Here is a 55,683-nt window from a genome sequence, read left to right as displayed (position 1 = left end):
TCCTCGGCCAGCCCCTCCTCGCCGTTCAGCGCCGAGGTGCTCAGCGCGATCACCCGTCCGCGGCCTTGCCGGCGCAGCTCACGCAGCAGGTCCAGGTCGTAACGCCGCGTGTAGCTGTCGTTGGACAGCAGCAGCAGCACCAGCGTGCGCTCGTTGAGCACCGTCTTGGGCCCATGGCGGAAGCCCAGCGGCGAATCGGCCAGCGCCACCAGCCGGCCATCGGTGAGCTCCAGCATCTTCAGCGCGGCTTCCTTGGCCAGGCCCTGCAGGCCGTTGCTGCCGAGCACGACCAGCCGCTCGACCGGCTGCGCGCTCAGCGCCGCCAGCCGCGCGGGCTCGGCGGCGAGCAGCGCGCTCGCGGCTTCGCTCAGCACGGCCACCGGCGGCAGCGGCAGCTCGAAGGCCCAGGCCGCCGCCAGCAGCATGCCGGTGAAGCTCGAGGTCATCGCGAACGAGCGATCGTTGGTCTCGTCCGGCAGCAGCAGGACATGGGCGCGCGCGCGATCGCCGAGGCGGCGCGCCAGCGTCCCGTCCGCGGCGCAGGTGACCGCGAGGTGATGGCAGGCGCCGAGGGTGGCGTCGGCGAGCTCGACCGCCGCGAGGCTTTCCGGACTGTTGCCCGAGCGTGCGAACGACACGAGCAGCGTCGGCACGCCCGGCTGCAGGCATTGCGCGGGGTTGGAGACGATGTCGGTGGTGGCGATCGCCTCGACGCGCACGCCGGGTCGCGCGCCGAGCTGCTGCAGCAGCGCCGGCGCCAGGCATTGCCCGATGAAGGCGGAGCTGCCCGCGCCGGTGAGCACGATGCGCAGCTCCGGCAGCGCCAGCAGCGGCCGCAGGAAGGCGTCGAGCGCCGCGCGCCGCGCGCGCACCAGGTCATGGACGGCTTGCCAGACGGCGGGTTGCTGGGCGATCTCGCGCGCGGTGTGGGCCGCGCCGCGGCGGTCGAGATCGGCGGCGTCGAGGTGGAGCAGGGTCATCGTGCAGGTCTTGTTCTGTCGGTTGTTCTGTCGGAAGAGGCGCCCGCGCTCAGGCGGCGCAGGCGGCGAGGTAGGGACGCAGCGACTGCGCCGCGCCGTCGCGCAGCAGCTCCGCCGGCCGGTTGCGCAGACGGCCATCGCGAATCGCGTCGTACTGGCGCGGCAGGAACTGGCTCAGAAGCGTCAGCGGCGGCGGCGAATGCTCCAGCCGGTCCAGCAGCGCGGCGCAGGCGGTCTGCACCTTCGGATGCGCCCAGTAGTAGCGGATGCGGTCGCTCAGGCTGTAGGCCAGGTCGACCTGCAGCCGCGCCGGATCCTGGTAGTAGGGGCGCCAGTGCTCGGGCTCGGCGCGCATCACGCCCAGCACCGTCGGGATCAGGCCGTCGCCGTGCGCGGCATCGCGGCCCAGCCATTCATGCTCGACGGCCGCCAGGGCCCACAGCGTCTCGCGCAGCGCGAAGGTCGCGCCCGGGCCGACCTTCAGGATCGCGAAGTGGTCCCGCGCCAGTTGCGCCAAACGCTCCGGCGTCTGGTAGTCGGTCGAGTGCGCCTCGAACACCAGCCCGGGCTGCGACGCGATGAACGCGCTCAGCGCGCGCGCCTTCTCGGGGCGGTAGTCGATGACCTTGTGGTGGTCGAACTCGACGCCGGGCTGCACGACCATCGCGATCACGCGTTCCCAGGCCGCGTCCAGGCCGGCCGCCGCGAAGGCCTCGCGGTGCAGCGCCAGCGTCGCCCCGGCGGCGTCGGGCGAGGTGACCGCCAGTTCCTCCAGGTCCTCGTGAGCGCCGCCGGGCACCGGCACCTCGGTGCCGATCACGTAGACCGGCGGCTCGCCGCGGCCGGGCATGTCGCGCCAGGCCCGCTCGGCCGCCAAGCACAGCCGGACCGCGCGCGCGGCGATGTCGGCCTCCGGCAGCGGCACCGGGTCATCGGCGCAGGACATCGAGCAGTCCAGATGGATCTTGCGGAAGCCGGCCGCGACGTATTGCGCGACCATCACCTCCGCCTTGGCCATGGCCTGCGCCGCGGGCCACTTGCGCCAGGCGTTGGGGCCGAGGTGGTCGCCGCCCAGCACCAGCAGGCCGGGGTCGATGCCCTCGGCCTGGGCGATGGCCTCGACGAAGCGGCGGAAACCGGCGGGCGTCATGCCCGTGTAGCCGCCGTCCTGGTTGACCTGGTTCGATGTCGCCTCGATCAGCGCCGGACGGCCGAGCGCGGCGCACTCGCGCAGCGTGGCGGCGATGACCACCGGATGGGCCGAGCAGACCGAGGGAATGCCCACGGCCATCCGGCCACGGGCGGCCTCGGGGGCTCCGGGCGCCGGCTGCTTGTGGCGCCGCACGAGATCGAGCATGAGCTTCAAGGGGAATCCTTCCTGTCGAAGAGAGAGAGCGGGGATCGGGCCGGGGCCGGTGGACGCGGGCTCAGGCCTTGCCGTCGCCGGCCGGATCGAGCCGCTGGGGGGAATCGGGCGTGGCGGCGGCGTCGCCCTCGGGTTGCAGGGCCAGCAGCAGCGCGGCCAGCAGCGCCAGCGCGACCCCGGCCAGCTTGGTGCCGCCCGGCGCGGTGCCGCTCATGGCCATCGACGCGAGCGCCGTCAGCAGCGGCGCGCCGGCGTTGACCAGCGGCGAGACGACCAGCGCCTTGCCATGCCGGAAGGCGTAGACCAGCGTCAGCGCGCCCACCGCGTTCAGCAGCTGGATCAGCGCGGCCAGGCCGGGACCGTTCCAGCCCCAGGGGATGGGCTTGGAGAAGTCCGTCATCCACAGCGCGGCCGGGATGCACAGCAGCGCGCTGACGGTCATGTAGAAGAACACGCTCTCGGCGCTGGCGGCGTTGTTGGCGGTCTTCAGGAAATAGGCCTGCAGGCCCCAGGCCGCCATCACGATCAGCGCGAGGACGAACCACAGGCCCAGCGCTTGAGCCTGGGCCGGCTGGCCAGGCTGGTAGTCGAACAGCGGCAGCGCGCACAGCGCCAGCACGATGCCGGCGACGCCGAGCCGGCCGGTGCGCTCCCCCAGCAGGCCGAAGCACAGCGCGATCGTCACGCCGGGCGACAGGGACACGATCGGGAAGATCAGATACGCGGGGCCAGACTCGACCGCGCGGAACAGCAGCATCTGTCCGCCCGCGCCCAGCAGGCCCACGCTCAGGCCCTGGATCACCGCGCGGCGGTCGCGCTGCAGCCGCCAGCCGGCGCGCGCCAGCACCACCACCGCCGGCGGAATCATCGTCAGCGCCCACACGACGTAGACCAGCGTGTCCGGAAAGCCGCGCTCCGCGGAGAGCCCCGTCAGCGCGCCCCACGCGCCCCAGAACAGGGTCGTGATCAGCGCGTAGGTCAGCCAATGTCGTTGCATGGATCGCTTTCGTTTCGGCAGAAGGTGTTTTGAGCTTTCGAACGAAAGAATAGGGGAACGAAAGCGGAAAGACAACGGAAGTTTCCGTGGCGGGCTGAAATTGGACTGATTTCCAGGGAAAACCCTTGGATACGAGCGCTGAATGGATTCGTTGCGGCCAGGCACTGAGCCATAATGCTTTCGAAACTAACTTAAACGAAAGAATAATCGTCGGTAAAAACGATATGCGAAATCATTCGAAAGGCTGCGTAGACTTGCGCCAAGCCGGTTCGAGGTCCAGGGGCCGGCAGACGAGACCACCAAGGAACCAAGAGATGCGAGCTCCCCTGTCTTTCCGTTCGATCGCCGGCGTCGCGCCGCGGCCCGTGGCCGCCGCGGCGATCGCCGCGCTGGCCGCCATGGGGGCGGCCCAGGCGCAGGTCCAGCCGCCCGCCCAGGCCGCCTCCGCCGCCCAAGACGAGGATGCGAAGCCCAGGATGAAGGACGCCGATCAGACGCTCGATCGCGTCGAGATCTCCGGCACCCGCGCCAGCCTGCAGAAGTCGCTCAACCTCAAGCGCAACGCCGCGGGCGTGCAGGACAGCATCAGCGCCACCGAGCTGGGCCGTTTCCCCGACGACAACGTGGCCGACTCGCTGAGCCACATCACCGGCGTGTCGATCTCGCGCACCGCCGGCGGCGAGGGCCAGAAGGTCAGCGTTCGCGGCCTGGGGCCGGAATACACGCTGACGACCTTCAACAACCGCATCCTCGCCACCGACGGCGAAGGGCGCGACTTCGCCTTCGACGTGCTGCCCTCCGACATCATCAGCGGCGCCGACGTCGTCAAGTCCGCGCAGGCCGCGGTGATGGAAGGCGCGATCGGCGGCCTGGTCAACCTGCGCTCGGCCAGCCCGTTCGACCAGCCGGGGCAGCACGGCGTGCTGCGCGTCGAGGGCGATCGCAACCTGATGTCCAGGCTCAACGGCGGCAAGCTCTCGGCCACCTACAGCAACACCTTCGGCAAGGAATGGGGCGTGCTGCTGGGCGCGGTCTACGCCGACCGCAAGGTGCGCACCGACACGGCGGGCAACGACGGCGGCTGGACCCGCAACCCGATCTCCGACCCGGCCGCCAACTGGACCGGCAACGCCTGGGGCGGGAACATCGATCCCAACGGCAACGGCGTGCTTGATCCCGACGAGGAAGGCCTGATCGGACCGGGCCAGTTCCGCGTCGGCACGATCCAGGAACAGAAGCGGCGCACCGCGTTGTCGGGCAAGGTCGAGTGGCGGCCCAGCGATGCCGTCAAGGTGGTCGTGGACGGCATCAAGACGCGGCTGAACTCGCCGCAGGTCGGCTACCAGCAGTCCTTCTACACGCTGTTCGCGCCGGGCCGCTGGTCCAACATGCAGATCCGGAACGGCGTCGTCACCGGCTTCACGATGGACAACGCCGATCCGGAACAGCGCCTCAACCCCGAGCTGCTGAACCTGACCACGCACCGCGTCGTCGACAGCGCCGTGTATGGCGCCAACGTCGAGTGGAAGGCCAGCCCGGCACTGCGCTTCAACGGCGACGTCTACCAGTCGACCTCCAAGCGGCACTCGGGCGGCCAGGACACCTACACGGTGTTGCGCATGAACCAGCCCAACGTGACGACGGTGCAGCTGACCGGCTCGCAGGTGCCCAGCATCTCGACCACCTTCGCCGACGGCCGCGACCTGATCAACGGCCTGGCCAGCGGCCAGTTCGGCGCGAGCGACTTCAACACCCACTACCTGGGCCTGTCGGGCGACAACATCGACGACAAGATCCGCGGCCTGACGCTGAACGGCGCCTGGACGGTGGACCGCTTCAACATCGACCAGATCCAGTTCGGCGTGCAGGCCACGCGGCGTGACAAGCACCGCGACCTGGTCGACAACGCGATCAATGGCGGCGAGAACTACTACTCCGGCCAGTACGCCATCAACGTCGGGCAGCTGGGCGGCAACGTGCTCGACCAGCACCTGAGCCCGCCCAACTTCATGAACGGCGTCAGCGGCAGCTTCCCGCGCAGCTTCCTGGGCTTCGACGTGCCGGCCTACCTGGCGGCGCTGCAGGCCTACAACGGGCAGCCGCGTCCCGGTGGCGGCACCTACGATTTCAGCCAGGCCGGCCCGGTCTGGAACCCGCTGCAGAGCTACCGCGTGCGCGAGAAGACGACCTCGTTCTTCATCCAGGCGGATCTCTCCGGCGACCAGTGGAACGCCGACATCGGCGTGCGCCTGGTCAAGACCAAGACCTCGTCCAAGGCCTGGGACGCGAAGATCGCCAGCCTGACCGAGAACGGCCCCTTCAACTACACCGCCGTCTACGCCGACCCGGTGCAGATCGGCCAGGACGCCGAGTACACCTACGGTCTGCCGTCGGCCAACTTTGTCTGGCACTTCACCGACCAGCTGCAGTTGCGCCTGGGCGCGGCCAAGACGATGGCGCGTCCGTCGGTCGAGCAACTCGCGCCGACCAGCACCACCGCCAGCGTGGCCTGGGGCGACTTCACCCAGGTCTACGGCGGCAACGCCGAGCTCAAGCCCTATCGCGCCAAGCAGTACGACGCCTCGCTGGAGTGGTACTACGCGAAGAACTCGGCGCTGACGCTGGCGGTGTTCCAGAAGGACATCACCAACCAGATCACCACCAGCTGGCAGACCGGCGTGGACATCGGCGTGCCGGGCCACCTGTTCAACGTGATGAAGCCCATCAACGGCGACAAGGCCAAGGTGCGCGGCTTCGAGCTGGGTTTCCAGCACCTGTGGGACAACGGCTTCGGCGTGCGAGCGCAGTACACGCGCAACCGCTCGCGCAGCTGGGTGGGCGGCGAGGAGCGGCCGCTGGAAGGCATCGCGCCGGCGACCTCGTCGCTGGGACTGCTCTACGAGAAGGGCCCGTGGAGCTTGAGCGCCACCGCCGATCACACCGACGACTTCGTGTCGGCGATCAACGTGATCGGCCCGGGCTTCAACGAGCGCGCCAAGGCCATCACCTGGCTGACCGCGCAGGCGTCCTATGAGTTCAACCACTGGTTGAAGGTCTCGATCGAAGGCCGCAACCTGACCGATGCCAAGCAGGAGTACACGCTGGGCAACGGCGCCATCACGCTGCCGCAGGGCTACAACCGCTGGGGCCGCGCGTTCACGATCGGCGCGAGCATCAAGTTCTGACGCCGGGTTCCCGGGAAGGACGTTGGGGGTTCCACAACCACCGGGCCGCCGCGCGGCCCACCTCGAAGGAGAACTCATGAAACGATCGCTGATCCGTGCGATGGCCACCAGCCTTGCCGCCGCCGCCGCACTCACCGCCGCGGCGGGCGCGCAGGCGCAGTCGTGGTGGAAGCCCGGCGTGAACACGACCTGGCAGTGGCAGTTGAGCGGGACGCTCAACACCAGCTACAACGTGGCCGTCTACGACATCGACCTGTTCGACACCTCCGCCCAGACCATCGCCCAGCTCAAGGCGCAGGGCCGCAAGGTGGTGTGCTACTTCTCGGCGGGCAGTTCGGAGAACTGGCGTCCCGACTTCGGCAGCTTCAATGCCGCCGACATGGGCAAGGCGCTCGACGGCTGGGCCGGCGAGAAGTGGCTGGACACGCGCTCGTCCAACGTGCGCGCGGTGATGCTGAGCCGGCTGGACCTGGCCGTCTCCAAGGGCTGCGACGGCGTCGAGCCGGACAACGTCGACGGCTACGCCAACGCGACCGGCTTCCCGCTGACGGCGGCCACGCAACTCGACTACAACAAGTACCTCGCCAACGCGGCGCATGGCCGCGGACTGGCGATCGCGCTGAAGAACGACGTCGACCAGCTTGCCGCGCTCGAGCCGTATTTCGACATGGCCGTCAACGAGCAGTGCAACCAGTACGCGGAGTGCGATGGCTACTCGGTCTTCACCAGCAAGAACAAGCCGGTGTTCAACGCTGAGTACGCGTCCAAGTACAAGAACAACACCAGCGGCGCGCGCGACAAGCTCTGCACGAAGATGAAGGCCGCGAAGATCCGCACGCTGGTGCTGCCGCTGGACCTGAACGACGCCTATCGCTACAGCTGCGATTGATCCCGAGACCGCCACGATGACCGATCCGACGAGAACTCCCGTCCCCGCTGCGCTGCTGGCCGCTGCCCTGGCCGCCGCCGCCCTGTCGGCCGCCGCGTTCGTCGCCGCCCCCGCGCGCGCGGCGGGCGAGGCCCGCTACACGATGGCGGACTTCGCCAAGGTGTCCAAGATCGACGCCCACGTCCACCTGCACAACGCCGATCCGGCGTTCGTCGATGCCGCGCACCGGCTCGGCTTCAAGCTGTTGACGATCAATGTCGACTATCCGGACTTCCCGCCGCTGGACGATCAGCAGCGGGTGGCGATCGCGCTGCGCGACGCGCGTCCGGCGGACGTGGCGTGGGCGGTGAGCTTCTCGTCGGACACGTCGGATCAGCCGGGCTGGCTCGACGCGACGCGCCGCCGCGTCGATGCCGGCCTGCAGGCCGGCGCGGTCGGCGTGAAGGTCTGGAAGAACATCGGCATGAGTCTGCGCGACCGGCAGGGCCGGCTCGTCATGATCGACGACGCGCGCTTCGCGCCGCTGTTCTCCTACTTCGAGCAGCAGGGCATCGCACTGCTGGGCCATCAGGGGGAGCCGCACAACTGCTGGCTGCCGCTGGAGAAGATGACGGTGCTCAACGATCGCGAGTACTTCGCGCATCACCCGCAGTACCACATGGCGCTGCATCCGGAGATGCCGAGCTGGGAGGCGCAGATGGCGGCGCGCGACCGCATGGTGGCGGCGCATCCGAAGCTGAAGTTCATCGGCATGCACATGGCCTCGCTGGAGCGCGACGTCGATGAACTGGCCGCCTTCCTGGACCGATTCCCGCTGGCCAAGGTCGACCTGGCGGCGCGCATCGGCCAGTTGCAGGCGCAGAGCCAAAAGGATCGCGAGAAGGTCCGGCGCTTCATGATCCAGTACCAGGACCGTCTGCTGTACGGCACCGACGTCTCGCAAGCGCCGCAACAATCGGGCGCTGCATTGATGAAGGAAGTCGAGCCGGTGTGGCGCATGCACTGGCGCTACTTCAACACGGAGGAGACGTTCCAGGTGTCGGATCTCGAGCAACCGGTGCGCGGCCTGGGTCTGCCCAAGGCGGTCGTCGACAAGCTGTATCACGTCAACGCCGAGCGGAGCTTCCCCGCCGCATGGAAGGCGGCGCGATGACCGGCCGCCGCGCATTCCTTGAATGGCTGGGCGCCGCGCCGGTCGCGGCGCTCACGCCGCGCCTGGCGCTGACGGCCTTGGCGGGTGCTGCCGCGCCGGCGCGGGCGGCGCGGACGGTCGACAAGGGCCGCGGTCATGTGCGCCTGCAGGATGAGCGGTTGTCGCTGCAATTTGACGAGCGCCTGCGCAGCCGGATCGTGCGGCTGGGCGGGGCGCGCGCGATTGAGCTGACCGGCTTCGACGCCGGTGAGCAACTGATCCTGGCCGGTGGCCAGGTCGTCGATCGCTTCGCGCTCGCGAGCGCGGTGCCCAGCAGCGGCGCGACGCCGTTCGGCGCCGGGCAGCGCCTGGCGCTGAGCGGGAAGTCCGCCGCGGCCGGCATCGAGAAGACGGTGACGGTCACGCTGCTCGACGAGCATCCCGGCGTGGCGCTGCTGGAGGTGGCGTTCACCAATCGCGGCGACAAGCCCATCGCGCTGCAAGGCTGGACCGTCGCGGCGCACCGGCTGCTGGCGTCGCCGCGGCACGCGGGCGGGTGGTGGACCTATTCGGGCTCGACGCACACCGACCGGCGTGACTGGATGCAGCCCGTCAAGCGCGGCTTCGAGCAGCGCAACTTCCTCGGCATGGATTCATCGGACTACGGCGGGGGCACGCCGCTCGTGGACGTGTGGCGGCGCGACCTGGGCGTGGCCATCGGCCATCTCGACAGGTTGCCGCGGCTGGTCTCGCTGCCGGTGAAGGCGGTGGGCGAGCAGGTGGACATCGCGATGCGAGGCGACGAGCCGCGCACGCTGGCGCCGGGCGAGACGCTCGCGCTGCCACTGGCCTTCATCGCGGTGCACGAGGGGGATTGCTTCGTGCCGCTGGACCGCTACCGGCGGCTGATGAACGCGCAGGGGCTGAGCGCGCCGGAGCCGCCGCGCAGCGCGCATGAGTCGGTCTGGTGCGCGTGGGGCTATGAGCGCGATTTCTCGCTCGACCGCGTGCGCGCGACGCTGCCCAAGGCGCAGGCGCTGGGCTTGAAGTGGGCGGTGCTGGACGACGGCTGGCAGCGCCAGACGGGTGACTGGTTCGACATCGACCTCAAGAAATTCCCGCGTGGCGAGGAGGACATGAAGGCGCTGGTGGCCGACATCCACGCGCGCGGCATGAAGGCAAGGCTGTGGATCGCGCCGCTGGCGGTGGCGCCCGGCAGCGACGAGTTGCACGCGCATGCGGACCTGCTGCTGCTCGACAAGGATGGCGCGCCGCAGATGATCACGTGGTGGAACTGCCTCTACCTGTGCCCCGGCGCCAAGGAGACGCGCGAGCGCACGGCGGCGATGTTCCGCAAGATCATCGGCGAGTGGGGCTTCGACGGCGTGAAGGTCGATGGCCAGCATCTCAACGGCGTCGCGCCCTGCTTCAACCCGAGGCATGGGCATGCGAAGCCGCAGGACTCGTACGAGCACATGGCGGATTTCTACCGCGCGATGTTCGAGGCGGCGCATGCGGTGAATCCGGAAGCGGTGGTCGAGGTCTGCCCCTGCGGCACGAGCTACGCGTTCCACAACATGCCGTGGATCGATCAGGCGCCGGCGTCGGATCCGCTGTCGAGCTGGCAGGTGCGGCACAAGGGCAAGGCGCTCAAGGCGCAGATGGGGCGCTGGTCGGCGTACGCCGGCGATCACGTGGAACTCTCGACCGGCGGGATGGACTTCGCGTCGTCGGTGGGCGTGGGCGCGGTGGTGTCGACCAAGTTCACATGGCCCGAGGATCCTAAGCCCAAGGACTCCTTCTTGCTCACGCCGGAGCGCGAGACGCACTGGCGCAAGTGGATCGCGGCGCACAACGCGAAGGGACTGTCGGATGGCGTGTATCGCGGCGAGCTGTATGACATCGCCTTCGACAAGCCGGAGACGCATGTCGTCGAGAAGAACGGGGTGATGCATTACGCGTTCTATGCGCCGGCGTGGAACGGGCCGGTGACGCTGCGCGGACTGGGGCCGGGAACGTGGAAGCTTCGCGATTACGTCAATGGGGTCGAGCTGGGGCGCGTGGACGCGGCGAAGCCGACGCTGAGGGTGGACTTCAAGGAGCACCTGCTGATCGAGGCGGTGCTGGAGACGGCGGTGGATCGGCCACTCGCGAGGGCATCGCGGCTGCCGTCACGGCTCATCGGACGGGATGGATTCGCGCTGGCGTCGGCGTGGGAAGAGGCGCCGGCGCTGTTCTTCGCGCATGACTGGCGCGGCCGGCCGTTGACCGGGACGCAGTCGACACGGGTGCAGCTGATGCACGCGGAGGGAGCGTTGCATCTGCGATTCAGCAGTCGCTACAACGCGCTGACGACGCATGAGCGCGAGATGTCGGCGACAGCGATCTGGCCGATGTGGGAGCGCGATGTCGTCGAGGTGTTTCTGCAGGCGCCGCAGGACGCGGGGACGGACCGCTATCGCGAGGTGGAGGTCGCGCCCAATGGGATGGTGATGGACCTGGAGGTGCGCGGGGCGGGGCGCAGACGATTCATTGGCGAGAGCCGGGCGCGCACGGCGGTGGATGAGGTCCACCGGATCTGGACGGCGGAGCTGGTGGTGCCGATGCCGCGTGGCGGGCAGCCGCTCGACGGATGGCGGATCAACTTGTTCCGCATCGAAGGGAACAAGGAGAAGCGGCAGTTCAGCGCCTGGAATCCGACCGGAAGCGAGAAGCCCAACTTCCATGTGCCCGACGCGTTCGGCCAATTGCGGCTGGAGGCTTGATCTACTGCGAAGCGGGTTGGCCCTCTTGCTCCCTCGCCCGCTTGCGGGAAAGGGTAGGGGCGAGGGCCAGCGCCCTCCGCAGTGCGCCGTTCAAGCGCCTGCCGCGACCTTCTTCCCGCTGCTGCCAGCCTTCTTCATCGGCACGGGCTCCGGCAGTTCCTTCGCCTGGAGCATGCGGGCCTGGACCACGAGCTGGTTGTGCGCGTCGAGGAACGCCGCCGCGATGACCTTGCCCTCATTGCTGTTGGCCCATCCCGCGCCCGCCGCGCCGCCGAGCTTCCCCAGCACCAGCCCGCCCATCCCCAGGTCGGTGACCCGCACCGATCCGGTGGCCGCCGCCACCTGCTCGGTCGTCTCGTTGTCGGTCAGCAGCAGCGCCACCTGCGCCTCCTTGAGCTTGATGTGCTCGGCCGCGCCGACGAGCTTGTTGAGCACCGGGATCATTCCCAGGATGCCGCCCACCTGGCGGCCCGCGTCCTGCTCGCTGAAGGTCAGACTGGGGATCAGCGTGTACTGCGCCTCGTAGCCCTTGCCCTTGTGCACGGTGGAGCCTTCCTGGCGCAGGATGCCGGCGTCCTTCAGCTCCTGCTCCTTGATCGTCGCCTTCAGCCCCGAATTCCGATCCACGACGCGGAAGCAGCCGCTCTGCTGCGCCAGCAGCCGCACCAGTGGCAGCGGCGAATTGGGCAGGCCATTGGGCGCGCTGATCGTGTAGCCGTTGGGGTTCTCCATCAGCGACAGCGTCGCCACCGGCGCCTCGCACTTCATCAGTTCGCGATTGGCGTTGTGCGCGCCGGCCGGGCCGGCGGAGCCGGTGATCTCCGAGCTGCCTTCGCCCAGCGTCGCGCCCTGCTTGCCGCAGCCCGCGAGCATCGCCACCGCGAGTCCCACGGCGAGCACGCCGCCCACGCGGGGGAGGGAAGAACCGATGAATGCGGGGGTGCGCGCGTATGCCATGCCGATCTCCTATGCGCAAGACTGCGATGAATCAGAAACGGCGGGGACCATAGCGCAAATGTGTGGGGATGCGGCCCCCACTGATGGGTGGTGACGTCGCTGAATGTCGCGTCTGCGCGGCGCGCCTTACCGCTGGTTACCGCAGGCGCGCCTCACGCGGCGTTCACGCGAGCGGACCGAGTTGCCGGAGAATCCGCCCCTTCGGTCCTCGCGGCCGCACAAGCTGCATTCATGAACCTCAAGTCCCCGAGCCGCGCCATCGCGTGGCTGGTGTGCGCGCTGGTCGCCGCCTCGCTGTACGGCAACTACTACGTCTACGACTCCATCGGTCCCGTCGCCGACGCGCTGCAGAGCCAGCGCGGCTTCAGCGACCAGCAGATCGGCCTGCTCAACGCGATCTACAGCCTGCCCAACGTCGTGCTGATCCTGGTCGGCGGCGTGCTGGTCGACCGCTTCGGCGCGGCGCGCATGACCGTGTGGACGGCCGGCATCTGCCTGCTGGGCGCGCTGCTCACCGCGCTGAGCCCCAACTTCGCCGGCATGGCGGCCGGCCGCCTGCTGTTCGGCATCGGCGCCGAGACCTTCGGCATCGCCACGCTGGCGGCGCTCGCGCAGTACTTCGTCGGCGGCAACGTCGCCTTCTCGATGGGCTTGGCGCTGTCGATCGGCCGGCTGGGCTCGTACTCCTCGGACATGTCGCCGACCTGGTTCGCGCCTGCCTACGCGCAAGGCTGGCAGCCCCCGCTGCTGATCGCCGCCGCGGCGGCGGCGGCCTCGTTCGCCGGCGCCGTCCTTTACTGGTGGCTGGACCGCCGCGTCGCGGCCACCGACAAGGGCGCCGCCGAGAAGCAGGCCCAGCCCTTCGTCTGGCGCGACCTGCTGCACTTCGGCCGCGCCTACTGGTTCCTGCTCGCGCTGTGCGTGCTCTGGTACTCGGTGATCCTGGCCTTCCGCAGCACCTTCTCGATCAAGTACTTCCAGCACGCGCATGGCCTGGACCTGGCCGCCGCCGGGGCGATGAACAGCTACGTGTTCCTGGCGGCGGTGTTCGCGACGCCCGCCTTCGGCTGGCTGTGCGACCGCGTCGGCCGCTATGCGCCGTTCCTGGCCTTCGGCGCCGTGCTGCTGCCCATCGCCATCGCGACGATGGCGCTGACCCACGCGAGCCTCTGGATCGCCACCGCGCTGATCGGCGTCAGCTTCTCGCTGGTGCCGGCGGTGATGTGGCCGCTGGCGAGCAAGCTCGTCTCGCCGCAGCGCTTCGGCACGGCGATCGGGCTGATGTGGGTGGCGCAGAACGCCGGCATCGCGGGGGCCAACCTGGTCGCCGGCTGGCTCAACGATCGCGCCGGCGCCAGCGCCCAGAACCCGGCCGGCTACGAGCCGATGATGATGTTCTTCGGCCTGGCCAGCGTCGCCGGCGCGGTGTTCGCGCTGGTGCTGTGGCTGACCGCGGGACGCAAGGCTCAGGAGAAATCGGCCGTCTTGAGCAGCGAGCGCACCACCAGCACGTGACCGGGCAGGATTGCCGCGAGGTAGGTCCTGCCCAGCAGGTTGTGGCAGTTCACCACCGTGGTGGCGATCGCCTCGCGATGAGAGGAACCCTCGATGCGGCGGATCAGGATCGACAGCTTGAAGTCGAGGTGGCGATCCTGTTCCCCGAAGACGACCTCGTGCGGTGAGACCTCGAGCACGCGGAAGATGTCGACATGCGCCACGCCGATCGACGCGAGGTGCTCGCGCATCGCCGCGGTCGTCTTCAAGCCGAAGGGCTTGACCGCCGCATCGCGCATCGCGAGCAGCAAGCGGAACCAGCGCGGCGGATGGGAGAGCACGGTGCGCGCCAGGGCCAGCGCGTCATCCGGAGCATCGTCCGGCAGCGTGATCGCGAAGGCATCGGCCAGGTTCGCGCTGGCGTAGCTCGCGGCGAGCCGGCTCTGAGGCGGAGGAGGAAGGCAGCGGACGGCGGGCATCCGCCGCATTCCATCACGACTCGGCGCTCACGCGCCGCGCGCGGATCACGACTTCGTGATCTTCACGAAGCGCAGATTCCATCCCGGGCCGTTGGCCTTCACCGCGATCTGCTGCTGGCCGGCGGGCAGGGTGACGCGATGGGAGACCGTCGTCCAGTTCTGCCAGCCGCCCGTCGATGGCACGCTCAGCGCGCCGTACACCGGCGTCCCGCCCGCCATCTCCAGCTGCAGGCTGCCGCCGCCGTTGAGGCTGGCGACGCGGTACTCGACGGTGTAGGTGCCGCCCTGCGGCAGGTTCAGGTCCCACACCACCCAGTCGCCGGCGTCGATCCAGCCCAGGTTCTGGCCGCCCTCGCTGGACGCCTCCAGCTGCATGCCCGACTGCAGCGCGAAGCCGCTGGCGGACAGCGTCGTCGAGAAGCCGGGTGTGGCGCCGTCCTTCTTGTAGACGCGCACGTAGTCCACGTACATCTTCGCGGGGAGCTTGCTCTCGTCGATGTTCCATTGCGGCCAGTTGCCGCCGACGGCCAGGTTCAGCAGCAGGAAGAAATCGCGGTGGAACTCCTCGGTGCTGTTGACGCTGTTCGTGATGTCGGCGACGTGGAACTGCCGTCCGTCGACGAACCAGCGGATGAACTGCTCGTCCCATTCCACGGCGTACACGTGGTAGTCCGTCACGTTCGCGCCCGTGTGGCCGCCGTAGGACGCGTGGCCGCCATCCGGTCCCTGCCAGTGGATGGTCCCGTAGACGTCGGGCTCCGCGTTCACGTGCTCCATGATGTCGATCTCGCCCGACGCGGGCCAGCCCACCGAGCCGATGTTGCTGCCCAGCATCCAGAACGCCGGCCACATGCCGGCGCTCGACGGCGCCTTGATGCGGGCCTCGATGCGGCCGTATCGGAAGCTGGCGAGCCCCTGCGTCGTCATGCGCGCCGAGGTGTAGCGCATGCCACCGAAGTCCTCCCGCTTCGCGGTGATGACGAGCTGTCCGTTCTCGACCGTCGCGTTCTCGCGCCGGTAGTACTGCAGCTCGTTGTTGCCCCAGCCGCCCGAGCCGGTGCCCGTCTCGAAGCGCCATAGGGGACCGATGCCGTTGGTGAACTCGTCCTGCCAGACGAGTTGCCAGTTCTGGGCCTGCGCCGCGGCGCCAGCCAAAGTGAGCGCGATCGCGGCCAGCGATCGAATCCAGCGTGTCATGGGAGATCTCCTCTGTGCCTGTGATGGAGGAGACGCGCGCGGGGACAGCGTCGGCGCCTCCGGGGACGCCCGAATGCAGCGGTAAGCCAGTGGGACGGCTGGACGCCGCGCGGACGCCGCCACCTCTGGATGCCGACTATCTGAAAGCGCTTTCAGATTGTCTTCGGGGTTTACCCGGAACGGCCGCGTGAGTTGGTCAACCGCTGCGAGGAGCTCTCTTCCGCGCAGCCACTCAGGACCGAGAGTGATGACAGCCGTCCGGCGAATCAGCATTTCGCTGATGGGCATCCGGTGATGGGTGCGATATACCCGCGTCCAACGTCGGCACGGTCTGCCGGCGCTTTCGACGGAGGGATCCGCGACGTGGACCATGCCGACAAGACGCCTGAGCCGCTGCGTAGCCGGGGCCCCGGTCCCGAGTCCGCCACGCCGGAGTTCCGGCGCAAGGCGGGAGCTGCGGCAGATTCGCCGGGCGGTGCGATCGAGCGGAGTTCTCGCCTGGTGGATCAGACCGAGAGACAGGCCGCGCTGCAGCAAAGCGCGCGCATGACCGCGCAGCGTGAGCGGATCCACCAGCTCGTGCCTGTCCTGCGCGCGCGGACACCTGAGACCTCGCCAGTCGGAGACGGCGTGATCCAGCGGAAGATCGGCCATGGCGCTCCCATCGGCACCCAGGTCGTGGATAAGACATTCGGCGAGCTGTACAGGGTGGCACGCATCGACGGCGGGGTGTACACGCTCGTGCATCTGGTCCGCAAGGGTGTGACCGTGACCGCCGAGGGCTCGGACGAGAATTTCGATGTCTTTGGCGCTCCGCCTGCGCAGCCGCAACAACAGGGCACGGGCTTGTTCAACCAGATTGGCAGCGCGCTCTCCGGGCTTTTCGGACGGGAAGACACCACGGCCTCTCCGGCTTATGCAAAGGCCAAGCAGACCGACATTGCGCGCGCCTGGCCGCCCAGCAGCCTGTCTCGGGAGGTGCGGGCGATTTCGGCGGCGGCCGAACAAGTTGAGCGACAGTGCGTGGACTCCCAGGCCTTCTACACGGCCGCGGGTCTTGGCGCGCACGCCTTGCATCGGATCCTTCAGACCATCCACGAAACCTACGGAGGCGTGGGGGTGAATGACTTCGTCTTTCACCGATCGCCGAGCAATCGACCGCGTGGCGAAACATTGCTCGGTCCCGCGACATTCCTGGAGCAGACCGGCAAGCCGGGTTGGAGCGATCACCAGGAGCGGGATTCGCTGATGTCGGCGAACCTCGCGCTGAAGGCCAATGCCAGCGATACCAGCGAGAGCACCTTCGATATCCTGCAGTCCGGCGGCCTGTTCGACGTGTCCGTCGACAAGACCCTTGAAATCGTCCGCGAGCAGTTGAAATCGATGGCCCTCACGGCGGAGCAGGCCCGCCCCATCCTGGATGCGGTCCAGCGGCTGGCCGTCGCCATGGACAAGGCCAAGTCGTCGACAAGTGCCAACTCGACAAGCTCGAGCACGGGCGGCGCCTCGCGGAAGGAGGCGGTGCTCTATCAGATCCTGGTCCCCCATTCGCTGGTGGATCAATTGGTCTACGTCGCGGCCAAGAATGGCCAACCGCTGGACAAGGGCGATCTGTCGACCGTCAAACCGGAGGAAGTCCTGGCAGGCATTGCCGAGGCTGGGCGCGACATCGGCGACGCGAGCCTGCAGTCCTTCGGGGAGTCGAAGTCAAAGACGCTCGCACGCTTGACGAGGGAGGAGGCCGCCGCGCTTCTGCGCGGCGCGGAATTCACGCGGATGACGCTCAAGGCGGCCAGGTCTCCAGCGTTCTGGGCAAAGATCCGCTCCGCCGATCCGCAGGCCCGGCTGCTGATGCATCCCGACTATTTCAGCCGGCCGACTGGCTTCATCCGCACCATCACCCATTCCAACGTCGGACCGCAAACCGAGGACACGCTCCGACAGGGTCTCGACGCCGTTGCCAGTGCCACCTGGCTTGCGAAGGCCGCCAGGATCAAGGACTCGATCCTCAATCTGCTGGGCATCTATGGTCAGCTGTGGGAGCGACATGGCCGCGACTTGGTGCTGGAGGACTTGCCGATGGATGCATTGCACGCGCGTCTGGCCCGTCTGCGCGGCGAAGCCCAGCAGATCGACGCGCAGATCGACAGGAGGGTCTGGACACCGGTCTCGCACAGCCAAGGGATGAAGGACTTTTTGAATAGCCGCCCTGAGGTCCTCGTTCGCGGTGAAAAGGAGCGCTACGACCTGACCGCGCCGCAGCAGATGACCGCGGCGGAGCTTGAAGCGTTCATTGAGCGACTCCAGGCACACCGGAACGGGGTGCCAAAGCCGTCAGCCCCCCAAATCGATCTTCTTGGTCTCGATGCGTTCGACCAGGGGCCGTGAAGGGCCGGAGCCCTTGTAGGGAGGAAGTTGGCCGCATGGGGCCGCGCTACTCGCCGCGGGCCGCCGCCGCGCGCAGCTTGTCCTTCTTGCTCGGCCGCTTGCCCTTGATGCCGCCCGCCGCGGCGGCGGGCGACGCGGCCTCCACCGGCTCGAAGCCGGGAATCCGTTCGCGCGGCACGCGATGGCCCTGGCGCTTCTCGATCAGGCGGAAATGCGCCTCCGCGCCGGCGCCGATGAAGCTCACCGCCAGGCCGGAGGCGCCCGCCCGCGCGGTGCGCCCGATGCGATGCGTGTAATCGACCGCCGAGCGGGGCAGGTCGTAATTCACCACCACTGGCAACTGCGCGATGTGGATGCCGCGTCCGCCCAGGTCCGTCGCGACCAGCACCCGCACCCGGCCGGCCTTGAAGTCCGCCAGCACGCGGGTACGCGCGCCCTGGCTCGCATCGCCGTGGAAGGCCTCGGCCGCGATGCCGGCCTTGCGCAGCTTGTCGGCGACGTGATCGCAGGCGTAGCGCGTCGCCACGAAGACCAGCACCCGCGTCCATCCGCCCTGCTCGATCAGATGACGCAGCAGCGGCGTGCGCCGCGCGGGATCGACCTCGATCGCGCGCTCCTCGATCCGGCCTTCGGCGACTGGCGCGTCGTCGATGGCGATGCGCACCGGGTCGTGCAGCATCCGGCCGGCCAGCGCCTGCACGCTGTCCGGGAAGGTCGCGGAGAACAGCAGGTTCTGACGCCGCCTGGGCAACTGCGCGAGCACCGCGTCCAGCTCCTCCGCGAAGCCGCCGTCGAGCAGGCGGTCCGCTTCGTCCAGCACCAGGCACTCCACCTCGGACAGCCGCAGCCCGTTGTGGTCGACGACATCGAGCAGCCGGCCCGGCGTCGCGACGACGATCTCGGCGCCGCCGCGCAGCGCCATCAGCTGCGGATTGATGGACACGCCGCCATGCAGCACCACGACCTTTGCCGGCTCGGCGAGATGGCGCTCGAGCTGTCGCAGCGTTTCGCCCGCCTGCACCGCGAGCTCGCGCGTCGGGACCAGCACCAGCACCTCGGTGCGGCGCAGCGCGGGCCGGATGCCGGCGTCGATCCGGTGCAGCACCGGGAAGGCATAGGCCGCCGTCTTGCCCGAGCCGGTCGCGGCCGAGCCCAGCACGTCGCGGCCCGCGATGGCCGCGGGGATCGCGGCGGCCTGGATCGGCGTCGGCTCATCGAAGCCCAGCGCCTGGGCGGCCTGGACCAGGGCCGGCGTCAGCCCCAAAGCAGCAAAGGCGCTCACAGCTTGCGCACCTTCACCGATTTGCCCTTGACCTTGCCGGCATTGAGCTTGCGCAGCGCCTGGTCGGCGACGCCGCGCTCGATGGCGACGTAGGTCGAGAACTCGTTGACATTGATCTTGCCGATCTGCGAGCCCTCGAAGCCGAGGTCCTTGGTCAGCGCGCCCAGCACGTCGCCGGGACGGATCTTCTCCTTGCGTCCGCCCAGGATCTGCAGCGTCACCATCGGCGGGCGCAGCGGCTCGCCATCGGCTGCGGGCGTGAGCTCGCTCAGCGGGTGCCAGGGGCTGACGCTGCCCTGCATCTGGTCGATGCGGCCGACACGGCCCATTTCATCGAGGCTGGCCAGACTGAAGGCCCAGCCGGCCTCGTCCGCGCGGCCGGTGCGGCCGATGCGATGGACATGCACTTCGGGATCGGGCGTGATGTCGACGTTGATCACGGCCTCGAGCTGCGCGATGTCGAGCCCGCGCGCGGCGACGTCGGTCGCCACCAGCACGCTGCAACTGCGGTTGGCGAATTGCACCAGCACCTGATCGCGGTCGCGCTGCTCCAGGTCACCATGCAGCTCCAGCGCGACGATGCCCTGCGACTGCAGCACGGCCACCAGGTCGCGGCACTGCTGCTTGGTGTTGCAGAACGCCAGCGTGCTGGCCGGACGGAAGTGGTTGAGCAACAGACCCACCGCGTGCAGCCGTTCGCTCTCGGTCACCTCGTAGAAGCGCTGGCGGATCTTGTGGGCGGCATGGCGCTCGGTCAGCGTGATCTGCTGGGGGTCGCGCATGAAGCGGCCGGCCAGCGCGGCCACGCCTTCGGGATAGGTGGCCGAGAACAGCAGCGTCTGGCGCGTCTTGGGGCAATGGGCGACGACCTGGGCGATGTCCTCGGCGAAGCCCATGTCGAGCATGCGATCGGCTTCGTCCAGCACCAGCGTGCCCAGCGCTTCCAGCGACAGCGTCTCGCGCTGCAGATGGTCGAGGATGCGGCCCGGCGTGCCGACGACGATGTGCGCGCCATGCGCCAGGCTGGCCAGCTGCGAGCGGATCGGCACGCCGCCGCACAGCGTCAGCGTCTTGATGTTGTCCTCGGCGCGGGCCAGGCGGCGGATCTCCTGCGTCACCTGGTCGGCGAGCTCGCGCGTGGGGCAGAGCACCAGCGCCTGCACGGCGAAGCGGCGCGGGTTCAGGTTGGCCAGCAGCGGCAGGCTGAACGCGGCGGTCTTGCCGCTGCCGGTCTTGGCCTGCGCGATCAGGTCCTTGCCGGCGAGCGTCAGCGGCAGGCTCGCGGCCTGGATCGGCGTCATCGACAAGTAGCCCAGCTGCGTCAGGTTGGCCTGCATCGCGGGCGGCAACGGGAGGCTGGCGAAGGAGCCGGCGCCGGGCTGCGTGGAGGGCCGGGCGGAGGGCGCCGCGGGCGCTGGAGTCTGGGTGTCCGTGGCGGACGGGTCGGAGCGGGTCATGCGCGATTGTCGACGACGCGCGTCCATCCGGCCAGAACGCGGTCTGGTCCTCGCTCGCGACGGCCTGTCGGGCGGCGCTTCGTGCCCGCGGGCGGTCTGCCTACGCTGCGCGCACTCATCAATCAGGGAGACCCTCGTGCTGCAGATCCAGGATGTCGTGAAGACCTTTGGCCCCCATGTCGCCGTGGACGGCGTCTCGCTCGATCTCCAGCCCGGCGTGCTCGGGTTGATCGGCCACAACGGCGCGGGCAAGAGCACGCTGCTGCAGATGCTGGCGACGCTGACCGCCCCCACGCGCGGCCGCATCCTGCTGGACGGCCAGGACATCGTCGCCAGGCCTGAGCTGATGCGCCGCCGGCTCGGCTATCTGCCGCAGGACTTCGGCGTCTATCCGCACCTCACGGCGCGCGAGTTCCTGCAGTACTTCGCGGCGCTGAAGGGCGTGAAGGACGGGCGGCGCGTGCAGGCGCTGCTGGAGCTGGTGAACCTGGGCGATCACGCGCACCGCGCGGCGGCGGGCTTCTCCGGCGGGATGCGGCAGCGGCTGGGCATCGCCCAGGCGCTGCTGAACGATCCGGACGTGCTGATCGTCGACGAGCCCACCGCCGGCCTGGACCCCGAGGAGCGGCTGCGCTTCCGCCGCCTGCTCGGCGACCTGGGCGCGAAGCGGCTGGTGATCGTGTCCACGCACATCGTGTCGGACGTGGAGAACCTGGCCTCGCACCTGGCGATCCTGCGCCGGGGCAAGCTGGTGGCCTTCGAGACGCCCGAGGCGCTGATGGCGCGAGCCTCGGGCCAGGTGTGGACCTCGGTGCTCTCGACCGAAGCGTACGAGGCGCTGCGCGATCAGGTGCACGTGCTGCAGGCCCAGCCGCAGGGCGGGCGGATGCAGGTGCGCATCGCCCATGCCTCGCGGCCGTGCGCGGAGGCCCAGCTCGCGCAGCCCACGCTGGAGGAGGCGCTCATGGCCCATCGCTATGCCGATCAGCAGGTGGCCGCATGAACGCCGCGCTGTGGAAGGCCTCGGTGCTGAACGAGTGGCGGCTGCGCAGCCGGCGGATCAGCACGCTGGTGATCCTGCTCGCGGTCGTCGCGCTGAGCTGGCTGATGGTGCCGCAGCCGAAGACCGGCTTCGCGATGATGGTCACGCACGGCCAGCGCATCGCGTATGAGAGCGAGGCCCTGGCCTTCGCCACCGGGACGATCGCCTGCATCCTCTTCGGTCTGGCGGGCTTCTACCTCGCGCGCGGCCGCAGCCAGGAAGACCTGCGCACCGGCACCGCCTCCGTGCTGGCGGCAACGCCGGTGACCGATGCGCAGCTGCTGGGCGTGCGCTGGCTGGGCGCGTTCGGCTTCCTGATGACGCTGGGCGCGACGCTGATGCTGACCCTGTGGGTGCTGCAGCTGGTGCGCGGGGAAGGGCCGCTGCAGCCGCTGCCCTATCTGTGGATGCTGCTGCTCGGCCTGGCGCCCGGAATGATGCTCTGCGCGAGCCTGGCCGTGCTCGCCGACGCCTGGGCGCCGCTGATGCGCAAATGGGGCGATGCGCTGTACTGGATGTTCTGGATGGCGCAGTTCGCGTTCCTGCCGCTGATGCTGGCTCACGGCATGCCGCGCCTGAACGCTTGGCAGGTCTTCGACGTCCAGGGCCTGTCGACGCTGATCGTCGGGCTGATCCAGCTGATGAACGTCGACCACGTGAGCGTCGGCGGCAGCCCCTTCGACACCGCCAAGGCGGTGCTGCACATGCCCTCGGGCCTATGGAGCGCCGAACTGGTCGCCCTGCGCGTCGGCGCGATGGCAGTGGCAATGCTGCCGCTGCTGCTGGCGATGCGGGTGTTCCATCGCTATGCGCCGGACCGGGTGGCGCACACGCAGGTGAAGGGCTCGCGCCTGCTCGCCGCGGCGCGCTGGCTGCTGCGGCCCGCGCTCGTGCCGGTGACCTGGGCGCTCGCGCGGCTGCTGCGCGCCAGCGCGCTGGTGCCCGGCGTGGCGGGGCGCTGGCTGGGCGATGCCAGCCTGGTGCTGCTCAGCCAGCCGCTGCTCGCGCTGCTGATGGGCGCGTGCGCGGTCGCCTCGGCCGCGGTGCCGCTGGCGGAGCTCCCCGCGGTGATGGCCGTCGCGCTCGCCGCCTGGGGCATGGCCGTGGCCGACGTGAGTTCACGCGACTGGCAGAGCGGCACGCTCACGCTGGCCAGCGCGATGCCCGGCGGCGCGCGCGAACGCGGCTGGCGGCAGGCGCTCGTGGCGTTCGGCCTGGGCGTGCTCGTCAGCGCGCCGGCGCTGCTGCGGTGGGCGGCGGAGTCGCCGATGCGGGGCGCGGCCTGCCTGGCGGGACTGCTATGCGCGAGCGCGTACGCCACTCTGCTGGGCCGGCTGACCAAGGGCGCCCGCAGCTTCCTGGCGCTCTACCTGTTCGGGCTCTACGTCGGACTGCAGGCGAGCGGCGTCCCCAACGTCGACATGCTGGGCCTGAGCGGCGCGGCGAATGCCGGGAGCGTCATGATCTACGGCTCGGCCGGCGTGCTGGCGCTGCTGGCGCTGGCGGCCGGACTGCGTCCGGCGCGCGCCTGAGCGCGGTTCAGGGACGGCGACACGACGGGATACCCCTGGTCCGTCATCGGCCTCCGGCGCCGGCCGCGGCCGGTGCCGCGGCGATGTGAGCTACGATGGCCCGATAGACCGTGAGGTTGTCAACCGAGGCCTTCGCTTCCTTCGACCCGTCGAACGCATCGCAGTCCTCGCCTTGATCGCTTGGCGCATCTGTTCGTGCCGTACGTCGCGGCGCGACACGTGAGGAGTCAGGTGATGCCTGTTCCGATGGCGCCCGAGGCGCTGCGAGAGTCCCTTCGCATCAGCGTGGACGCGCTCAAGCGCCGCCAGGCCAGCGAGATTCCCGAGACCGTGATCGATCGGCTGGTCGAGCTGGATTGGCTCGAATGGAATGGCGGCGCCTTGCGCCTGACCACCACCGGCGAGAACATCTATCGCAAGGAGGCGGCTCAGTGGCGGGCCCAATCCGAGCGCGACGCCTCCGGTAAACCCCCCACCGCCAAGGAGATCGAGATGGCAAAACCCAACTATCAATTCGAGAAACGCCAGCGCGAGCTCGCCAAGCAGAAGAAGAAGCAGGAGAAGGAAATGGAGAAGGCGCAGCGCAAGGCCGCGCCGACGCCGCCCGAGGACAGCAGCGAGGCCAAGGAGCCCACGCCCGCCTGAGCCGGCGCCGGCTCAGGCCGCGCGCTTTTCCTGATCGCGCCGCGCCCGCCCTAGCCGGGCGGGAGGCCGCTGTCTGTCAGGGAATCACCTACATGCACATCTATCAATTGCCACTGGACTGGCCTTTGATAAAACTGAACAATTCATCTCACGGCAGCGCAAATCGACTTGCAACGCCGTCCTGCTTTTCCTCCCTGAGCAGGAGACTGCCGACGGCAGTCCTTCGGGCCCGACTGTCCAGGCAGCCGGGCCTTCTTTCTTTTCGGGAGGCGTCCGGGCCGTGAGGGGCGCTATGCTGCGCCGCTTTCCCGATGACGATGAACCCCTCCACACCCCAAGAGCCGAATCCGCCCCCGCCGCAAGAGCGCGGCGACGTGCTGGGCTTGAGCCTGATCGCCGTGCTCGCGGCCCTCATGGTCGCCGCGCTGCGCGCCGAAGGTCCGGCCAAGTCCATCTTCATGGGCCTGGCGCTGATCGCCTGGGGCGGCATGTTCCTGGCGAGCTATTTCTTCAGCCACAAGACTTTCTTCCTGCTGGGGCTGCGCTGGTTCTGCGTGACGCTGTCCTATCCGTCGACGCCGAGGATGGCCTTCTTCTACGCCGCCGTCATGGGCGCGATGGGGCTGGCGTCCATCCTGGCCGGCCTGGGTGTCGTCTGATCGGGACGAGAGACCGCCCGACATGTCCGGCATCGGCCTTGCCCGAAGCGCTGGCCGCGTCAGGTGGCGGACTGAACGCGGGAACCCCCGGGCGCGGGGCAGGGAGGCCCATGCCATATCGCGGATTCATCCAGGAAGCAGCCGGCCCGGCGCAGCGGCGGCTGTCGCTCGGGCTGTGCGCGCTCGTGCTGCTGTCGGTGCTGGTGGTCGTGCCGCGCGCCGCGATGCCGCTGCCGCAGCTGCCGCACATCAGCGGCATGTACGGGGCCGCCACGGCCATGATCGACCTGGCGACCTTCTGGCTGCTCATCTCCGCGCCACGGCCGCACCGATCGCACATCGTGATCGCCGCCGCCTACCTGTTCGCCAGCCTGATGGCGATCCTGCATGTGCTCACCTTCCCAGGCGCGGTCTTCGCCGACGGTCCGGTCCTGGGCTCGCCGCACGCGGTGAGCTGGCTGTTCATCGGCTGGCGCGCCGGCTTCGCGATGCTCATCGCCTGGGCCGCGCTGGTGGAGCCGCCGGACGCGCAGGCCAGCCCCGCGCGGCCGAGCAGCTTTCCGCTGGTGGTGGCGGTGCTGGCGGTGCTCGCGCTCGCGATCAGCTCGCAGCTCACGGACGCCGCGTCGGTGACCATCGTGCAAGGGCGCTCGCTGTTCAGTCATGTCAGCGTCGTCGGGTCCTACGTCAGCGCGGCCGCCGCGGCGATGGCCATCCTGGTGATCTGGGTGCGCGGCCTGTTCAGGCGCTCGATCTTCACGTGGCTGGTGTTCGTGCTGGTGGCCGAGAGCGCCGGGGTGTGGCTCAGCACCTTCAGCGGGCAGCGCTACTCGCTGGCCTGGTACATGACGCGGCTCGAGGGCCTGGTGGCCAACACGGTGCTGCTGGCCCTGCTGGCGATGCATTTCCGCTCGGTGCAGAAGCGCCTGACCGATGCCTTCCTCGCGCTGGAGCGCCGCACCGACGAGCTGCAGGCGCAGGTCCACAAGCGGGAGGCGGCGGAGACGCAGCTGGCCCGGGCCCAGAAGCTGGACGTGGTGGGGCGGCTCGGCGCGAGCCTGGCGCATGACCTCAACAACATCCTGCAGGTGCTGACAGGCCGGCTGGCGATCATCCAGCGGCGCGCCGGTCCGGCGGTCGAGTCCGACGTGCAGGTGATGCGGCGCAGCGTGCGCAAGGCCGAGGCGCTGACGCGGCAGCTGACGCTGCTGTCGGGGCGGCGGCGCAACCAGCCGCAGGCGATCCAGGCGGGCGTGGTGCTCGGGGAGATGGAAGAGGTGCTGCACTCGCTGGTCGGCAGGCGCTGCAAGCTGAAGGTGTCCGCGGAGGAGGGGCTGCCCACCGTGGCGCTGGATCCGCTCGAGCTGGAGATCGCCGTGACCAACCTCGTCACCAACGCGTGCGACGCGTCGAGCGGCGTCGACGGCGCGATCCACGTGCGGGCGTTCTCCGCGAGTGCGGCCGACGGCGGACCGGCGCTCGCCATCGAGGTGGTGGACGAGGGAGAGGGCATCAAGCCCGAGATCCTGGAGAAGGTCTTCGAGCCCTTCTTCACGACCAAGACGCGGGGGAACGGCACGGGGCTGGGCCTGGCGCAGGTGCACGGCTTCGTGACGGCCAGCGGCGGCACCGTGAATGTCCGCAGCGAGGTGGGCCGGGGCACGGCCGTGACGATGGTGTTCCCGACCACGGCGGCCGTCGGCGGAGCGCGGCAGACGGCGGTGCCGACGCCGCGGGCCGTCGAGGGGCGCGTCCTGCTGCTGGTCGAGGACAACCCCGATGTGCGCGAGTCCTCGGTGCAGCTGCTGTCCGCCGAAGGCCTGGCGGTGCGGGCGGTCGACAGCGCGGATCAGGCGCTGACGCTGCTGGAGGGGGGATTCGCGCCCGATTACCTGGTGTCGGACATCGTGATGCCGGGCCGCATGGACGGCGCGGAACTGGTGCGGCGAGTGCGCGACAGGTTCCCGGCGATCAAGGCGGTGCTGGTGACCGGCTACAGCGATGTCGCCGAACGCGCCCGCGACGAGGGCTACCCCGTGCTGCGCAAGCCCTATGACCTCACGTCGCTGATGGCGGCATTGAGCTAGGAACGTCCAATGCCGATGCCACGACGGGGACGCGAAACAGGCGGGGGAGGGAAGGAGGCCATCGACTTCCTGCAGAGCCCGGTCAGCGTCGCGCGCGCGCTGATCGGCTGGACGGTGCTTGTCGACGGTGTCGGCGGCGTGATCGTCGAGACCGAGGCCTATGACATGGATGACGAGGCTTCGCATTGCTACGTCGGACTGACCGCGCGCAACGCGGTGATGTTCGGGCCGCCGGGGCATGCCTACGTGTACCTCAGCTACGGTCTGCACTGGTGCCTGAACTTCGTGTGCCGCGCCGAAGGGCATGGCGCCGGCGTGCTCATCCGCGCGCTGGAGCCGACGCACGGTATCGACCGGATGATCGAGCGCCGCGGCACGACGGCGCTGCGCCTGCTCGCGTCGGGCCCGGGCCGCGTGGGACAGGCCCTGGGCATCGATCGCTCGTTCGGCGGGCTGGCGCTCGACGCGCCGCCCTTCCAGCTGCTGCCGCCAAGCGGCGAGACGGACGTGGCGGCCGGCACGCGCATCGGCATCTCGAAGGCCATCGATCTGCCGTGGCGCTTCGTCGCGGCAGGATCGAGATTCCTGAGCAAACCGATCCCCCGAGAGAACGCTTCATGAGCCCCAGGGGACGCTTGGTCGCAAGAGCCGGACACGCGCGCCGGGCGGGCACTAAGGTGGCGGCATGCCGTGGCTCCCGGTCACGGCCTTCGTTGAAAGGAGTGCGTCATGGGCTTCGTCGGCCTGCTGTTCTGGTTGATCCTGTTCGTGCTGTGCTGGCCGCTCGCACTGCTGGCGCTGGTGCTGTGGCCGATCGCGTGGCTGCTGACGCTGCCGCTGCGCCTGATCGGGCTGAGCGTCGAAGCCGTCTTCGCGCTGCTGAAGGCCATCCTGTTCCTGCCGGCCCGGGTGCTGGGCTGGCGCGAGGGGCGCTGAGCACCGCCGCTCGCGGTCACTGGTTGCCTGAGGGCGCCCCGTCGCAATGGGCGCCGGAGAGGCCGTATTCATCGAGCGCCTTGAGCCACGGCGCGCTGCACGCGACCTGCGCGGTCGCGTCGAGCACGCGCCGGGTCTGGCGCTCATCCGGCAGGCGGACCAGCACGCGGCGCAGGATCAACTGACGCTCCGGGAAGGCGCGCGAGGCGAAGGGCTTCGGGCAGGAGGTCAGCCGAACGCTGCCCGCGAATTCCGAGCGGCTCATGACCAGGAAGTCGACGCGGCCCAGGCACAGCTTCTTCAGGTTGGCGACGTGATCCGGGGCGTCCTCGCGCTGGATGGCGCCCGAATCGAGCAAGGGCGCCAGCAACCGGTAGATGTGTCCGCCGATGCCGCCGAGCCGCAGGCCGGACAGGTCGCGCAGCGTGGCGATCTCCAGCGGGCGGACGCTCACGAGCACGTTCTCGTCGACCATCACGGGCACGCTCCACTTGCCGCCGTCGGCGGCTTCGCGGGTGAGGAATTCTGGGGAGAGGAAGAGCGCCGCGCCGTCGAAGTCGCGGCTTTCCAAGGTCAGTTCCAGGCGCTTGCGGGGCAGGGTCTGGAGTTCGAGCCTCAGGTCCGGCTCGAGGCGCTCGCGCAGTAACTCGACGAGCCGCGGCGCGAGGCCTTGCTTGTTCATCGGCTCCGGAAAGAGGTAGGGCGGCTGCGCGTAGCTGTTCATGGCTGGCAGCACTTGCAACTTCTGAGCCCAGCCGGCCGGCAGCAGGGCCAGGCACAGCATTGCCGCGGCGAGGCGGCGAAGCAGGCGTCGAGCGCACGGGCGGCGAGCGGTGTCCATGGCGTCACGACCCTCGGGTCGTGCCTCTGGTCCGGAGGATGGCGAAGCGGCAATCGGCGCGCCAAGGCCTTTCCGCGTGATGTCTGATGCGCGCATTCCGCGCGCCGGGCCGTGTCAGGCCTTCAGCGCCGGACCTTGCCGTCCTCGGTCAGGATGGTCATGTCCACGTAGCGCGAGCCCGTGTGACGCTGGCTGGAGAAGTTGATGTAGAAGCCGCCGAGGTTCAGCTCGTTCAAGCCTTCCAGGCCGCTGATGATGCTCTCCGGCGTCGGGTTGTTGCCCGCGCGGCGCAGGCCTTCCACCATCGTGCGGGCCGCGATGTAGCCCTCCAGCGCGGTGTAGCTCAGGTCCTTGTTCGCGGCCTTGCTGCGCTGGATGTATTCGCTGGCGATCGGCGTCAGGCCGGAGAACGGGAAGGGCACGACCTGCGACACCACGACGCCCCGCGCGTCCTTGCCCAGCTCCGCGGCCAGCGCCTGCGCGCCGACGAAGGACACGTTGTAGAAGTTGCCCAGGAAACCGCCCTGGCGCGCCGCGCGGATGAAGGCCGCGCAGGACTTGTAGGCGGCGATCTGCACGATGCACTCGGGCTGGCCGGCCATCACCGACTTCAGCGCCGCGGCCACGTCCTGCGAGTTGCGCTCCACCGTGCCTTGAGACACCGGCGCCAGCTGTTGCGCCTTCAGCGCCGCCGTGACGCTGGACAGGCCGGCCTGGCCGTAGCTGTCGTTCTGGAAGAACACCGCCACGCGCTTGATGCCCACCGAGGTGATCTGCTTGACGATCTCGGCCGCCTCGTCGTTGTAGGAGGCGCGGATGTGGAAGAGATGCCGGTTGAACGGCGTGCGCAGCGCCTCGGCGCCGGTGAAGGGCGCCACCAGCGGCAGCTTCGCCGCGGTCAGCAGCGGCACCGCCGCCAGCGTCGTCGGCGTGCCGACGTAGCCGAAGAGCGCGTTGACGCCATCGGCGATGAAGCGCTTGGTGTTGGCGGCGCAGCGGTCCGGCTCATAGCCGTCGTCCAGGCTGCGCAGCTCGATGTGCCGGCCGTTGATGCCGCCGCGCTGGTTGACCTGGTCGAACACCAGCATCGCGCCTTCCTTGAACTGCTCGCCGAGCTCGCGCGCCGGGCCGCTGAAGGGGGCGGACTGACCCAGCACGATGCGCGAGTTGTCGGCGAAGGCGGGCAGGCTGCCGGCTCCGGCGAGGGCGGCGAAGTTCTGAAGCAGTTGGCGGCGATTCATGGGAGAGGCACGGCAGGAAAGGGCCCGGATTGTCGGCGATGTCCATGACATCTACTGTGCGAACTTCCCGCAACGGACAACGAATCTATGTATCCAAGCGTCACTGCGACGCGGAGTGCGCGGGGAGGGACGGCTGACGCGGCGCCTCAGCGCCTCAGCGCACCAGCCGTCCGCCCGGCCCCAGCAGCGCGAAGTCCACGAAGCGCGACGGCATCTGCCCCTTGCCGAAGGTCAGGCGGTGGCCGCCGACATCGGTCTCGAAGCCGCGGTCCAGCAGTTCGGTCAGCGCTTGCGGCGTGAAGTTGCCGGTGCGCTCCAGCGCCTTGGTGAGCGCCTTCGCGGCGATGAAGCCTTCCAGCGAGCGCGAGGACAGCTCGGCATCCTTGGCGTCCTTGCTCAGGCGCAGGTAGTCGCGCACCACCTCGCGGTCGAGGCGGTCGTCGGTCGGGAGCACCACGGAGAACGCAAAGCCGCGCGCGCGGTCGGGTCCCAGCTTCTTCAGCAGCGCCTGCACGTCGATGATGGACATGCCGTACAGGCCGGCGTGGCCGCCAGCAGCCTGATAACGGGTGGTGAATTCGATCGCGGCGGCGGTCGTGGCGGCCAGGAAGATCACGTCCGGCTTTTGCCGGACCATCTCCTCCACTGGCTTGGCGACTTCCGTCGTGTTGCGCGCATAACCGGTTTGCGCCACCAGCGTGAGGCCATGCGCCTTCGCCGAGTCCAGCGCGCCGGCCAGCGCGTCGCGCCCCAGGCCGTCGTCCTGGTAGACGATGCCCACGCGGGTACGGCCCGTCTCGGCGAGCTGCAGGAACAGGCGCTCGACTTCATCGCGGTAACTGGCCTTGACCGGGTACATGTTGCGCGCGGTCAGGATGCTGGTCGCGCCGGAGATGGCGCCGACCATGGACACGCGGCTCTTTTCGAGCACGCCGTCCTGCTTGAGCGCCTCGAGATTGGAGGTGCCGACGGTGCCGATCAGGGCGGTCGGAGCGTCCTGCGCGATGAGCTCCTTGACCAGGCGCACGGTCTCCTCGGGCTTCTGCGCGTCGTCGCGGGTGACGAACTTGATGCGCTGCCCACGGATGCCCCCGTGCGCGTTGACCTCGTCGATCCACAGCTTGGCGCCGGCGCGGATCGCCTTGCCGGTGACGGCCTGCGGACCGCTGAAGGGAGCGACCTGGCCGATCACGATGTCGGCATGGGCGGCCGGCGCCGCGGCCAGACAGAGAAGCGCGAGCACACGGCGAACGCGGCGGGAGAAGGCGAGGGTCATGATCGTGACAACGATGCGGGCGGTTCCCGCATTGTCCTCAAAGGGGGGCGGCGCGTCATAACAACCCGGCGCGGCAGCGACCGTCCGTCGCCGCTCGCGAACCGCCTCGCGGAAGACGATGCGCGAATCGCACGCGCCTGCGCAGGATCAGCGCACCAGCCGGCCGCCCGAACCCAGCAGCGCGAAGTCCACGTAGCGCGACGGCATCTGCCCCTTGCCGAAGGTCAGGCGGTGACCGCCGACGTCGGTCTCGAAGCCGCGCTCCAGCGTCTCGGTCAGCGCTTGGGGCGTCGGGCTGGCGGCGCGCTCCAGCGCCTTCGTCAGCGCCTTGGCGGCGATGAAGCCCTCCAGCGAGCGCGAGGACAGATCGGCGTCCTTGGCGTTCTGGCTCAGGCGCTGATAGTCGCGCACGACCTCGCGGTCGAGGCGATCGTCGGTCGGCAGCACCAGCGAGAACGCGAAGCCGCGCGCGCGCTCCGGGCCCAGCTTCGCCAGCAGGGTCTGCATGTCGATGATGGACATGCCGTACAGACCGGCGCGGCCGCCAGCGGCCTGGTAGCGGGTGCTGAACTCGATGGCGGCGGCGGTCGTGGCGGCCAGGAAGATCACGTCCGGCGTCTGGCGCACCATCTCGTCCACGGCCTTGCCGACCTCGGTGGAGTTGCGCGCATAGCCGGTCTGCGCGACCAGCGTCAGACCATGGGTCTTGGCCGAGGCCTGCGCGCCGGCCAGCGCGTCACGGCCCAGGCCGTCGTCCTGGTAGACGATGCCCACGCGGGTGCGGCCCGTCTCGGCGAGCTGCTTGAACAGGCGCTCGACTTCCTCGCGGTAGCTGGCCTTGACGGGGTACATGCCGCGCGCGGTGAGCACGCTGGTCGCGCCGGAGACGGCGCCGACCATGGGCACGCGGGTCTTTTCGAGCACGCCGTCCTGCTTCAGGGCCTCGAGGTTGGAGGTGCCGACGGTGCCGATGAGCGCGACGGGCGACTCCTGGGCGATCAGTTCCTTGACCAGGCGGACCGTGTCCTCGGGCTTCTGCGCGTCGTCGCGCGTGACGAGCTTGAGGCGCTGGCCGCGGATGCCGCCGCGCGCGTTGACCTCGTCGATCCACAGCTTCGCGCCGGCGCGGATGGCCTTGCCGGTGACGGCTTGAGGTCCGCTGAAGGGCGCGACCTGGCCGATCACGATGTCGGCGTGGGCGGCCGGCGCCGCAGCCAGGCAAAGGAGCGCGAGCAGGCGGCGCGCGCGACGGGGAAGGGCGAGGAACATAGGGTTACTACCAGGGGATCCGAAGGGGCGGCATTGTGCTTAAACCGTTGGAACTCGCCGCCACGACTGGGCGAATGTCGCCATATCGCCTTCGGGACTGGCGGTGCCGAGACGCGCTCGGCCGGACCGCGAAGCGCCTTGTCTTCGAGGGAAAACCCTTGGTTTGACCTCGCTGCGGCCCGCGAACCTTTCAATCGGCTTTCGTTGTCTTTACGCCACCGATGGAGCAGCGGCGAGCGCGGTCGATGGGCATGGCCTCGAAACTTGGACCTCGGGATATCACCTGCAGATTTGCGATGAGCGTCTCGGTCCCGCTGAGGCAGGAGTTGGCGGCGATTCTGGAAGAAATGAAACGAAGGATCGGGCAAGCATGACGAAGAAGGCCAAACCGCCGGTAGTTGCAAGGGATGGCTTGTCAACCGAGTCAAACTTCGATGCGGTTGTGAGCCTCATCAGGGAGGCTCGCCAGCACACGCTCCGTGCTGTGAATACAGCGGTGATCGATCTTTACTGGGAAATCGGTCAGCACCTGCATCGCAAGATCGAATCAGATGGGTGGGCCAAAGGTACCGTGGCACGGCTCGCCGCCTATATCGCGCAGCGCGAGCCTGGTATTCGAGGCTTCTCGGCGCCGAACCTTTGGCGCATGCGCCAGTTCTATGAGGCCTATCCAGCACGGGAAGAACTCTCAACGTTGTTGAGAGAATTGCCTTGGTCCGCGCATTTGCACATCCTGAGCAGGAGCAAACGGCCTGAGGAACGCGAGTTCTACTTACGTATGGCCGCAAAACAGCGTTGGCCGGTACGGGAAGTCGCGCGGCAAATCGATAGCGGCCTGTTCGAGCGTGCCGTGCTCAATCCGCCACAACTCTCAACAGCGTTGAGAGAGACCCACCCGCAAGCCGAGCAGCATTTCAAGGATGCCTACCTGCTGGAGTTTCTGGCTCTGCCGCAGGTCCACTCCGAGGCGGACCTGCATCGCAGCCTGCTGATGAACCTCGGCCGCTTCCTGACCGAACTCGGCCGGGACTTTTGCTACATCGGTAGCGAGTATCCGATACAGGTTGGAGGCCAGGACTTTGCACTGGATCTCCTGTTTTTCCATCGGGGATTGAACAGCCTGGTTGCGATCGAGCTCAAGGTGACTGCCTTCGAACCCGAACATCTGGGCAAGCTCAACTTTTACCTGGAAGCGCTGGATCGGGATGTTCGAAAGCCTCATGAAAACCCGCCCGTTGGACTGCTGCTTTGCGCCAGCAAAGACAGCGAAGTGGTTGAGTACGCCTTGAGTCGCAGTCTGTCGCCAGCGCTGGTGGCCGAGTACCAGACGAAACTGCCCGATAAGAAGATGCTGGCGGCAAAGCTCCACGAGTTCTATCTATTAAGCGCGCCGGAAGATCGATCCAAACCGAAGAAGAAGCGTTCGGCTTCGTGATCGCCATTCTCCAGTCAGAAGAGCGAGTGAGCTTGCCGGCCAAGCCCTCAAGCCACCCGCAGCGGCTCGGCGTCCCGCCGATCCAGGGGCCGTCTGTGCTCGGGACTCAGCAGCCGCAGCACCCGATCCACGCTCTGCCGCACGCCATTGAGCTCGACGCGCGACCAGGTCCCGCCGACGAAGAACACATGCCGCAGAAAGTCGACGAAAACCGTCGCATCGGCGCCCATCTCCGGCGACATGCCCTGCGCCGCGCGAGCCAGCTGCGCATCCGTCTGCGCCGGATCCATCACCGGGAAGCAGATCTCCGGCCGCGCGTAGAACGAGTGCCCGAAGGTCACCACTGGCTTGCCGGCCGCGATCGCCTGCAGCCCGGTGGACGAGTTCACCACCATCATCAGCTCGCACTCGCGGATCAGCCGGTCGACGTCGTACTTCACTAGCCACGTCACGTCGGGATAACGGCGCTTCAGATCGGCGTAGCCATGGCGGAACAGGTCCTCCGGATGCTCCTTCACCACGATGCCCATCGACGGCCCGAACTGACGCCGGATCGCCGCATGGCAATGCTCGAAGAAGCGCTCCATCGATTTGAAGTGCGGCGAGTTCTCCAGGATCTGCGTGTCGTCATGCACCTGGAAGGGAATGAAGACGAAGCGCGCCGGCAGGGCCGTCTGGTCCACCGGCACCGCGGCGCGGCGGCGGTTCAGGCGGCGCGTCTTGAGCAGGCTGTTGCCGCGGTTCTCGGGGAATCTGCGCAGATAGCCAGGATCCAGATGGCGCAGCACGAAACGCTTCAAGTCGTAGCCGCGGCCCAGCGACGACACCGGCGCCAGCGCCGTCATTGGCTGGGGCGATCCGGCGGACGTGGCACCGCCCCCGTCCAGGCTCATCGTCTGCACCGCGCGGCGCAGCGCGTCGAAGGGCAGCCGCGTCAGCGACGAGCCGCTGTTCACGCCCTCGTCGTCGATCTGCAGCGTCGCCGGGAAGTAGCCGTTCTCCATGAAGATCGTGCGCGCGCCGCGGCGCCGCGCCAGCACGCTCAGGGCCTTGCCGATGAACTCGCTGCCGTTCCACACCAGCACCGCCTCGGGCTGATGCTCGTTCAGCGCCTGTTCCATCGCGGCGCCGATGCGCTCGAGCCGCTCACGCCAGTCGTGCACGCGCGCCGGCGCGGGGGCCTTGGACATGGAGAACCCCAGGACCTCGGCCGCTTCTTCGTCGGTGAAGACCGGAACCAGCGGCATCGGCAGACGCGATGGTTCCTCGGCGGGCAATGGGACTGCGCCCTGCAGCCGCAGCCAATCGCGTTCTCGCGGCGTGAAGGCCAGGAAGCGCGCGGGCCAGCCCGCCAGCCCCAGGCCGTGCGCGAGCTGCCACAGATACGGCAGCTGCGAGTGATAGACGGCTGCGATCAGCAGCCGGGCGTGTGCTTGTTGCGGGCCCATCCTTCTCTCTCCCTGACTCGATGTCGGCGGCCTCTGCGGGCCGGGGGCGGATGTTACAGGCTCCTTACGTGGTCTTCACACAGGGTTGATGCGAAGCTGATGACTTCCGGCAATCGCTCGCCAGCGGGTTATCTGGCGTCGTCGCCGGATGCCTCAGGGTTCGCTTGGGGGTTCGCTTGCGGGGCCGCCTTGGCCCGCTTGCCCGCGCGCCAATGGCCCCACGCGGCGATCAGCAGCGAGCGCTGCGTCACCACGGCCGCCACGCACACGAGGGCCGCGCCGACCGCGTATCGCAGCGGATCGTGGACCGCGTTCATGAGCCAGCCCAGCGCGAAGAAGGGCGCGCCCAGGAGCACATCGCGCAGCGGGATGGTCACGCCCAGCGTGCGGTATTGGTCGACGCCGCGGATCACGGCGAGCACCACGGCCGCGCACATCGTGGCCACGACCGTGCCCCAGACGCCGTAGGCTGGCACCAGCGCGAAGCTGGCCACGCCGGCCGCCAGCGCCGACACCAGGCTGGTGGCGAAGATCGCGCCGGTGCGGCGCTGCTGCTGGTAGAGCACGTCGTAGAGCCCGCCGATGCACAGCAGGAACACCGCCAGCAGCAGCGGCGGCACGTAGGTGCGCGCCTGGGCGTAGGACGGGTCGATCATGAGCGCGAAGAACGGCCGCAGGAACAGCGCGATCAGTCCCAGCGCCACCAGTCCCAGCCGCGCATACGCGCCCAGCGCGCGGCGGTAGAAGGCGACGTGCTCCTCGCGGTCGCCGTGCGAGGACTGGCGCAGCACCGCGTCCTGCCAGGCCATGTAGTAGGTGATGTTGAGCATGGCCACTACGGCGGGCAGCTTGTCGGAGACGGCGAAGTCGGCCACCTCCTGCAGGCCATGTGAATGGCCCAGCGTATAGCGGCCGATCATGCGGATCACCCACCAGCTCACGGCCGCCGGCACCAGCGGCAGCGAGTAGGCCAGCATCGGCTTGAGCACCGCCAGCGAGAACAGGCGCGGCCGTACCAGGCGCGCGCCGGTGTCCTTGCAGAGCAGGTAGACGAGCATCGCGGCGGAGGCCGCGGCCATCGCGCCCAGGTAGCCCAGCGCGCCAAGCTTGAACACGCCCAGCAGCAGCAGGCTGCTGCCGGCCATCGCGCTGGCGTTGACGATGGCCGCGCCGGCGTAGGCCGAGCGGTCGCCGACCACGCGCGTGGTCTGCTGGAAGAACTCGGCGGGGATGCGCAGCACGGTCCAGGCGAGCAGCAGCCAGGGATGCGGCAGCGGGATGCCGGCCAGCGCCAGCACGCCCCACACCAGCGCGGCGCCGGCGATCGCGTTGATCGTCGTCAGGCCCAGCACGGAGGTGATCATCGCGGCGCGGCGCCCGGTGTCGGGTTCGTCCCAGAGCGCGCGGTAGATGGCGTCGAACAGCCGCAGCGTCACGACGGTGCCGAACAGCGTCGAGCCGGTCAGCACCAGGTCCACGTAGCCGTAGGCCTCCTTGCTGAGCACGGCGGTGTAGAACGGCAGCATCAGGAAGCCGGCGAAGCGGGTGAACAGCATGCCCACGGCATACAGGCCCACGCCGCGCAACAGCGCGGCTTCGCGGCTCGGAGCGGTTCCTGGTTTCACGGCGCTCAATCGGGTTCCTTCAACGGTGGCTTCGCGCGCCGGGGCGCGGGGGAGCCGCATTGTGCAACCGCGCGATGGCGGTTTGGCGGAGTTCCGGGCCGAGATCTGCCGGCCAGCGAGCCGCGCGCTGTTACGCTCTCAGCCCCGTCGAAGGCTTCCTCATGCAGACCAGCTCTCCCGTCAAAATCGTTGCCGGCCTCGCGGCCGTGCTCCTGGCCGTCGTCGGCGTGATCCTGGCCGCCAAGCTGCATCGCGGCGCGGAAGAGATGTTCTCGGGCATGCGGCTCCATTCGAAATCCGCAAGCGCGCCGGCAGCACGCCCGGCGGATGCAGGCGCGACGCCATCAGGCGTCAAGGTCATCCCCATTGGCGTCGCCGACAAGCCGGCCTCGGCGAATGCGGGCGGGCCCGGTGGTCGCTGACGCGATGTCGTCGAGCTGCACGATTGCTTGGCCCGCAACGAACTGATCAGCTACGAGGCGCTCGGCCTGTGCGAGATCGGCGGCGCCCAGGCCCTCGTCGAGAACGGTGACACCATCGGTGGCTGGCGCCTCAGGCGCAGCAGCGTTTGGGTGCCACCGTTGCCGACGGCGCTGCTGGCGGCGCCTCGCTGGCGGGGCCGCAGCCGCAGGCACCGCTCGACGTGGCTGGCGTCGCACCTGCCGCGGCGGCGAGCTGGACGCGCTCGGACAGTTCGGCTGCGCTTTCCTTGCGCTCGCTGTAGCGGCTCAGCAGATACGGGCCAAGGTCGCGCGTCAGCAGCGTGAACTTCACGAGCTCCTCCATCACGTCGACCACGCGGTCATAGAACGGCGACGGCTTCATGCGTCCCTCTTCGGTGAACTCGGCGAAGGCCTTGGCGACGGAGGACTGGTTCGGGATGGTCAGCATGCGCATCCAGCGGCCCAGCACCCGCATCTGGTTCACCGCGTTGAAGGACTGTGAGCCGCCCGACACCTGCATCACCGCCAGGGTCTTGCCTTGCGTCGGCCGCACCGAGCCCGTCGACAGCGGGATCCAGTCGATCTGCGTCTTCATGATTCCCGTCATGGCGCCATGACGCTCCGGTGAGCACCAGACCATGCCTTCCGACCAGGCTGCGAGTTCGCGCAGCTCCTGCACCTTCGGATGCGTGGCGGGCGCATCGTCGGGCAGCGGCAGGCCCGACGGATGGAAGATCCGGACCTCCGCGCCCATCGCCTCCAGCAGGCGGGCCGCCTCGAAGGTCAGCAGCCGGCTGTAGGAGCGCTCGCGCAGCGAGCCGTAGAGCATCAGGATGCGCGGCCGGTGCCCGGATGGCGCCGGCACGCTCAGGTGCGACGCGGCAGGGACATCGAGCAGCCTGGCGTCCAGCGCGGGGAAGGTGGCGTCGGGAAAGAGGAGCTCAGACATGGCGGGCAGCGGATGAGGAAGGGGAAGAGGCGTCGGCGGTACGGCGCGGCGGTGGTGAGAGCAGGCGATGCGCCCCGACGGCGGCAGCCGCGCCGATGAACTCGGCCACCACGAACCCAGGGGCGCTGGTGGGCGCGATGCCGGCGAAGCTGTCGCTGAACATGCGGCCGAACACGGCCGCCGGATTCGCGAAGGAGGTGGAGGCGGTGAACCAGTAGGCCGCGCCGATGTAGGCGGCGACCATCGCCGCCACGCGCCCGGCCGGCGCGCGCAGGATGACCAGCAGCAGCCCGAAGGTGGCGACGCCTTCCGCGATCCATTGCCCCATGCCGCTTCTCGCCTTGGTCGAGAACTGCAGCAGGCTCATGTCGAACATCGCGTGGGCCAGCCAGGCGCCCAGCACGGCACCCGTGAGCTGGGCGGCGACATAGGGCATCAATGCCGCGCTCGCCAGCTCGCCGCGGCAGGCCATCACCACACTGACGGCCGGATTGAAGTGCGCGCCGCTCACGGGGCCCAGCACCTCGATCAGGATGTACAGCCCGCCGACCGTGGCCAGGGCGTTGGCCAGCAGCGCGAGGCCCGTGTTGCCGCCGCACAGCCGCTCGGCCATCACGCCGGAACCGATGACGACGGACAGCAGCAGCGCCGTTCCCAGTGCCTCGGCGAAGAGCTTGCGCAAGAGATCCATCGTGTCAGCTCCGCGCGATCTCGCCGAGCGCGCGTTGCAGCGCGGCCCTGTCCATGGACTCGAACGGCAACTGCGCCAGCTGCAGCATGCGGTAGCCCAGGGCCTGACGCGTCAGTTCGAAGGCCTGGCGCTTCCCTTCCTCGCCGCCGGCGGCGTTGGACGGGTCCGGATAGCCCCAATGCACCTTGACCGGCTGGCCGCTGCCGCCGAAGAACACGGGGCACTGCTCGGCCGCGGCGCTGTCGCACACGGTGATCACCACGGACAGCGGCGGCGCTTCCGCCGTCGTGAATTCGTCCCAGCTCTTGCTCCGATAACCGGCCGTGTCCACGCCAGCGCCCCGCAGGGCCTCGAGCGCCAAGGGATTGATGCGGCCGCTGGGCGCGCTACCGGCGCTGAAAGCGCGCAGGTCCTTGCCAAGCCGTCGCGCCCAGTGGTTGAGCATGCCCTCCGCCAGCACGCTGCGCGCGGAGTTGTGGGTGCAGAGGATGAGGACGTTGATCGTCATGGATGGGCGTTGGGTTGGGGCGTGGAGGTGAAGGGGATCAGCAGCAGCTGCCAGATGCCGGCTCGACGGCGCAGGACGAGCCCTGGCAGCAGTTCTGCGTCAGATAACCCAGCAGGTCGTTCATGCGCGGATAGGCGGCGCGGTAGATCAGATGGCGGCTGGCGCGCTCCTGTGTCACCAAGCCCGAGGCGAGCAGCTCCTTGAGGTGGAACGACAGCGTGGCCGCCGGAACGCCAAGCGCCTCTTGGATGGCTCCTGGCGTCAGGCCGGTCTCGCCGACCACCACCAGCGCCCGGAAGACCTGCAGGCGCAGCGGCTGAGCCAGCGCGCTCAGCGCGCGAACGACTTCTTCTTCACTCATATTTCGAGAATATTCGAAATGATGAGCGCAGGCAATCCCGCGATGAAAAGCAGAACGCCCGGCACGGGCCGGGCGTTCTGCGTGAAGCGATCCGAAGGGGCTCAGCCGATGGGGCGCTCCATCGATCCAGCGCAACCGTCAGCGCTCACTGGGCCGAAGCGATCTGCGTGTCGTCGGCCGTCGTGTCGCGGCGGCCGGTGACGTAGACGGTCGGGAGCTGTGCGCGCTTGGCGGTGATCACCACCGGCTCCAGCGTGATGACCGAGGCGCGCAGCTCGCGCTGGCCTTCGGCGTGGGCGATGCCCAGGCCCAGGATCACGGCGCCGATCGCGCCGGCGACGAGGGCCTTGATCGTGGTGTTGGTGGCGGAAGCAAGTTCGAAGCGGCTGGTGGTCATGTCGTTCTCCTGAAGCGGTTGGCTGTGTCGATGGAGTCAGTGTCGTCATCGACGCGGCCGCTTTCGAGCGCCAGGAGACGAGCCGGCAGCGCGGCGGCGTGAAATGCATCGGCGGCGGATGAACGGTCAAGGGCCCGGTCCGGCGACCTCGGGAAATCCCTGGCATGCTTGAGCAATCAGACCCAGAGCCCCCGAGACCTGTCCATGACTCCCCAGACCCGTGCCCGCGCCGTTCCGGCCGACCGGCCGCAAACCCGCGGCGAAGAGATCGCCAACGCCATCAGCCACGGGTTGGGCGCCTTGCTGGCCATCGCCGCGCTGCCCATCCTCGTGACCCGCGCGATCGGGCATGGCGAGGTGGCGGACGTGGTCGCGGCGGCCATCTTCGCGTCCACCGGCATCCTGCTGTATGGAATCTCGACGCTGTATCACGCGCTGCCCGCCTCGCTGGCGGGCGGCCGCGTCAAGCAATGGCTGATGCGCCTGGACCATGCCGCGATCTATGTCTTCATCGCCGGCAGCTACACCCCGTTCACGCTCGGCGTGCTGCATGCCGGGCCCGGCGTGGCGCTGCTGATCGCCGTCTGGGCCGCCGCCGCGTTCGGCGTGACGATCAAACTGCTGAACCGGCTGCGCCATCCGCTGGTGTCCACCGCGCTCTACCTGGCGATGGGCTGGGTGGTGGTGTTCGCCATCGGGCCGCTGGTGGAGCGCACGCCCGGTCCCGGCCTGGCGCTGCTGGTGGCCGGCGGCCTGAGCTACACGCTGGGCGCGGTGGTCTTCCTGCTGGACAACAGACTGCGCTACGCGCACTTCGTCTGGCATCTGTTCGTGCTCGGCGGCAGCGTGTGCCACTTCTTCGCGGCGCTGTTCTACGCCTACGCCTGAGGTGCCGCGGGCGGCCGGGGGTTCAGCCCCGGCTCACGCGCCCGGCACGCACACCATCGCGATGCTGATCCAGACGCCGACGCTGAAATAGGGCGTCAGCCACAGCGCGTCGGCCTTCCAGGCATTCCAGCTGCCGCTGGGGACGCGGCGGCGCCAGGCGTCGCGGGCGCCTTCGTCCAGGCGCAGGTAGATCCGCCCGCTCGCGCGGCCATCGCGGTAGCGGCGGCAATACATCGGCACGTCCACGCTCAGCACATAGGTCACGAAGGACATCGCGCCCACGATCCCGAACAGCGCCACCGCATGGACCCAGCCCGCGCTCCCGAGCGCGATGACACCCAGCAGGATCGCCATCCACGCGAAGCCCGCCGCCCACAGCGAGGACTCGACCGCCTGCGTGATGTGGTTGAGCGTCAGCACGCTGTGCCAGCAGAAGGCCTGAGCGGCGACCATGAACATCGGAATCGTCCACGCGGCCTTCTGCACCCAGGACAGCCCTGCATGGCCGGCCAGTTGGTGCACGAGCAGCCCCAGCTGCAGCGCGAAGCAGATCTCGGCCACCGTGGCCGCGGATCTGCCCAGGAAGATGCTCGAGAGATGCGAGTCCACGACCACCAGCCGCTCGAGATCCACCCGCGGCAGCAGTGAGCGGTAGGCACACACCAGCACGTAGACGCCGGAGAGCATCAGCTGCAGATGCGCATGCGCGCCGCCGGCCGGGCCGAAGCACAGCACCGCCAGCCATAGACCGATGTTCAGCACGGCGAGGGTGCGAAGCGCCCGGCACCAGGACAGCACGCGCGCGTCGGGCGCGGCGGGGGTGATGGACTCGATGTGACGGCGCGATGACATGGCGCCATGAGCCTAACCGGCCACTGATCGCCGCGGCAAGCACCAGCGCTGCCGGAAGGGTCTGCGGGAACTTCACGCGCGCCGCTTCGGGGCGATCGTGGCTATCATCGGCGCGCTCAAGGAGACGAGATGAACGCACGCTTCCGGTTGGCGCTCCAAGTGGGCGCGCTGCTCTCCCTGTCCTGCCTGTCCTGCCTGCCGGCGGCCGCGCAGGAGCTCACGCTGACGCGGCTCGACTGCGGCAGCGGCAGCAACGATCCACGCCGCTTCAGCGACACCTTCGCCTACACGGAGACCTCCAAGCCCTTCACCTTCAGCTGCTATGTCATCCGCCATGGCGCCGACGTGATGGTCTGGGACACCGGCTACCTGCCGGGCTCGGCGCCCAACGCGACCAACAAGCCGCTGGCCGACCTCCTCAAGCAGATCAACGTCGATCCCGCCGAGGTGAAGTACGTCGGCATCAGCCACTTCCACCCCGACCACACCGGCCAGCTCGCGCCGCTGAAGAACGCGACGCTGCTGATCGGCAAGCGCGATTGGGACGGCGTCACCGCCACGCCGCCGATGAGCGGCGCGAACGCCAAGGGCTTCGCCGAGTGGATCGCCGAGAAACGCAAGGTCGAGCCGCTGACCGCCGACAAGGACGTGTTCGGCGATGGCAGCGTGATGGTGCTGCGCGCGCCGGGCCACACGCCGGGGCATTCGATGCTGCTGGTGCGGCTCAAGGAGATGGGGCCGGTGCTGCTGAGCGGCGATGCCGTGCACTTCCACGAGAACTACGAGCACGACGGCGTGCCCGGCTTCAACGACGACCGTGCCCAGACGCTGGCCTCGATCCAGCGCATGAAGGAAATCGAGAAGCACCTGAAGGCGACGGTCATCATCCAGCACGACCCGCGCGACATCGGCAAGCTGCCGGCCTTCCCGGCCGCGGCGAAGTAGGGCGTCTCAGCGCGGCGGCAAGGGCCACAGCGCCTGGGCAGGGCGCTCGAGCACGCGCGAGGCGGCGGCGTGGAACACCGATGGATCCAGGCGAGCGTCGGCGGCGGCGCCGGCGAGCCAGCGCTCGATCGATCCGCCGGTCTCGATCCAGCGGTCCTGCCGCAGCAGGCCGTACAGGCCGGCGGCGATCACGTGCATGCCGTCGTCCGACTTGCGCCAGCGATCCGCTGGATTGCGCGCCACGCCCAGCGCCTCGCTGATCAATTGGTCCAGCGCCTGGACCAGGTCCTCGTTCAGCAGGCCGGGCAGCGTCGTGTAGCCCCAGCGCGGATCGTGCTCGCGCACGATCTTCATGATCAGCGGATCACGTTCGAACGCAGCAAGCGCCGCCGTCGCGGCCGGACCGTCCATCGGCACCGGCGGGTGCAGCATCTCGTGCGCGGCGATGCGGACGGTGGTGGCGGTGTCGTAGTCGGCCGCCTGCAGGAAGGTCTGCCCCTGCACCTTGATGCCATGCGGCTTCGAGAACTGCAGCAGCACGATCTGGATCTCGGGGTCAAAACTGCGGCCGGTCAGCTTCTCCTGCCAGCTGATCACGTCGAAGCCGGCCAGCGCGCGGCCGACCTCGGCGGTGCGGCGATCCAGCTCGGTGCCGATGCGCTCCCGGCGGAACGCCGCGAAGCCGGCCTGCTGCAAGGCGCTGAAGATCGCGTCGAGCCGCGGCGCCGCGCGTTCGAACCAGGCCCAGTCCGATTCGCTCCAGTAGCTGCTGGCGCGGTAGCCCGGCAGGATCGCCGTCTGCCGCGAGCGCAGCGCGCTCAGCAGCGTGGCGAGCGTCGCGTCGTTGCCGTCGGCCGAGAACAGCACCTGCAGGTTGGGACCGAGCAGCCCGAAGCCATCGCGGGCGGCCTCGTTCCACAGTTGCGCGATGTCGCGGCGGACGGGCTCGGGCAGGCGCGGGCCGAAGGCGGCGGCGTCTTCGCCATAGAAGTCGAGGTAGAGCGGCGTGCCCGACAGCGGTCCGAGGAAGGCGATCGCATCGGCGCCCTCCGAGGCGCGCACCTGCCATCGCGTGCGGTTGGGCCTGGCCTTCGCATGGGCGGGCGGCGCGTTCAGCGCGGGCAGCACAGGGAAGAGGGCCGCCATCCAGGCAGCCAGCGGAGCGGAAAGGAGGCTTCGGCGTTGCATGCCCCGATGCTAGGAGGGCGAGTCCGGCGACGCTTGAACGGACTTAACCCGCGAGCCGCTTGGGCGTCTGCCCGGTGAGGGCGACGATGGCGCGCGTCAGATGGGCCTGGTCCGCGAAGCCGGTGTCGGCGGCGAGCGACGCGATCGAGCCGCGCCATCCCGGCAGTTGGCGCAGCGCCTGCATCGCGCGCAGCTCGAGGCGGTAGCGCTTCGGACTGACGCCGAAGGCGCGGCGGAAGCCCCGGCTGATCGACTGCGGCGCGATCTTCATCGCGTCGGCCCATTCGGCGAGGCCGAGCGCCGGATCCGCCGCCAGCGCCGCGGCGAGCAGGTCCGGCCAGTCATCGAGCCGCTCGGCGCGGGCGCGGAAATCCTGCCGCAGCAGTTCGGCGGCCTGGACGGGATCGCGTTCGGCGAGACGGACGATCGCGTCGGGATCGCGGACCTCTCCCAGCGGCTCGCCGAAGCCGCCAGCGGGCATCGGCAGGTTCAGCACCTGCGCGCCGATGCCGAGGAACTCGTTCTGATGCGATTCATGGGCAGCGTGGAAGACCGCCTGGCCGGCCTTGACGCGCATGCGGCCCCGATCGCCGGCCTCCACGTAGCCGCCGGCGAGCACCAGCGCGACATAGCCCTGGGCATGGCGGTGCCGGGGCATGTGCTCGAAGGCGGCGTGAAGGGAGATCGCGGTCGACATGGGTTCGGCCTCTCGCCAGGACGGGAGGCCGCGCGGCGAGGTGGCGCGGCCAAGGGCGAGTATGGCCGCGTCCTGCCGGACCGGCTGAAGGTCAGGCGTGAGCGGGCGTCACCAGTTCCTTCACCAGGTCCGCGTAGCGGCGCAGCGGACGGCCCAGCATCGATTCGAGCCGCCGCACCGTGTCCGCCTCCGACTTCATGCCGTGTTGCTGGATGCGCGCCATCATCAGGCGCATGTCGTAAGCCATCCAGCCCGGCATCGCCGTGCTCAGTTGCGCTTCGAAGGCCTGAAGGTCATTGCCGCCGAAGCGGATCTCGCGTCCCAGCGCCTCACGCCACACGCCCGCCGCCGACTCGCCGGTCATCGCCTCCGGCCCGATCACGTCGAGCGTCAATCGCGGCAGCGGCGCCGGAGCGGCGTCGCGGCGCAGCAACTCGGCCACCGCCAGGTCCGCGATGTCGCGCGTGTCCACCATCGACACGCCCGCCGAGCCGATCGGCATCGGATAGACGCCGTAGCCCTCGATCACCGGCTTGACCTGCAGGTCGTTCTGCATGAAGTAGGCCGGCCGCAGGATGGTCACGGGCAGCTCGAGGCTCTCGATCATCCGTTCGATCGTGTGCTTGCCGGTGAAGTGCGGCACGTCGGTGAAGCGGTCGGCGTGGATCACCGAGAGATAGACGATGCGCTCGATGCCGGCCTCGCGGGCCAGGCTCAGGGCCTGCAGCCCTTGCGTGACTTCGTCGGGCGAGACGGCGTTCAGCAGGAACAGCGTGCGCGCGCCGGCCAGCGCGGCGCGCATCGCTGCGACGTCGGACAGGTCGCCGACGACCTCGCGCACGCCGGCGGGCAGGGCGGCCTTGCCGGGCTGGCGCACCAGCGCGCTCACCGAGGCGCCTTGGCGCGCCAGACCTTGAACGACGAGGGAACCGATGGTGCCGCTGGCACCGGTGACGAGGATGCTCATGGAAATCTCCTTGGGAGCGGGTGGGGTTGCGACGACTGAACGATAGGTCGTTGCGTCTGATAAACACAGACGCCAGAATATGGACACATCGTCTCGAATTCGGAACACATGGCCGACATGGACCTGAACGCGCTCGCCGACTTCAACCTGGTGGCCACGCATGGCGGCTTCGGCCGGGCGAGCCGCGCCAGCCGGCGCTCGAAGGCGACGCTGTCGCGGCGGGTCGCGGATCTGGAGGAGCAACTGGGCGTGCGGCTCATCGAGCGCGGCGCCAAGGGGCTGGAGCTGACCGAGGCGGGCCTCCAGTTGCTCAGCCGCACGGAGGGCCCGATGCACGAGGTGGCCGATGCGATCGCGTCGGCGCGCGAGGGCTCCGGCAAGGTGCGCGGGCTGCTGCGGATCGCCGCGCCGCTGCTGTTCTCGCAGCTCGCGATGGGCCGGCTGTGCGCGGACCTGCGGCGCGAGTACCCCGAGCTGCGCGTGGACGTGGTCGCGGAAGACCGGGTGGTGGACCTCGTCGAGGAGCGCTTCGACGTCGCCATCCGGCCGAATCCGCGGATGGACTCGGCGTTGGTGGGGCGCTGCTTCGCGAAGGACCGGCTGGTGGTCGTGGCGGCGCCGCAGATCGCGATGCCGCCGCCGGGCGCCGAGCCGGTGAGCATCCCCGCGATCGTTTCGACAGGCCGCGAGGGCGAGCTCTGGGTCCTCGAGGGCGAAGGGTTGGCGCTGGCGCCGCAGCCCGTGCTCCGGCTGTCGTCGATGCTGATGGTCCGCGACGCGGCCATCGCCGGCGCCGGTGTCGCGCTGCTGCCGCAGTCGATCGTGTGGCATCAGCTCGCGCGCGGCGAGCTGGCGCTGTGGGGCGTGGTGCCCGGCAGGGACGTGGAGCTCTGGGTGCTGCACACTTCGCGGCGGCTCGCGAGCCCGAAGGTCAAGGCCTTCGTCGAGTTCCTGGCCGCGCAGTATCCGCAGGGGCAGTTGACGCTGCCCGGCTGAGCCTTCCAGGGCCCCGGCTGTTACCCATGTCCTGGCACACCGTCACCGCAACCCACTCGCATTCCTCATGAAACTCATCGTCGCTGTTCATTTCGATGGCGAGCAGGCCAATGCCGCCGCCGTGGCCTTCGACAGCTGGGACGCGGCCGAGCCGGCGAAGACCTGCGTCTCGCGCATCGCCCGCGTCGAGAAGGCCGTGCGCGGCGAGCCCGACCTGCGCGAACTTTCCTGCGTGATGCAGCTGCTGGGCGAGCACCGCCTGGAGCCGGAGCTCATCGTCATCGACGGCTTCGTGCACCTGGACGCCGATGACACGCCGGGCCTCGGCCAGCACCTGTTCCAGGCGCTGGGCGGCAAGGTCCCCGTCGTCGGCGTGTCGAAGAAACGCCTGCCTGGGCTGTCGGCGCAGTTCGAGGTCCTGCGGGAAGAGGAATCGCCGCCGCTGATCGTGACCTGCGCGGGCATCGACATCGGGGCGGCCAAGGTGCGGGTGCGCGCCATGCACGGCAGGAAGCGCGTGCCGACGCTGATGAAACTGGCGGCTCGACTGGCGAAGAACCCGGGCTGAGCCCGGCGACACGCTGCGGCCGGACCCGCCGCTCACCCCTTTGGCGCCGTGGTTTCAGCGCGATGGATTCAAGCCGGCGCGGCCGTCGCCGATATTGCTGGAATGAACATCACCAATTCCCCCAGCGTCGCCGCGGCCGTCACGAACGCATCCAACGGCACGCCCGGCACCGCCGGCAACGCGGCCAGCCTGTTGGTGCTGCGTAAAGCGCTCGACGCCCAGGAAGCCGGCGCCGCCGCGCTGCTCGAGGCCCTGCCGCAGGCTCCGGCACTTGCGACCGAGGGCAACCTCGGGCGCAACCTCAACACCTACGCCTGAGGCGGGCGCTTCCCCCAGCAGCGCGCGCAGGTCCATCGCCTCGGCCATGCGCGTGCAGGTGATGCGGGACCTGCTGGTGCGCGAGATCCAGTCGATGGAGCGCTCGCGGCCCACCCCTAGATGTCGACTTGAGGGCCTCCCAGGCGACGCCTAGATTCGCAAGCGAGTGGTGAGCACTGCCCGGATCACCGGTCGGGCCGCCACTGTCGACGCGTCCTCTATGCGTCCAATTCAAGGGAGAACTTCAATGAACGAGCCCAAAGTTGGCCTGGCCAATCCGTATGCAGTCGCTGAACTCGCGGTTGGCCGAAACGTGCGATGGCAGGCGATCACGGATCGCGATGCCTTCGTCAAGAAGACGCTTGGCGCGTCGGTGGAGGAGCTGACGTCCCCGGTCCGGGGCAATCTGCTCGTGAGCGGCCTGGCCGACACGCATCAGTCGCTGGCCGGCATCCAGGAGATGAAGCCCGAGCAGCGCGCCAAGGCCGTCAGCTCGCTCGCCAAGGGCGGACCGACGGAGGCGATGCTGTCGAAGCTGTCTCCGGACGCCGTGGCGCGGGTGGTCGGCGCGCTGGCGGGCGGGGACAAGAGCGCCGCGCCGTCGGCCACCGCGGCCAAGGGCATCACCGCGCCCGGCTACACGCCGCCCGGCGCCACCTGGGCCGATCCTGGCGACTTCTTCGAGGAAGCCGCGGAGTACTTCGACCCGGTGCAAGGCGCGCTGGGCGACTGCTACTTCATCGCGGCGCTGTCCGCCGTGGCGTGGTCGCGTCCTTACGTGGTGGCGCAGCGTACGCGCGCCACGAGCGCATCGCCGGCGGATTTCGTCGATCGCATCGACTTCTACTCCGGCGGCCTGAAGACGATGGAGGTGACGGAGCGCGTGCCGCTGGTGACGAGCACGCATGCCTGGATCTATGCGCGCTCATCGGAAGCGGGCGAGATCTGGCCCGCCGTCTACGAGAAGGCCTTCGCGAAGTGGAAGACCAACGACGCGACCGACGAGCCCAACTACGGCCCCATCGCCGGGGGATGGCCGGTGCAGGCAACGACGGAGCTCACGAACCTCACCGGCGTGACGAAGACCTGCTCGGCGATGAGCGAGGACGACATCTGGACGGCGGTGCGGTCCAACTGCCTGTCGTATCGCACCTTCAATCCGATGACCGCGTGGACCTTCTGCCAGACGCCGTCGCCGGTGGACTACGCGGGCAGCGGCATCGTCGGGTACCACGCGTACACGATCCTGGGCTGGGCGTATGTGAACAACACGAAGTACATCGTGCTGCGCAATCCGTGGGGCCATAACAGCCCGGTCATCAACAGCCTGGCCGGCAACTGGTCGGCGTATGACCAGAGCTTCTGGCGTTCGGTGCCGCTGAACGCCGGCGGGGTGTTCGCGATTCCCGCGGCGACCTTCAAGAAGTACTACTGGCAATTCGGCTGGGCGAGCTGAGCCGGGACGAGGTCAGTGCTGGGTTCGAGTGACAACGGGAAGACGGTCGAGCTGCCAGCCGGCTCGACCGTCGAATTGCGTCTGCCCGGGAATCCTGGCACCGGCTATGAATGGGCTGTCGATGCGGATCCGGCCTTCGTCGAGATGGGGGAGGGGCGCTACGTGCCTTCATCGAACGCCGTAGGGAGCGGCGGGGCAATGCAATGGTCGATCAAGGCCAAGGCGGCAGGCACGACGACGATCCGGCTCAAGCACTGGCGGCCGTGGGAGGGCGAGCCGTCGGTGGTGGAGCGATATGAAGTGACGCTGGCGATTGCGCCGGTGGCGCTCACGCGCGGTAAGCCGCCATGAAGACGCGAATGGCCTCGCGCAGCAGCGCCCGGTTCTCTCGGGCGTCCGGTGTCTCGAGCTTCAGCATGCCGCGGATGTGCGCGGAGCCGAAGAACATCGACAGGAACAGGTCCGCCGCCTGAAGCGGGTTCCTCACCTTCAGCGTTCCGGCCGAGTGGGCGCGGCGCAGGTACGCCGCCAGCTCGTCGATCACACGCTCCGGGCCCTCCTTGTAGAACGCGCGGCAGGCTTGCGGCTGCGCCCCCGCGACGCCGTAGATGGAGCGCAACGCGCCCAGGGCGTCGTCTCCGCGTGCCAATGCGAGAAACCGGGTGCCGATCGCGAGCAGTGCCTGCTCCGGCCGGTCCGGATCCAGCATCTTGGAGCCCGGAACGCCGGTGACCACGGGCGCCGTCCGATCACGCACCACCGCCTGGAACAGTCCCTCCTTGGAGCCGAAGTTGCTGTACACGGTCATCTTGGAGACCCCGGCGTCGGCGGCGATGGCATCCACGCTGGCACGCTCCAGGCCGTGCTCGTTGAAGTGCGTCTGCGCGGCTTCCAGGATGCGCCGGATGCGCTCGGGATCGCGGGGCCGCCCGCGTCGGGGCTTGGGAGCGGGAATCGGGGATTCGGCCATGGGTGTATTTATTGGACTTGACAGTCCACTATAGCCGCTGCACATTACTGGACTTGTGAGTCCAGTAATAGACGGATCTCGCACCTTCGCCTCTTCGCTACTTCCTCCTGAACGCCACTCGGATCCCCTCACCATGGATGACGTCATCATCATCGGCGGCAGCTTTGCCGGCCTGGCCGCCGCCCTGCAACTCGGGCGTGCCCGACGCAAGGTCACCGTTCTCGATACGGGGCTGCCGCGCAATCGCTTCGCTGGCCATTCGCATGGCTTGCTGGGCCACGATCACAAGCCGCCGCTGGAGATCCTGGCCGAGGCGCGGCGGCAACTGGCGCGTTATCCGGCGGCCAGGCTGGTCAATGCGCGCGCCGACAGCGTCTCGGGCGTGATCGACGATTTCTCGGTCCTCACGGCTGAGGGCGAACGCCTTGGGGCGCGCCGGGTGATCCTGAGCTACGGCGTCGCCGACCAGATGCCTGGCGTCCCGGGCTTCGCCGAGTGCTGGGGCACGTCGATCGTGCCCTGTCCCTATTGCGATGGCTTCGAGGTCGCCGACCGGCACTGGGGCCTCGTCTGGTCCAGCCCGCAGTCCCATCAGTCCGCCCGGCTGTTCCAGCACTGGACCGACAAGTTGACGGTCTTCGCCGATGGCCACGACCTTCCCGCGGAGGTCCGGGCCGACCTGGCGAGCCGCCACATCCCTGTCGTCGATGGCCGGATCGTCGAGATCGCCCATCGCGACGGTCAGATCGCCACCGTGAATCTCGAGGCTGGCCGCCAGGTGGCGGTTGACGTGCTGTTCGCGCATCCCCGCAACAAGCCGTCCGCGAGCCTGCATGAATCGCTGGGCCTGGAGACGCTCGAGACGCCCGTGGGCATCGCGCTCAAGGTCGACGAGCGCCGCCAGACCAGCGTGCCCGGCCTCTATGCCGCCGGCGACCTCGCCACGCCCTTCCTGCCCTCGGTCACCCAGGCGACATGGCAGGGGGCGATGGCGGGCATCTTCGCGCAGCAGTCGATGCTGGCTTGAGAGGCGCGGGCTTCACCTTCAGCGCACGCGCAGTGAATGCGTCCAGCTGTGGTCGGAGGCCCGCACCATCCAGTAGTAGTTCGCCTCCGAGTTGCCCTCGCCTGGCCACGGATTCATGTAGTTCACGTAGGGCGTGCCATTGGCCACGTGGTAGCCGGTGCCCACCATGATGTGACCGCCACCCGACGTCCAGCCGAAGCGGATGACGAAGGGCTTGTTCGCGTTGATGTCAGAGACGATCGAATTCCACGAGGAGGCGTAGTCGAACGAGTTGCTGCCGATGCCCCAGTGGGCGAGCACGTCCTGGACGCTGCCGGCCGCGCCGTAGAGGTAGTCGGGCTTGTTGGCGTTGCTGCTCCAGTTGAAGGTGCTGTTGCCGCAGGCGTAGTTGATGCCGAAGGCCCAGTTGACGATGCTGCACTGGCTGGGCGGCGTCTTGTAGAAGCCGATCACGGCCTTGCTCGAGGCGGCCCAGCACCAGTTGTCGTGTTCCTGGGTGGTGGCACTCACGTTCAGCGTCTTGTACTGGGCGAAGGCCAGGGGCGCCAGCAGGCACAGGCCCAGGCAGGCCAGCGTCTTCTTGAGTTTCGCGTTCATGCGATGTCCGTTCGATGTTGTGGAGGGATGTCGTGAGGCGGTGCGGCTCAATGCTGCACGTCGAGGTTCTTGCTGACGGCGGCGCGCAGCGACTGCATCAGCTGCGAGGCGTCAAACAGGCCGGCGTCCGGCTGGACCTTGTTCAGGCCGAAGCGCAGCAGGGACTCCTGGGCGGACTTCATCGCCGCGAAGCGCGCCTTGCCATCGTTGGTGGAGATCACTTCCAGCAGGTCGGACTGCGCCTGGTAGACGCGGATGAAGCGCAGGTTGCTGCCGTCGGAATTGCCGTGAGCCACGCGCACGGCTTCGTACTCGCGGGCGAGGCCGGCACCGCCGAAGGAGACGGCCTGCCAGCGTCCATCCATCAGCTCCACGGTCACCAGGCCGATGGGCTTGTCACCCACCTGCACGACGAAGCGCCAACTGCCGGTGGGCGTTGCCATGCCGCTGAGATCGGTCCGGCCGCCGGCCACGTCCTGGGGTTTGATCGTGTGGATCTCGAAGCCGTGGCCAATGCGTGCCTGCAGGAGTTCTTCCATGCTGGACACGTCGAATGCCATGTTGTCGGGCGCCAGGCCGGCATAGGCTTGCAGCTTGCTCTGCTGGTACTCGGCCAGGCCTTGTTGCGCGGCGAGCTGGGCTTGGCTGCGTGCCAGCTGGCTCTGCACGATGGCGGCCGGCCCATTGCCGGCTGCCGATGCGGCAAGAGGCTGCGCCGCCAGGACGATGGCGCACAGCAGAGCGCCTGGAAGGGTCAATGCTTTCGTTTTGAACATGAGGTTTCTTTCGGTTGAAGGACAACTACGCGGAGATCCCGCAGGCTCGGCGGCCGTGCCGCTGGCGCTGCGATTCGATGAAGACCGGCTCTGCTCGCGCAGACGGCGTTCAGCGACGGGTCGTGGCGCCTGCGGGTTGCGGCGCGCACCTGGGTGAGGCCCCTTTCGATGAGGGCGAGCGAGCCCGTCCGCTGCGGCGCAGCGGGTTTTCGGACATGGCTCCGCCCTGACCTGCAACTCGGCAGGCGTGTCGGACTCAGGGAATGGAGATAAGGTCGCTGCGTGACAGCGGCGTCAGGCGCAGAGCACGCCCCGCTGCAGTTTCACGAGCGCCATCAAAGCCCCTCAGGGCCTTCGTCGGTGAGCGGTATTCGGGATGGGTGCGCACCGAATATGGGCGGTTTTATACCCATGGCTGTGCATATGGATAAATCCCGGGCGCTGATGGCGAGAAACTGTCGGTCGCATATCAAACAGGATGGATCAGTGCTGCACCACAAAGTCCGCACGAGTATGGGGCGAAATACCCGCATGCCCGCACCAACTTCGCGCCGCTCCCACTGTCCTTGGTACCTGAGAGATTCGCATGAGGCTCCGCCCCTGCTTGCTCCTTCGGTGGAGTTGTCGGATGTGTCCGAAAACTCACTCTCCAGCGTCGGCTGTTTGCGAATCCAGTACTGGGCCTGAGCGTGTATGGGAGATTGCGCCTTCGGCGTCCGTGCGGCTGATTTCAATCAGCCTGCACGGCACTCTCCTGGATTCGTGAATTGATCTTGCCAATATCGATCAATCTCCCTATGAGAGGTTTCCCGAGGGCGAATTTCATGCGCCGGTCATGACTTTTGAGGGGATATGGTGCAGGAATATCCTGGGACGTAAGCGCGGCGGTCAGCCGGCCTGCGATCTGGACCTTGGGGTTCAAGGTGGACGTTTGACGGTCCAGTCCTCAACGCGCAGCGTCACAAGGCGTCATCGCGACGCCGCACTCGAGGCCGCACTCGAGGTCGCACTCGACGGCGCTGACGCCGCCGCGGACGGCAAGTCGCACAGCGGCCGGGAGCCGGCTGGCGGCGTCGAGCTGATGTGGTAATCCATCTCGCCCTCCGCACGGGCGCGCACCATCTCGGCGACCACCGCCTCGCGGGTCAGCGGTGCGCCCGAGCGGACCTCCGCGCTGACGTTGCGACAGTTGCTGTCGCTCTTGCGAGGGGCTTGTCCTGTCTTCGGTTGAGACATCGCGAGCACGGGCGCAAGCGAGAGCAGCACGGCGGCTGAAGCAGTCATCAGGCGCATGGGAATCTCCTCTTCAAGGAACGAAACGGCCGGGCGCGCACGGCGCCCGGGGCATCAAGACAGTCCGAAGTTCTTCCGCAGTCCCGCATCGACGGGACCCGCCGGCATGAAGCGGCGCAGCCGCTTGAGCAGCGTGGCCTCGCCCTTGGGCGTGGTCCTCATCCGCCACGGACCAAGCGCCGCATCGACGATCGTCCTGGCCACGTCCTCGGGCCCGGGCGCCTTCCTGACGTTCTTCTCGATCGCGGCCACCACGAGCTGACGCTCCGCGTCATAGGCGGCAATGGGCGAGGCCGCCTGCGGCGCATTCAGGTCCAGATTGGTCCGCGTGAACGACGGCTCGACCAGCGCGACACGGATGCCGAAGGCCCGCAGCTCGTGGTCCATCGTCTCGGACAGGCCCTCGACGGCATGCTTCGATGCCGAGTACGCGCCCATGTACGGCGACGGCAGGAAACCCACCACCGAACTGACGTTCACGATCCTGCCCGCGCGGCGCTTGCGCATCGACGGCAGCACCGCCTGCGCCGTGCGCAGCACGCCGAACAGGTTGGTGTCGAAGAGCGCCTGCGCCTCTTCCACCGCGGTCTCCTCGGTCGCCCCGAGCAGCGTCACGCCCGCGCTGTTGACCAGCACGTCGATGCGCCCGGTCTGGCTCAGGATCGCCTGGATCCCGCGCGCCACCGACGCGCTGTCACGCACATCCATTTCCACCAGCGTCACGCCCGCGATGGGCGAGGCCTTGGCGACATGGCGCACCGTGCCGAACACCTGGCAGCCGCGCTTGGCGAAGAGTTCAGCGCTTGCTCGACCGATGCCCGACGACACGCCGGTGATCACGACAACTTGAGAATCAGACACGGGAATCCTTCGTGGGAGTGGGGAGGAGAGAGGGACGGCTCAGCCCCGCGGGCCCGCCGGCTTGAGCTTGAACCAGATGGCATACATGGCGGGCAGGAAGACCAGCGTCATCACGGTGCCCGCGAGGGTCCCGCCGATCAGCGTGTAGGCGAGCGTTCCCCAGAACACCGAATGGGTCAGCGGGATGAACGCCAGGATCGCGGCCAGCGCCGTCAGGATCACCGGACGCGCCCGCTGCACCGTGGCCTCGACCACCGCGTCGACCGGCGCGAGGCCGGCCTGCTCGTTGTGATGGATCTGACCGATCAGGATCAGCGTGTTGCGCATCAGGATGCCCGACAGCGCGATCAGCCCCACCAGCGCGTTGATGCCGAACGGCTTCTGGAACAGCAGCAGCGTGGGCACCACGCCGATCAGCCCCAGCGGACTCGTGAGGAAGACCATCACCATCGCGGACAGCGACCGCACCTGCAGCACGATGATCAGCAGCGTGATCGCCACCATGATCGGGAACAGCGGCAGCATCGCCGTCGTCGCCTTGCCCGACTCCTCGATCGAGCCGGCCTGCTCGATGCGATAGCCGCTGGGCAGCTTCGCGATCAGCGGCTGCAGTTGATGCGAAATGGCTGTCGACACATCCGGCGGCTGCAAGCCTTCGGCGATGTCGCCCCGCACCGTGATGGTGGGCACGCGGTCGCGCCGGCGCATGACGGCTTCCTCGGGACGGACTTCGATGGTTCCCACCTGCGACAGCGGGATGCGCTGCCCGTTGGCGCCGGTGAGCGTGAAGTCGCCGAGCTTGGCCGGGTCGAGCCGGAAATCGCCGGCGGCGCGGGCGATGACCTGCACGCTGCGGATGTCCTGTCTCACCACCGTGACCGGCACGCCGTTGAGCAGGAACTGCAGCTGCTGCGCCACCGCGCTGGAGCTGAGGCCGACGGCCTGCAGGCGGTCCTGCTGCAGGTTGAAATGCAGCGCCGGGATCCGCGAGTTCCAGTCCGTGTTCACCGTGCGCATCAGGGGACTGGCGTCCATCACCTGCTTCACTTCGGCGGCGATCCCGCGCAGCACCTCGGGGTCGGGACCGCTGACGCGGTAGGCCACCGGATACGGCGAATAGGGCCCGAACACGAGCTGCGTCACGCGCAGCTGGGCCTCGGGCGCGAGACCATCGGCGATGGCCCGGCGCAGGCGCAGCTTCAGGGCCTCGCGCTCGTCCTGGCTGTCCGTCCGGATGACGATCTTCGCGAACGAGGGATCGGGCAGCTCGGCGCCCATCGAGAAGTAGAAGCGTGGCGCGCCCTGGCCGATGTAGGAGGTCACGATCTTGG

The 55,683-nt window shown here is 68.8% G+C and carries 52 protein-coding genes, 1 pseudogene and 1 riboswitch (1 of these 54 only partly in view); of the genes and pseudogenes, 24 read left to right on the top strand and 29 right to left on the bottom strand.

The window, feature by feature from the left end; translation table 11 throughout:
* The 3 genes from ABDW61_RS03010 to ABDW61_RS03000 form a co-directional block, all read right to left on the bottom strand.
* A protein-coding gene (locus ABDW61_RS03010; RefSeq protein WP_343636076.1) for an SIS domain-containing protein crosses the window boundary here: on the bottom strand, nt 1-980 show its 5' portion. Its footprint begins 196 nt before the window's first position; 980 of the gene's 1,176 nt are visible here — the first part of the coding sequence; the start codon lies at nt 978-980; the stop codon falls past the left edge of the window.
* Nucleotides 981-1,029: 49 nt separating this feature from the next.
* Nucleotides 1,030-2,337, bottom strand: coding sequence for a D-tagatose-bisphosphate aldolase, class II, non-catalytic subunit (locus ABDW61_RS03005; protein ID WP_343636871.1), 1,308 nt, complete (start codon nt 2,335-2,337; stop codon nt 1,030-1,032).
* A gap of 70 nt (nt 2,338-2,407) precedes the next feature.
* Entirely contained in the window at nt 2,408-3,343 is a 936-nt protein-coding gene (locus ABDW61_RS03000) for a DMT family transporter (protein WP_343636074.1), read from the bottom strand.
* Nucleotides 3,344-3,657: 314 nt separating this feature from the next.
* Here ABDW61_RS03000 and ABDW61_RS02995 point away from each other — a divergent pair, with 314 nt between their 5' ends.
* The 4 genes from ABDW61_RS02995 (at nt 3,658) to ABDW61_RS02980 (ending at nt 11,314) form a co-directional block, all read left to right on the top strand.
* Nucleotides 3,658-6,528: a TonB-dependent receptor gene (locus tag ABDW61_RS02995; protein WP_343636072.1), complete on the top strand. Its 2,871-nt coding sequence runs from the start codon at nt 3,658-3,660 to the stop codon at nt 6,526-6,528.
* Between the two features lie 76 nt (nt 6,529-6,604).
* The gene (locus ABDW61_RS02990; RefSeq protein WP_343636070.1) at nt 6,605-7,417 is read left to right on the top strand and encodes an endo alpha-1,4 polygalactosaminidase; all 813 of its coding nucleotides are present in this window, start codon (nt 6,605-6,607) and stop codon (nt 7,415-7,417) included.
* 16 nt (nt 7,418-7,433) lie between these two features.
* The gene (locus tag ABDW61_RS02985; RefSeq protein ID WP_343636068.1) at nt 7,434-8,570 is read left to right on the top strand and encodes an amidohydrolase family protein; all 1,137 of its coding nucleotides are present in this window, start codon (nt 7,434-7,436) and stop codon (nt 8,568-8,570) included.
* Nucleotides 8,567-11,314, top strand: coding sequence for an alpha-galactosidase (locus tag ABDW61_RS02980; protein ID WP_343636066.1), 2,748 nt, complete (start codon nt 8,567-8,569; stop codon nt 11,312-11,314). The genes ABDW61_RS02985 and ABDW61_RS02980 overlap by 4 nt, the downstream gene beginning before the upstream one ends.
* Nucleotides 11,315-11,404: 90 nt before the next feature.
* Here the strand turns inward: ABDW61_RS02980 and ABDW61_RS02975 are convergent, their stop codons facing one another.
* Nucleotides 11,405-12,187 (bottom strand): CsgG/HfaB family protein, encoded by a 783-nt coding sequence (locus ABDW61_RS02975; RefSeq protein ID WP_343636869.1) that lies wholly within the window; start codon nt 12,185-12,187, stop codon nt 11,405-11,407.
* 315 nt (nt 12,188-12,502) lie between these two features.
* Between ABDW61_RS02975 and ABDW61_RS02970 the strand changes: the two genes are divergently transcribed.
* Nucleotides 12,503-13,786, top strand: a complete 1,284-nt coding sequence (locus ABDW61_RS02970; protein ID WP_343636064.1) for an MFS transporter — start codon at nt 12,503-12,505, stop codon at nt 13,784-13,786.
* On the opposite strand, the gene ABDW61_RS02965 is transcribed toward ABDW61_RS02970, so the two are convergent.
* Nucleotides 13,738-14,244, bottom strand: coding sequence for a DUF2867 domain-containing protein (locus ABDW61_RS02965; protein ID WP_343636062.1), 507 nt, complete (start codon nt 14,242-14,244; stop codon nt 13,738-13,740). The genes ABDW61_RS02970 and ABDW61_RS02965 overlap by 49 nt on opposite strands.
* Nucleotides 14,245-14,289: 45 nt before the next feature.
* Nucleotides 14,290-15,441 carry a carbohydrate-binding protein gene (locus ABDW61_RS02960; protein WP_343636060.1) on the bottom strand — a complete coding sequence of 384 codons (1,152 nt, stop codon included), beginning with the start codon at nt 15,439-15,441 and terminating at the stop codon, nt 14,290-14,292.
* Nucleotides 15,442-15,804: 363 nt separating this feature from the next.
* On the opposite strand from ABDW61_RS02960, the gene ABDW61_RS02955 reads away from it, so the two are divergent.
* Nucleotides 15,805-17,829: a hypothetical protein gene (locus ABDW61_RS02955; protein ID WP_343636058.1), complete on the top strand. Its 2,025-nt coding sequence runs from the start codon at nt 15,805-15,807 to the stop codon at nt 17,827-17,829.
* A 46-nt stretch (nt 17,830-17,875) separates the two neighbouring features.
* On the opposite strand, the gene ABDW61_RS02950 is transcribed toward ABDW61_RS02955, so the two are convergent.
* Both ABDW61_RS02950 and dbpA read right to left on the bottom strand, forming a co-directional pair.
* Nucleotides 17,876-19,111, bottom strand: coding sequence for a DEAD/DEAH box helicase (locus ABDW61_RS02950; RefSeq protein ID WP_343636056.1), 1,236 nt, complete (start codon nt 19,109-19,111; stop codon nt 17,876-17,878).
* The gene (gene dbpA, locus ABDW61_RS02945) at nt 19,108-20,448 is read right to left on the bottom strand and encodes an ATP-dependent RNA helicase DbpA (RefSeq protein WP_343636867.1); all 1,341 of its coding nucleotides are present in this window, start codon (nt 20,446-20,448) and stop codon (nt 19,108-19,110) included. Before dbpA ends, ABDW61_RS02950 begins: the two co-directional genes overlap by 4 nt.
* Before the next feature lie 256 nt (nt 20,449-20,704).
* Between dbpA and ABDW61_RS02940 the strand changes: the two genes are divergently transcribed.
* The 7 genes from ABDW61_RS02940 to ABDW61_RS02910 all read left to right on the top strand — a co-directional run bounded on the left by ABDW61_RS02940 (nt 20,705) and on the right by ABDW61_RS02910 (nt 27,469).
* On the top strand, nt 20,705-21,571 hold the full coding sequence (locus tag ABDW61_RS02940; protein WP_343636054.1) for an ABC transporter ATP-binding protein: 867 nt from the start codon (nt 20,705-20,707) through the stop codon (nt 21,569-21,571).
* Nucleotides 21,568-23,142, top strand: a complete 1,575-nt coding sequence (locus tag ABDW61_RS02935) for a hypothetical protein (protein ID WP_343636052.1) — start codon at nt 21,568-21,570, stop codon at nt 23,140-23,142. Before ABDW61_RS02940 ends, ABDW61_RS02935 begins: the two co-directional genes overlap by 4 nt.
* A gap of 234 nt (nt 23,143-23,376) precedes the next feature.
* Nucleotides 23,377-23,787, top strand: a complete 411-nt coding sequence (locus tag ABDW61_RS02930) for a hypothetical protein (protein ID WP_343636050.1) — start codon at nt 23,377-23,379, stop codon at nt 23,785-23,787.
* Nucleotides 23,788-24,098: 311 nt separating this feature from the next.
* Complete coding sequence (locus ABDW61_RS02925; RefSeq protein WP_343636048.1) at nt 24,099-24,446, top strand: hypothetical protein; 348 nt, start codon at nt 24,099-24,101, stop codon at nt 24,444-24,446.
* A gap of 110 nt (nt 24,447-24,556) precedes the next feature.
* The gene (locus tag ABDW61_RS02920) at nt 24,557-26,533 is read left to right on the top strand and encodes an ATP-binding protein (RefSeq protein ID WP_343636046.1); all 1,977 of its coding nucleotides are present in this window, start codon (nt 24,557-24,559) and stop codon (nt 26,531-26,533) included.
* A gap of 9 nt (nt 26,534-26,542) precedes the next feature.
* A complete protein-coding gene (locus ABDW61_RS02915) occupies nt 26,543-27,154 on the top strand; it encodes a DNA-3-methyladenine glycosylase (RefSeq protein ID WP_343636044.1) in 612 nt (203 codons plus the stop codon).
* A 108-nt stretch (nt 27,155-27,262) separates the two neighbouring features.
* Complete coding sequence (locus ABDW61_RS02910) at nt 27,263-27,469, top strand: hypothetical protein (RefSeq protein WP_343636042.1); 207 nt, start codon at nt 27,263-27,265, stop codon at nt 27,467-27,469.
* 16 nt (nt 27,470-27,485) lie between these two features.
* Here the strand turns inward: ABDW61_RS02910 and ABDW61_RS02905 are convergent, their stop codons facing one another.
* From ABDW61_RS02905 to ABDW61_RS02890, 4 genes are all read right to left on the bottom strand, one after another.
* Complete coding sequence (locus ABDW61_RS02905; RefSeq protein ID WP_343636040.1) at nt 27,486-28,406, bottom strand: hypothetical protein; 921 nt, start codon at nt 28,404-28,406, stop codon at nt 27,486-27,488.
* A 26-nt stretch (nt 28,407-28,432) separates the two neighbouring features.
* Entirely contained in the window at nt 28,433-29,551 is a 1,119-nt protein-coding gene (locus tag ABDW61_RS02900; protein WP_343636038.1) for an ABC transporter substrate-binding protein, read from the bottom strand.
* 154 nt (nt 29,552-29,705) lie between these two features.
* Nucleotides 29,706-30,827, bottom strand: coding sequence for an ABC transporter substrate-binding protein (locus tag ABDW61_RS02895; protein ID WP_343636036.1), 1,122 nt, complete (start codon nt 30,825-30,827; stop codon nt 29,706-29,708).
* 147 nt (nt 30,828-30,974) lie between these two features.
* Nucleotides 30,975-32,096: an ABC transporter substrate-binding protein gene (locus tag ABDW61_RS02890; protein ID WP_343636034.1), complete on the bottom strand. Its 1,122-nt coding sequence runs from the start codon at nt 32,094-32,096 to the stop codon at nt 30,975-30,977.
* Nucleotides 32,097-32,466: 370 nt separating this feature from the next.
* Here ABDW61_RS02890 and ABDW61_RS02885 point away from each other — a divergent pair, with 370 nt between their 5' ends.
* Entirely contained in the window at nt 32,467-33,531 is a 1,065-nt protein-coding gene (locus tag ABDW61_RS02885; RefSeq protein ID WP_343636033.1) for a PDDEXK nuclease domain-containing protein, read from the top strand.
* Between the two features lie 47 nt (nt 33,532-33,578).
* On the opposite strand, the gene ABDW61_RS02880 is transcribed toward ABDW61_RS02885, so the two are convergent.
* Together ABDW61_RS02880 and ABDW61_RS02875 are read right to left on the bottom strand one after the other, a co-directional pair.
* The gene (locus ABDW61_RS02880; RefSeq protein WP_343636031.1) at nt 33,579-34,979 is read right to left on the bottom strand and encodes a hypothetical protein; all 1,401 of its coding nucleotides are present in this window, start codon (nt 34,977-34,979) and stop codon (nt 33,579-33,581) included.
* Nucleotides 34,980-35,107: 128 nt separating this feature from the next.
* On the bottom strand, nt 35,108-36,604 hold the full coding sequence (locus ABDW61_RS02875) for a lipopolysaccharide biosynthesis protein (protein WP_343636029.1): 1,497 nt from the start codon (nt 36,602-36,604) through the stop codon (nt 35,108-35,110).
* A gap of 161 nt (nt 36,605-36,765) precedes the next feature.
* Between ABDW61_RS02875 and ABDW61_RS02870 the strand changes: the two genes are divergently transcribed.
* Together ABDW61_RS02870 and ABDW61_RS02865 are read left to right on the top strand one after the other, a co-directional pair.
* The gene (locus ABDW61_RS02870; RefSeq protein ID WP_343636027.1) at nt 36,766-37,026 is read left to right on the top strand and encodes a hypothetical protein; all 261 of its coding nucleotides are present in this window, start codon (nt 36,766-36,768) and stop codon (nt 37,024-37,026) included.
* Nucleotides 37,027-37,029: 3 nt separating this feature from the next.
* Nucleotides 37,030-37,149, top strand: a pseudogene (locus ABDW61_RS02865) (lipid-transfer protein); the annotation flags it as partial.
* 7 nt (nt 37,150-37,156) lie between these two features.
* Here the strand turns inward: ABDW61_RS02865 and arsH are convergent.
* The 5 genes from arsH to ABDW61_RS02840 all read right to left on the bottom strand — a co-directional run bounded on the left by arsH (nt 37,157) and on the right by ABDW61_RS02840 (nt 39,953).
* Nucleotides 37,157-37,996 carry an arsenical resistance protein ArsH gene (gene arsH, locus ABDW61_RS02860; protein ID WP_343636025.1) on the bottom strand — a complete coding sequence of 280 codons (840 nt, stop codon included), beginning with the start codon at nt 37,994-37,996 and terminating at the stop codon, nt 37,157-37,159.
* A complete protein-coding gene (locus ABDW61_RS02855; protein WP_343636023.1) occupies nt 37,989-38,687 on the bottom strand; it encodes an MIP/aquaporin family protein in 699 nt (232 codons plus the stop codon). The genes arsH and ABDW61_RS02855 overlap by 8 nt, the downstream gene beginning before the upstream one ends.
* 4 nt (nt 38,688-38,691) lie before the next feature.
* The gene (locus ABDW61_RS02850) at nt 38,692-39,195 is read right to left on the bottom strand and encodes an arsenate reductase ArsC (protein ID WP_343636021.1); all 504 of its coding nucleotides are present in this window, start codon (nt 39,193-39,195) and stop codon (nt 38,692-38,694) included.
* A gap of 37 nt (nt 39,196-39,232) precedes the next feature.
* Nucleotides 39,233-39,556, bottom strand: coding sequence for a metalloregulator ArsR/SmtB family transcription factor (locus ABDW61_RS02845; RefSeq protein ID WP_343636019.1), 324 nt, complete (start codon nt 39,554-39,556; stop codon nt 39,233-39,235).
* Nucleotides 39,557-39,701: 145 nt separating this feature from the next.
* Nucleotides 39,702-39,953, bottom strand: coding sequence for a hypothetical protein (locus tag ABDW61_RS02840; protein ID WP_343636017.1), 252 nt, complete (start codon nt 39,951-39,953; stop codon nt 39,702-39,704).
* Between the two features lie 204 nt (nt 39,954-40,157).
* Between ABDW61_RS02840 and ABDW61_RS02835 the strand changes: the two genes are divergently transcribed.
* Nucleotides 40,158-40,841 (top strand): hemolysin III family protein, encoded by a 684-nt coding sequence (locus tag ABDW61_RS02835; protein ID WP_343636014.1) that lies wholly within the window; start codon nt 40,158-40,160, stop codon nt 40,839-40,841.
* A 33-nt stretch (nt 40,842-40,874) separates the two neighbouring features.
* Here the strand turns inward: ABDW61_RS02835 and ABDW61_RS02830 are convergent, their stop codons facing one another.
* Nucleotides 40,875-41,693: a hypothetical protein gene (locus ABDW61_RS02830; protein ID WP_343636013.1), complete on the bottom strand. Its 819-nt coding sequence runs from the start codon at nt 41,691-41,693 to the stop codon at nt 40,875-40,877.
* A 129-nt stretch (nt 41,694-41,822) separates the two neighbouring features.
* Here ABDW61_RS02830 and ABDW61_RS02825 point away from each other — a divergent pair, with 129 nt between their 5' ends.
* The gene (locus ABDW61_RS02825; RefSeq protein WP_343636011.1) at nt 41,823-42,638 is read left to right on the top strand and encodes an N-acyl homoserine lactonase family protein; all 816 of its coding nucleotides are present in this window, start codon (nt 41,823-41,825) and stop codon (nt 42,636-42,638) included.
* A 6-nt stretch (nt 42,639-42,644) separates the two neighbouring features.
* Here the strand turns inward: ABDW61_RS02825 and ABDW61_RS02820 are convergent, their stop codons facing one another.
* The 3 genes from ABDW61_RS02820 to ABDW61_RS02810 all read right to left on the bottom strand — a co-directional run bounded on the left by ABDW61_RS02820 (nt 42,645) and on the right by ABDW61_RS02810 (nt 45,490).
* Complete coding sequence (locus tag ABDW61_RS02820) at nt 42,645-43,826, bottom strand: hypothetical protein (protein WP_343636009.1); 1,182 nt, start codon at nt 43,824-43,826, stop codon at nt 42,645-42,647.
* Between the two features lie 43 nt (nt 43,827-43,869).
* Nucleotides 43,870-44,523, bottom strand: coding sequence for a helix-turn-helix transcriptional regulator (locus ABDW61_RS02815; protein ID WP_343636007.1), 654 nt, complete (start codon nt 44,521-44,523; stop codon nt 43,870-43,872).
* Between the two features lie 91 nt (nt 44,524-44,614).
* Nucleotides 44,615-45,490: an NmrA family NAD(P)-binding protein gene (locus ABDW61_RS02810; RefSeq protein ID WP_343636005.1), complete on the bottom strand. Its 876-nt coding sequence runs from the start codon at nt 45,488-45,490 to the stop codon at nt 44,615-44,617.
* 117 nt (nt 45,491-45,607) lie between these two features.
* On the opposite strand from ABDW61_RS02810, the gene ABDW61_RS02805 reads away from it, so the two are divergent.
* The 5 genes from ABDW61_RS02805 to ABDW61_RS02785 all read left to right on the top strand — a co-directional run bounded on the left by ABDW61_RS02805 (nt 45,608) and on the right by ABDW61_RS02785 (nt 49,179).
* The gene (locus tag ABDW61_RS02805; protein WP_343636865.1) at nt 45,608-46,486 is read left to right on the top strand and encodes a LysR family transcriptional regulator; all 879 of its coding nucleotides are present in this window, start codon (nt 45,608-45,610) and stop codon (nt 46,484-46,486) included.
* A 67-nt stretch (nt 46,487-46,553) separates the two neighbouring features.
* Nucleotides 46,554-47,054, top strand: coding sequence for an endonuclease V (locus ABDW61_RS02800; protein WP_343636002.1), 501 nt, complete (start codon nt 46,554-46,556; stop codon nt 47,052-47,054).
* Nucleotides 47,055-47,156: 102 nt separating this feature from the next.
* Complete coding sequence (locus ABDW61_RS02795; protein WP_343636000.1) at nt 47,157-47,372, top strand: putative motility protein; 216 nt, start codon at nt 47,157-47,159, stop codon at nt 47,370-47,372.
* A 247-nt stretch (nt 47,373-47,619) separates the two neighbouring features.
* Entirely contained in the window at nt 47,620-48,828 is a 1,209-nt protein-coding gene (locus tag ABDW61_RS02790) for a C2 family cysteine protease (protein ID WP_343635998.1), read from the top strand.
* A gap of 15 nt (nt 48,829-48,843) precedes the next feature.
* Nucleotides 48,844-49,179: a protease inhibitor I42 family protein gene (locus tag ABDW61_RS02785; protein WP_343635996.1), complete on the top strand. Its 336-nt coding sequence runs from the start codon at nt 48,844-48,846 to the stop codon at nt 49,177-49,179.
* Here ABDW61_RS02785 and ABDW61_RS02780 read toward each other — a convergent pair.
* Entirely contained in the window at nt 49,157-49,798 is a 642-nt protein-coding gene (locus ABDW61_RS02780; protein ID WP_343635994.1) for a TetR/AcrR family transcriptional regulator, read from the bottom strand. The two genes, ABDW61_RS02785 and ABDW61_RS02780, sit on opposite strands and share 23 nt — an antisense overlap.
* 133 nt (nt 49,799-49,931) lie before the next feature.
* Between ABDW61_RS02780 and ABDW61_RS02775 the strand changes: the two genes are divergently transcribed.
* Complete coding sequence (locus tag ABDW61_RS02775) at nt 49,932-50,825, top strand: NAD(P)/FAD-dependent oxidoreductase (protein ID WP_343635992.1); 894 nt, start codon at nt 49,932-49,934, stop codon at nt 50,823-50,825.
* Nucleotides 50,826-50,843: 18 nt separating this feature from the next.
* Here ABDW61_RS02775 and ABDW61_RS02770 read toward each other — a convergent pair whose 3' ends face one another.
* From ABDW61_RS02770 to ABDW61_RS02750, 5 genes are all read right to left on the bottom strand, one after another.
* A complete protein-coding gene (locus ABDW61_RS02770; protein WP_343635990.1) occupies nt 50,844-51,422 on the bottom strand; it encodes a C39 family peptidase in 579 nt (192 codons plus the stop codon).
* A 47-nt stretch (nt 51,423-51,469) separates the two neighbouring features.
* On the bottom strand, nt 51,470-52,198 hold the full coding sequence (locus ABDW61_RS02765) for a hypothetical protein (RefSeq protein ID WP_343635989.1): 729 nt from the start codon (nt 52,196-52,198) through the stop codon (nt 51,470-51,472).
* Between the two features lie 550 nt (nt 52,199-52,748).
* Nucleotides 52,749-52,861: riboswitch (glycine riboswitch) on the bottom strand.
* A gap of 306 nt (nt 52,862-53,167) precedes the next feature.
* The gene (locus ABDW61_RS02760) at nt 53,168-53,491 is read right to left on the bottom strand and encodes a DUF4148 domain-containing protein (RefSeq protein ID WP_343635988.1); all 324 of its coding nucleotides are present in this window, start codon (nt 53,489-53,491) and stop codon (nt 53,168-53,170) included.
* A 54-nt stretch (nt 53,492-53,545) separates the two neighbouring features.
* A complete protein-coding gene (locus ABDW61_RS02755; protein WP_343635987.1) occupies nt 53,546-54,352 on the bottom strand; it encodes an oxidoreductase in 807 nt (268 codons plus the stop codon).
* A 39-nt stretch (nt 54,353-54,391) separates the two neighbouring features.
* The coding region (locus ABDW61_RS02750; RefSeq protein WP_343635986.1) for an efflux RND transporter permease subunit at nt 54,392-55,683 on the bottom strand (1,292 nt) is incomplete at its 5' end.

The sequence above is a fragment of the Roseateles sp. genome (assembly GCF_039595595.1).
Classification (GTDB): Bacteria; Pseudomonadota; Gammaproteobacteria; order Burkholderiales; family Burkholderiaceae_C; genus Roseateles.
The sequence above is the reverse complement of the archived record's forward strand: the minus strand, read 5'-3'. Positions and strand labels throughout refer to the sequence as shown.

Bases quoted from the DNA above. Each gene is read 5' to 3' on its own strand.
- dbpA (WP_343636867.1), bottom strand. From the start codon at position 20,448: ATGCAGGCCAACCTGACGCAGCTGGGCTACTTGTCGATGACGCCGATC.
- ABDW61_RS02830 (WP_343636013.1), bottom strand. From the start codon at position 41,693: ATGTCATCGCGCCGTCACATCGAGTCCATCACCCCCGCCGCGCCCGAC.
- ABDW61_RS02840 (WP_343636017.1), bottom strand. From the start codon at position 39,953: ATGACCACCAGCCGCTTCGAACTTGCTTCCGCCACCAACACCACGATC.
- ABDW61_RS02965 (WP_343636062.1), bottom strand. From the start codon at position 14,244: ATGCCCGCCGTCCGCTGCCTTCCTCCTCCGCCTCAGAGCCGGCTCGCC.
- ABDW61_RS03005 (WP_343636871.1), bottom strand. From the start codon at position 2,337: ATGCTCGATCTCGTGCGGCGCCACAAGCAGCCGGCGCCCGGAGCCCCC.
- ABDW61_RS02795 (WP_343636000.1), top strand. From the start codon at position 47,157: ATGAACATCACCAATTCCCCCAGCGTCGCCGCGGCCGTCACGAACGCA.
- ABDW61_RS02910 (WP_343636042.1), top strand. From the start codon at position 27,263: ATGGGCTTCGTCGGCCTGCTGTTCTGGTTGATCCTGTTCGTGCTGTGC.
- ABDW61_RS02975 (WP_343636869.1), bottom strand. From the start codon at position 12,187: ATGCTCGCGGGCTGCGGCAAGCAGGGCGCGACGCTGGGCGAAGGCAGC.
- ABDW61_RS02810 (WP_343636005.1), bottom strand. From the start codon at position 45,490: ATGAGCATCCTCGTCACCGGTGCCAGCGGCACCATCGGTTCCCTCGTC.
- ABDW61_RS02920 (WP_343636046.1), top strand. From the start codon at position 24,557: ATGCCATATCGCGGATTCATCCAGGAAGCAGCCGGCCCGGCGCAGCGG.
- ABDW61_RS02850 (WP_343636021.1), bottom strand. From the start codon at position 39,195: ATGACGATCAACGTCCTCATCCTCTGCACCCACAACTCCGCGCGCAGC.
- ABDW61_RS02900 (WP_343636038.1), bottom strand. From the start codon at position 29,551: ATGAATCGCCGCCAACTGCTTCAGAACTTCGCCGCCCTCGCCGGAGCC.
- ABDW61_RS02825 (WP_343636011.1), top strand. From the start codon at position 41,823: ATGAACGCACGCTTCCGGTTGGCGCTCCAAGTGGGCGCGCTGCTCTCC.
- ABDW61_RS02845 (WP_343636019.1), bottom strand. From the start codon at position 39,556: ATGAGTGAAGAAGAAGTCGTTCGCGCGCTGAGCGCGCTGGCTCAGCCG.
- ABDW61_RS02905 (WP_343636040.1), bottom strand. From the start codon at position 28,406: ATGCGCGCATCAGACATCACGCGGAAAGGCCTTGGCGCGCCGATTGCC.
- ABDW61_RS03000 (WP_343636074.1), bottom strand. From the start codon at position 3,343: ATGCAACGACATTGGCTGACCTACGCGCTGATCACGACCCTGTTCTGG.
- ABDW61_RS02835 (WP_343636014.1), top strand. From the start codon at position 40,158: ATGACTCCCCAGACCCGTGCCCGCGCCGTTCCGGCCGACCGGCCGCAA.
- ABDW61_RS02880 (WP_343636031.1), bottom strand. From the start codon at position 34,979: ATGGGCCCGCAACAAGCACACGCCCGGCTGCTGATCGCAGCCGTCTAT.
- ABDW61_RS02790 (WP_343635998.1), top strand. From the start codon at position 47,620: ATGAACGAGCCCAAAGTTGGCCTGGCCAATCCGTATGCAGTCGCTGAA.
- ABDW61_RS02960 (WP_343636060.1), bottom strand. From the start codon at position 15,441: ATGACACGCTGGATTCGATCGCTGGCCGCGATCGCGCTCACTTTGGCT.
- ABDW61_RS02760 (WP_343635988.1), bottom strand. From the start codon at position 53,491: ATGCGCCTGATGACTGCTTCAGCCGCCGTGCTGCTCTCGCTTGCGCCC.
- ABDW61_RS02990 (WP_343636070.1), top strand. From the start codon at position 6,605: ATGAAACGATCGCTGATCCGTGCGATGGCCACCAGCCTTGCCGCCGCC.
- ABDW61_RS02995 (WP_343636072.1), top strand. From the start codon at position 3,658: ATGCGAGCTCCCCTGTCTTTCCGTTCGATCGCCGGCGTCGCGCCGCGG.
- ABDW61_RS02915 (WP_343636044.1), top strand. From the start codon at position 26,543: ATGCCGATGCCACGACGGGGACGCGAAACAGGCGGGGGAGGGAAGGAG.
- ABDW61_RS02855 (WP_343636023.1), bottom strand. From the start codon at position 38,687: ATGGATCTCTTGCGCAAGCTCTTCGCCGAGGCACTGGGAACGGCGCTG.
- ABDW61_RS02890 (WP_343636034.1), bottom strand. From the start codon at position 32,096: ATGTTCCTCGCCCTTCCCCGTCGCGCGCGCCGCCTGCTCGCGCTCCTT.
- ABDW61_RS02980 (WP_343636066.1), top strand. From the start codon at position 8,567: ATGACCGGCCGCCGCGCATTCCTTGAATGGCTGGGCGCCGCGCCGGTC.
- ABDW61_RS02775 (WP_343635992.1), top strand. From the start codon at position 49,932: ATGGATGACGTCATCATCATCGGCGGCAGCTTTGCCGGCCTGGCCGCC.
- ABDW61_RS02820 (WP_343636009.1), bottom strand. From the start codon at position 43,826: ATGCAACGCCGAAGCCTCCTTTCCGCTCCGCTGGCTGCCTGGATGGCG.
- ABDW61_RS02765 (WP_343635989.1), bottom strand. From the start codon at position 52,198: ATGTTCAAAACGAAAGCATTGACCCTTCCAGGCGCTCTGCTGTGCGCC.
- ABDW61_RS02805 (WP_343636865.1), top strand. From the start codon at position 45,608: ATGGACCTGAACGCGCTCGCCGACTTCAACCTGGTGGCCACGCATGGC.
- ABDW61_RS02985 (WP_343636068.1), top strand. From the start codon at position 7,434: ATGACCGATCCGACGAGAACTCCCGTCCCCGCTGCGCTGCTGGCCGCT.
- ABDW61_RS02800 (WP_343636002.1), top strand. From the start codon at position 46,554: ATGAAACTCATCGTCGCTGTTCATTTCGATGGCGAGCAGGCCAATGCC.
- ABDW61_RS02970 (WP_343636064.1), top strand. From the start codon at position 12,503: ATGAACCTCAAGTCCCCGAGCCGCGCCATCGCGTGGCTGGTGTGCGCG.
- ABDW61_RS02885 (WP_343636033.1), top strand. From the start codon at position 32,467: ATGACGAAGAAGGCCAAACCGCCGGTAGTTGCAAGGGATGGCTTGTCA.
- arsH (WP_343636025.1), bottom strand. From the start codon at position 37,996: ATGTCTGAGCTCCTCTTTCCCGACGCCACCTTCCCCGCGCTGGACGCC.
- ABDW61_RS02935 (WP_343636052.1), top strand. From the start codon at position 21,568: ATGAACGCCGCGCTGTGGAAGGCCTCGGTGCTGAACGAGTGGCGGCTG.
- ABDW61_RS02780 (WP_343635994.1), bottom strand. From the start codon at position 49,798: ATGGCCGAATCCCCGATTCCCGCTCCCAAGCCCCGACGCGGGCGGCCC.
- ABDW61_RS02925 (WP_343636048.1), top strand. From the start codon at position 24,099: ATGACGATGAACCCCTCCACACCCCAAGAGCCGAATCCGCCCCCGCCG.
- ABDW61_RS02895 (WP_343636036.1), bottom strand. From the start codon at position 30,827: ATGACCCTCGCCTTCTCCCGCCGCGTTCGCCGTGTGCTCGCGCTTCTC.
- ABDW61_RS02770 (WP_343635990.1), bottom strand. From the start codon at position 51,422: ATGAACGCGAAACTCAAGAAGACGCTGGCCTGCCTGGGCCTGTGCCTG.
- ABDW61_RS02930 (WP_343636050.1), top strand. From the start codon at position 23,377: ATGCCTGTTCCGATGGCGCCCGAGGCGCTGCGAGAGTCCCTTCGCATC.
- ABDW61_RS02870 (WP_343636027.1), top strand. From the start codon at position 36,766: ATGCAGACCAGCTCTCCCGTCAAAATCGTTGCCGGCCTCGCGGCCGTG.
- ABDW61_RS02815 (WP_343636007.1), bottom strand. From the start codon at position 44,523: ATGTCGACCGCGATCTCCCTTCACGCCGCCTTCGAGCACATGCCCCGG.